Genomic DNA, 55,910 nt, shown 5'->3' with positions numbered 1-55,910 from the left:
CGATGGGCTGGCCATCGGCCTTGTCCGTGGCGATGAAGGGGCCGTAGTCGCGCAGCACCCAATGGCCTACCGCGTGGCCGAAGGCACGCCAAGCCAGGCGACGGTTGGTGTCGCTCTTCGGTCCACCACCCACGAAACACGCGCGCGGATTGTCCACGAGGAAATCGCGGAACGCATCCCAGTCACCCGCTTCTGGCGGGCGCAGCACAAGGCGCGGCGTGGTGATATGATCGAAGGGCAGTTTCACGGGTCGCTTACTTCTTCTTCCCGAAGCCGGACAGGCCGGGGGGCAGGCCACCGCCACCCAGACCGGGCAGACCGCCGGGCAGTTTGCCGCCCATGGCTTTCGCGGCTTGTTCCAGCGCTTTCGGATCCATCTGCGAGGGGTCCATACCGCCCATATCGGGCATGCCGCCACCTTTGCCGAACATGCCACCCATGGCTTGCTTCAGCATCTTGCCTTTGCCCATCTTGCCCATCTTCTTCATCATGTCCGCCATCTGGCGCTGCATTTTCAGAAGCTTGTTCAGGTCGGACACTTCCATGCCCGCACCGGCGGCAATGCGTTTCTTGCGGCTGGCTTGCAGGATCTGCGGGTTCGCACGTTCGCGTTTGGTCATCGACTGGATCAGAGCGATCTGCTGTTTCAGAACCTTGTCGTCCATGCCGGCGTCTTCGGCCTGTTTGGCCATTTTCTTCATGCCCGGCATCATCCCCATGATGCCCTGCATGCCGCCCATCTTGATCATCTGCTCCAGCTGCATCTTCAGGTCGTTCATGTTGAACTGACCCTTCTGGAAGCGCTTCATCATGCGCTCGGCCTGCTGGGCTTCGATGGTTTCTTGGGCTTTCTCGACCAGAGCAACGATGTCGCCCATGCCAAGGATGCGGCCTGCGATCCGGTCGGGCTCGAAGGTTTCCAGCGCGTCCATCTTTTCGCCCAGACCGACGAACTTGATCGGCTTGCCGGTAACTGCACGCATCGACAGCGCCGCACCACCGCGTCCGTCACCATCCATACGGGTCAGGACCACGCCCGAGATGCCGACCTTGTCGTCGAACTCTTGCGCCACTTCGACTGCGACCTGACCGGTCAGACCGTCAACCACCAGCAGGGTCTCGCGTGGGTTCACCACGGCCGAGACTTCCTCGACCTCGCCCATCAGGACTTCGTCGATGTGCAGACGACCGGCGGTGTCGAGCATATAGACATCATAGCCGCCCATCGTCGCCTGCTGCTTGGCGCGCTTGGCGATGTCGACGGGTTTCTGGCCGGGAACGATCGGCAGGGTGTCCACACCGATCTGAGTACCCAGAACGGCCAGCTGATCCATCGCGGCGGGGCGGTACACGTCGAGCGACGCCATCAGAACCCGCTTGCCCTCTTTTTCCGTCAGGCGTTTGGCCAGCTTCGCGGTTGTGGTGGTCTTACCACCACCTTGCAGACCGACCATCAGGATCGGGGCAGGGGGGCTGTCGACCTTCAGCGCGCCGGGCTCGCCTTCGCCGGTCAGAACGTCGACCAGCGCGTCGTGTACGATCTTGACGACCTGCTGGCCCGGCGTGACCGATTTGGTCACGGCCTGACCGGTGGCCTGTTCCTGCACCTTTTTCACAAAGTCGCGGGCCACGGGCAGCGAGACGTCCGCCTCAAGCAAGGCCACACGCACTTCACGCAGGGCAGTTTTTACATCATCTTCAGACAGCGCACCCTGCTTCGTCAGACGGTCAAAGACACCAGACAGGCGATCTGACAGGCTCTCAAACATATCTCGGCTCCTTTGCCGTTTCGTTTCCCCCAAGATAGGGGCCGGGTTGCGCTTTTCCAAACGCCCAAACCACGATGGCCCCTGTGGGCGTAACACGCTGACAGGGGGCGATCCCGGCATTGGGCCATGGGACCGGAAGTTTCGCACTTCCGAGATTTGGGGGTGAGTTACGGCGTCTGGGGATCAGAGTCAAGCTGTGAGTCAAGCTGCATTGGGCTTTGTCGCGCTTCCAGCCACGCATTTACCGCCTCGGTCGTGCGGCGCGGGCCGGACCCATTGGTATAGTAGGACACGACCGGCAGGTTTGGCTGCCCGGTCATCACCAGAACAGGGCGATACATGCTGGATCCATCGCTGCGCGTTTCCTCAAGCTCGGCCCCGCAGAGCGCGTCGAGCGGATAGACATCCTGCGCGTATCCAAAGAACGACCGCTTGCGCTTTACGATCTGTCCGGCACGGGCGTCAAAGATCAATTGCACCCGCTTGGAAAAGGCCAGAAAGCAGCCACCCCAAGCAAGGGTGCCAATGCCGGAAAACATTACGCCGAACAGAACTTCCCCCTGCAGCAGGGCAGTTGTGCCAACCCCCAGAAAGATCAGAAGCCCCGCCAGCATGCTGAGCGAGAGAAGCCACGGTTTGTGGTCGAGAACCAAAAGATCAGGCGTGTTGGTCTGCGTTTTCATGGGGTCAGGGTAGAAAGGAAAGCCCGACAAGAAAAGGGGGGTATTTGACCTGTGTCATATTCAGCCGATGGTTCGCGCGTTACGCATTAAACAAGACGACTTGAAGCCCATGAAGGAGCTGACCCATGTACAAGAATGTTTTGGTGCCCATCGCACTTGATCACGATCGCAACACCACTGAGGCGCTTGAGATCGCCAACGCGATCTCGGAAGAAGGTGCAAAAATCACCGCGCTCCACGTGATGGAGGAAGTGCCCGCCTATGTTGCCCAGTACCTGCCGGAAGGCCAGTTGGACGATAATGTGCACGAGCTGGAAGCGCGTTTGAAGGACGAACTGAAGGATGCGCCGAATATCGAAATCGCTGTGATTTCGGGCCATGCGGGCCATGCCATCGTGGATTACGCCAAGGACAATAAGGTCGACTGTATCGTTGTTGCCTCGCACCGTCCGGGCCTGACGGATTTCTTCCTGGGATCGACAGCCGCGCGTGTTGTACGCCATGCGCCCTGTGCGGTTCACGTGTCGCGCTAACTTCTCTCCCTCCCTGCGTGACAAACTTGCGGGCCCCTTGTGGCCCGCTTTTTCATGCCTACATGATCCTCAGAACAGGAGGATCCAAGATGAAATGTCCGGTAGACGGAACCGAGCTTTTGATGACCGAGCGCCAGGGGGTCGAGATCGACTATTGCCCCAAATGCCGTGGGGTCTGGCTGGATCGGGGCGAACTGGACAAGATCATCGAAAAGGCGACCCCGGCGGTCGAACTGGACGACCCGGATCCCTATGTCGCATCGCTTCCCCCGCAGCCCGAGCCGGTCTATCGCGACGAACCCGTCCGCATGCGGTCTCGCGAAGAGATGGAGCGTGGCGCAGGACTGAAGCCCGGAGGCTCGCGCAAGCGTAAGCATGATGACGATTCCTACGACCGCGACGACGACGATTATCGCCACGCCAAGCGCTATAAGAAAAAGCGCAAAAAGTCGGTCCTGTCCGAGCTTTTCGACATCTTTGACTAACGCTGTGGCAAGATCACATATTCATATGTGATCCAATTCGGGCTACGCTTCTTTTATCAAGGAGGAAGCCATGCCCAAAATCAGCAAAGCCCCCGACTATCAAACCGTTATCACCACGTTCGAGATGACGCCCGGCACCTGTCAGGATCTTCTGGATGCGTTGACGGATGCCTATGAAAGCTTCATCTCGAAACAGCCGGGGTTCGTCGGCGCGGGTCTTCATGTAAATGACGCCCAGACGCGGATTGCCAACTATAGCCAGTGGAATCGGCGCGAAGATTTTCAGGCGATGCTGCGCACCGAAGAAATGCGTGAGCGGAACCGAAAGATCGCGACCCTCTGCAAAAGCTTCGAGCCCGTCATGTATGACGTGTTCGAGACCTTCAACTGATCCCAATCACAGGAGCCGACATGAAACCCTTTCTGATTGCGGCGGCCGTTGGCCTTCTCGCCGCCCCTGTTTTTGCTGACGTGAACATTACCCCCGATATGCCTTGGGTGACGGTTCAGACCGAAAACGGCGAAGTCGAAATCTCGCGCATTGATGACACCGCACACGAGCTGTCGGGCGAATGGGCGCGGACCTCGCGCAATTGCCCGAATTTCTGTGTGCAACCCATGGTGCCTGCTCCGGGCGTAACGCCGATTGGCGAGCTGGAGCTTCTGGAGATGCTGCAAGACCCCGAGGCCATCGTGGTCGACAGCCGTGTGGCGGCGGATCACGAAACCGGAACCATTCCGGGCGCGATCTCGATTCCGTATAACGAAGCGACGGATCGTCTGGACGAACTGGGCTGTGAACTGGATTTCGATGGATTCGTCTGTGAGGAAGCCAAGCCGGTCGCCCTGTTCTGCAACGGAAACTGGTGTGGTCAGTCCCCGACCGCTGCGCGACGCATGATCGAAGCGGGCTTCCCTGCTGACAAGATCCACTATTACCGCGGGGGCATGCACGCGTGGCGGATGCTGGGCCTGACGGTGACGGGCGGAAGCTGATCAACAGTCAGGCTTGCCTCCATTGACCTTCGGACGCTCGGTCCCCATTCTAAAGGCATGCCGCTGATCGGCGCGTGGGTAAGGAATGGGACATGCGTTATCGCATTCAACTGCTGAAAACTGCCGCTGTGGCGCTGGGCATGGCCTTTGCGTCGCATGCCGCCGTGGCGCAAGAGCAAATCGGCGCGTTCACGGTGTTCATTGGCAAATCTGACCTAACGAATGCCAAAGGCGCGGCCCTGTCCGAGCCTTGGAAAGTCTTGCGCCGGGATCGAGCGAACTATCACCGGTTTGGTGTCAGCCAGCCCGGCGATCAGTGGGATCCGTATTTTGGCAACAGCCAGAGCCGCAAAACCCTTCAGACGCTGGTCGCAAACGGCAATATCGGTCCGAAGGCCGCAAAACGGCTGCGAAACGGAGGGTTCATCCTGGTTCGGGTCTTCGGGCAGAATGGAACGCCTACTGCGATCAGGGTTTCAGTTCCCAAGTAAACGCGCTTGGCGCATTTTTCGTGAAGCAAGCAGAGCTTACTCTGGATAGGCGCGGATACACGCTTCGCGCGCGGCGACTGCGGCGGGTGCAAGCTTGGCGCGCTGTGCTTTGAGCCGCGCCAGTTTCTTGCGGGTATCGTCCATGTCTATGGACACGGGCGTCTCGATCGTCTGAAAACGCGTTCTGGGGCAGGGCACATAGCGTTTCCCCTTCACATGACAAACGCGCAGGTCTGAATACTGAACCGTTTGTCGGTGCAGGGCGTATCCACGCTCCAACGTGTCTTCCAGCTCTTCGATCTGTGCGGATACTGCCCGGTATTCGGCCGTTTCGCGTGCAATGCACTGATTTTGAGGTGTGGCGCAGGCTGCGACCAGTGTCAGGACCATCCCGATGGCCGGCAGGCGCAGTTTGGATGCTGTGAACATGATACGCGCTCCGATACTCGATATTCTGATCCGACCAGTATAGCGGGAACGCGCCGCAGGAAAAAGCGCGTCTGTGCGACGGCGCGCGCCGCAAATATTCAATGCCGCTTGTGTGTGTTGGGTGGTTTCGGTATCCGTGCACGAAAGGAGCAGATCACATGGCAAGACAGGCAGGTGCGTCCAGCGTCGAGATGGACGAACGCGAGAAATCCAAACGTATCGGCGCGCTGTCGGGTTTGTGGCCCTTCATGCGGCCCCATCGCTTGTGGATTCTGGCCGCCTTCGTCGCCCTTGTGTTCACGGCTGGGATCTCGCTGATCCTGCCCATTGCGGTGCGCCGTGTTGTCGACGGGTTCGGAGACGCCACGCCGGAACTGCTCGACAAGTATTTCATGGCTGCCCTAGGGGTGGCGTCGCTGCTCGCGCTGGGCACCGGGCTTCGGTATTACCTTGTCACGCGTTTGGGCGAGCGGGTCGTGTCAGACATCCGCAAGGCAGTCTTTGCCCGCGTCGTTGGGATGAGCCCGGCGTTTTATGAGAAAATCATGACCGGCGAGGTGCTGTCGCGGATCACCACCGACACCACGTTGATCCTGTCGGTGATTGGCTCGTCGGTGTCCGTCGCCCTGCGCAATGTGTTTATTTTCATCGGTGGCATCATCCTGATGCTGTTCACCTCGGCCAAGCTGACTGGGCTGGTTTTGCTAATTGTGCCGGTTGTCATTGTGCCGATCATCGTGCTGGGTCGCCGTCTGCGGGTGCTGGGCCGCGAAAATCAGGAATGGATCGCCAAAAGCTCGGGCAACGCCTCCGAGGCGCTGTTGTCGGTGCAAACCGTGCAGGCCTTCACCCATGAAGACCTCAGCCGGACCGAGTTTTCGCGCCTGACCGAGGAAAGCTTTATTTCCGCCAAGCGCCGCATTCTCACCCGCGCGCTCATGACGGTGATCGTGATCTCTCTGATCTTCTCGGGCGTCGTGGGCGTGTTGTGGATCGGGATGCGCGACGTGACGGCGGGCGAGGTGTCTATCGGTGCGCTGGTGCAGTTCGTGATCTACGCGGTAATGGTCGCGGGCGCCGTCGGTGCCCTGTCCGAGATTTGGAGCGAACTTCAGCGCGCAGCCGGCGCTACCGAGCGTCTGGTCGAGCTTCTGAACGCCGAAGATCAGGTGAAAGACCCTGCGGACCCCATCGCGATTACCGACCGCCCGACCGGAGCGCTGACTTTCGACGATGTCACGTTCCACTATCCTGCGCGCCCCAATCAGGCCGCGTTGGAAGGGATCACTCTGGATGTCACCGCGGGCGAGACCGTTGCACTTGTCGGCCCCTCGGGCGCGGGCAAGACCACCATCGTTCAGCTGATCCAGCGTTTCTATGACCCCGAAAGTGGGGCGGTGAAGCTGGATGGCGTTGATCTGCGCGACATGCGCCGCGATGACTTCCGTAAGTATGTCGCTCTGGTTCCGCAGGACGCGGTGATCTTTGCCGCCTCAGCCCGCGAAAACATCCGTTTTGGTCGCCCTGACGCCACGGATGCCGAGGTCGAAGCCGCCGCCAAGGCCGCCGCCGCGCACGACTTCCTGTCGCGTCTGCCCGAAGGTTATGACACCTATGTGGGTGAACGCGGCGTGATGCTGTCGGGTGGCCAGAAGCAACGCATCGCCATCGCACGCGCGATCCTGCGGGATGCGCCGATCCTGTTGCTTGATGAAGCCACATCAGCGCTTGATGCGGAAAGCGAACGTCTGGTGCAGGGCGCGGTGGACGAGCTGGCCCAAGGCCGCACCACCTTGATCGTGGCACACCGTCTGGCAACCGTGAAAAAGGCCGACCGGATCGTGGTCTTTGACGAAGGCCGGATCGTCGCCCAAGGCACCCATGATGAACTTGTTGCGCAGGACGGTCTATATGCCCGTTTGGCGCGACTGCAGTTCACCGAAGGGCAGATTTAAGCACGACCTGCAGAAAAGCGCGATGTTTCCTAACGTCGCTTACCTTCCGTAAACGTCAATTCCACGTCACGTCAGACTTGCGAGCCATGGCGTTTACGCCCATTCTCAGCTTCCAAAGATGCCCGAAAAATGGGCTAAGGGAGGATGTAGGATGTATGAATTTGGTTCGATGTTCGATCGGGACGCCGTCGAAGCGGAAATGACATGGGAGGCGCGGGATAAACCCCAGACGCTTTACCAGATGCTCGAGCGCACAGCGCGTGCGTTCCCCGACCGTCCTGCGGCCTCGTTCCAGATCACGTCCGGCCCGACGGACCCCAAGGAAACCGTGACGTGGCAGCAGATGCTGGACCGCTCGGTTCAGGCAGCGAACCTGTTTCGGTCGCTGGGCATCGGGGAAAACGACGTGGTGGCGTACCTGCTGCCCAACTCGAACGAGACGATCTATACCCTGATGGGCGGCGGCATTGCTGGGATCGTGAACCCGATCAACCCGCTGTTGGACGCCGAGCAAGTGGCCGGGATCCTGAAGGAAACCGGCGCCAAGGTTTTGGTGACCCTGAAAGCTTTCCCGAAATCCGAAGTTGCCCAACTGGCGAACGAGGCTGTGGCGATGGCCCCGAACGTCAAGACGGTGCTTGAGATCGACCTGAACAAATACCTCAAGCCGCCGAAAAGCTGGATCGTCCCGCTGGTGCGCCCAAAGAACCCGGTGAAGCACAACGCCAAGGTGCTGGACTTCGTGGCCGAGATGAAGCGCCAGAACACCTCGCTGGATTTCGAAGACAAGACCGATGACCGTGTGGCCGCCTATTTCCACACCGGCGGCACCACCGGCACGCCGAAAGTGGCGCAGCATAAATATTCCGGCATGGTCTATAACGGCTGGTTGGGCGCGAACCTTCTGTTCGACGAAAAAGACGTCATCATCTGCCCGCTGCCGCTGTTCCACGTCTTCGCGGTTCACGTGATTTGGATGGCTTGCCTGATGTCCGGCGCACATTTCGTACATCCGACGCCTGCTGGCTATCGCGGTGACGGCGTCTTTGACAATTTCTGGAAGCTGATCGAGCGCTACAAGGTCACCTTTATGATCACTGTGCCGACCGCCATTTCGGCCTTGATGCAGCGCCCAGTGGATGCGGATGTCTCGACCCTGAAAACCGCGTTCTCGGGCTCGGCCCCGCTGCCGGTCGAACTCTATAACCGTTTTGTCGAAGCGACCGGCGTGAACATCGTCGAAGGCTATGGCCTGACCGAGGCGACCTGCCTTGTGTCCTGCAACCCGCCCACCGGCGCCAAGAAGGTCGGCTCGGTCGGGGTTCCGTTCCCCTATACGGATATCAAGATCCTGTCCTGCGATGACGCCGGAACCGTGCTGAAAGAACATGGCGTGGACGAGGTGGGCGAGATTTGCCTGTCCAACCCGGGCGTGTTCACAGGGGCGACCTATACCGAAGAGGCCAAGAACAACGGCCTGTTCGCGATGGACACGCATCTGCGGACGGGCGATCTGGGGCGTCTGGATGAAGACGGCTATCTGTGGATCACCGGCCGCGCCAAAGACCTGATCATCCGTGGCGGTCACAACATCGACCCCGCCGAGATCGAAGAGGTTCTGGCGGGACACGAGGCCGTCGCCATGGTCGGCGCAATCGGTCAACCCGACAGCTATGCGGGCGAACTGCCCTGCGCCTATGTCGAGCTGGTTGGCGGTGCTCAGGTCACCTCGGAAGAGCTGATGGCCTATGCCAAAGAGCATATCCACGAGAAAGCCGCCCTGCCGAAACATATCGAGATCTTGGACGAGCTGCCCAAGACTGCTGTCGGCAAGGTGTTCAAGCCCGACCTGCGTAAGTCCGCCATCGCCCGCATCTATGACAAAGCGCTGGCCGACGCAGGTCATGCCGCCCATGTGTCCGAGGTGTTGGATGACAAAAAACGTGGTCTGGTGGCTCGCCTTCAAGCAACGGGCGACGTTGATTATGACGCGGTCAAGCAATGCCTTGGTGAATTCACGCGTCCATTCGAGTGGATGGATTGATCGAACCGAACCAGAACAGTGAAGGGCGGCCAGTCGGCCGCCCTTTTAGTTTTCTGTGGCGTAGGATGTCAGCCAAGACACAACTGTGCCAACCGCGTCGTTCAGGCCTGCTTTGCGCGGTGACAGAAGATAGAAATCCTGTGCGTCTGTGGATGCCCTATAGCCTAGATCAATAAGCTTCCCGGTCTCGATGTCGCCCGACACAAGGAAGCGACTGACCAGTGCGACGCCCTGTCCGGATGCAGCCGCATCCACGGCCAGAGCGGTTTGACTGAGCTGAAGGCTGCGCGTGCTTTGATCCGAAACGCCCGCCTGTGCCAGCACATCTGGCCAAAGGTTATGGGTGTCATGGATCTTGGGCAGGCGCGCCAGAGCTTCTGGCCGAAGGGGAAGGTTTTCGCCGTCCACAAGCGCTGGGGCGGCGACTGCGATCACATCCTGTCTGAATAGAAGTGTTGCCGCAAGTGATGCTCCGAAGGGTGGCTTGCCTTGGCGAACGGCCAGATCAATGCCGTCGCTGTGGAAGCTGGACACGTTCTCGGTCGCCAAAATGCGCAGGTCGATATCCGGGTGCTTCGCCGAAAAATCCGGAAGATTGGGGATAAGCCATTTCGAGGCAAATGTCGGTGTGACGCTGATCAGGACTTTGCCCGGCTCTGGTCTCAGCTGCGCCGTGGCATCGCGCATCTCTGCGAAAGCGTGCTCGATCCGCGCATGATAGGTGCGGCCAGCCGATGTCAGCGCCAGCCCCTTTGGTAGCCTGTCAAACAGCCTGACGCCCAGATGCGCTTCAAGCAGCCGGACCTGCTGCGCGACTGCCCCTTGCGTCACACCCAGATCCTCCGCAGCGGCCCGAAAGTTCAGGCGGCGTCCGGCGACATCGAAGGCGCGAAGGCCATTAAGCGGAGGGAGGTCAGTCATATGACAATAGTATTTCTACTGCCAACAAATATCAATTCTCATTCGATGCCCGGCAAATGTGTCTGTAGATAAGTGCTAACTGGCGCAGGAGGTGAAGATGTCAGTAGAAAAAGTGGCCCTGATTACAGCGGGTGGAAGCGGGATGGGCGCGGATGCAGCGCGGCGCCTTGCGTCGGACGGCTACAAGGTTGGCATCCTGTCGTCGTCGGGCAAGGGCGAAGCACTTGGGGCTGAGCTGGGTGGATATGGCGTGACGGGCTCCAACCTGAACAATGATGATCTGGCCGCGTTTGTTCACGGCGCGCAAGAGCGCTGGGGACGTGTCGATGTGCTGGTGAACTCGGCGGGACATGGACCGAAAGGCCCGGTGCTTGAGATCAGCGATGACGACTGGCATCTGGGCATGGAGGTCTATCTGATGAACGTCATTCGCCCGACGCGGATGGTGACCCCATTGATGCAAGAACAGGGGGGTGGTGTGATCATCAACCTCTCGACCTTCGCGGCGTTCGAACCCGATCCCCTGTTCCCAACCTCAGGCGTTTTTCGCGCCGGACTGGCCGCCTTCACAAAGCTGTATTCAGACAAATATGCTGCCGAGAATATTCGGATGAACAACATCCTGCCCGGCTTCATCGACAGCCTGCCCGAGACCGAGGGCCGCAAGGCGCGTATCCCCATGGGCCGTTATGGCCGCGCCGAGGAAGTGTCGTCGCTGATCGCGTTCCTGTCATCCGAGGGCGGAGGATACATGACGGGTCAGAACCTGCGCATCGACGGGGGGCTAACCTGTGCGGTCTGATACTCTGCACGCCTTAACGCCCCGCGAACGCATGGTCTTTGCGATCAAGTGGGGCGCCTCGGTGATCCAGATTATGGGGTACGCCGCGACCGGGTTCGGTTGGACCCCGTGGAACCTGTATCTATTTTTGGTCGGTGTTTTGGGGTGGTTTGCCGTGGGCGCCTTGTGGAATGACAAGGCATTGATGCTTGTTCACCTCGTAGCACTTGGCGCGATGATCGCGGGTATGAGCAGCAGCGCCGCGTGATTGACTGCCGACGAAGTCAGTTCACGGCCTTTTGGGCAAAGTGCTTATCCAGCTTCTGAAGCAGCTCCAGACAGTTAGACAACTGGTCAACGGACAGGAACTCGTCCGCCTTGTGGGCTTGTTCGATACTTCCCGGTCCGCAGACGACCACATCCATACCAAGCTGCTGAAAGATCCCGGCCTCGGTACCGAAGGGGACGACATCTGCCGAATTGGCCCCGGTCAATTCGGACAGAATGCGCTTGGCTTCGTTTTTCTCCACGGGGATCAGGCCTGCGACCTCGCCGACGATCTCGGTCTCGATCGAGGCATTTGGATGAACGGCCTGCATGGCGGGCAGAAGTGTGTGGTTGCAGTAGTCGGTGATGGCTTGCTTTACGAACTGTGCGTCTGAGGTCTGCACCGGCCGCATCTCCCAATCCACCTGCGCTTTCGGGGCGATGACATTGTGCACACTGCCGCCATGCAGTGCGCCTACGTTCATCGTGGTCCACGGTGGATCAAAGGGGCTGTTCGTGGGTGCCATTCCCTTCAACTGTTCGCGCAGCTCCAAAAGTCGCGCCACATAGCGCACCGCGTATTCCACCGCGTTCACTCCCAGATCGGGGGCCGAGCCATGCCCCTCGAGCCCTTGAAAACGCGTCGTGTACTCGAAGCAGCCTTTGTGCCCTTCAATGATGCGCATCATGGTCGGCTCGCCGATGATCGCCATCGAGGGGCGTATCCCGCGTTCGCTCAGCGATTGCGCCAGATGTCCTGCACCGATACAGCCGGTTTCCTCGTCATAGGTGAAGGCAAAGTGGATGGGCGCCGTGCGCGGGGTTTTTGCGAAGTGAGGGGCCATCGCCAGTGTCGCGGCGATGAATCCTTTCATGTCACATGTTCCGCGCCCATAAAGCCGCCCGTCGCGTTCGACCATCTCGAACGGGTCCGAGGTCCAGTCTTGATCGGTGACAGGCACCACGTCGCTGTGGCCTGACAAGACCAGCCCACCATCGGTATCCGGTCCCAGCGTGGCAAAAAGATTGGCTTTCTGCCCCGAGGGATCGTGGAAGACCTCGACCCGCGCACCGCAGGCTTCCAGATGATCCGCCATATAGCCGATCATCTGAAGATTGCTGTCCGCTGAGACCGTCGGAAAGGCGATCAGGTCTTTTAGGATGCGCTTGGCATCAATCAGCATGAGTTAGCCTTTCACAAAGAGTTTGCGGTCGACGCTGCACATCGGCTCGGCTGCACCGTCGTCGCGGATCAGGATGGTCTCGGTCGTCTCAAGCCCCCAGCTGTCCATCCAGAGCGCGGGCATGAAGTGGAAGACCATGCCGGACTGAAGAACGGTTTCATCCTCGCTTCGGATCGAGGCGGTGCGCTCGCCCCAATCGGGCGGGTAGCTCAGGCCGATGGGATAGCCCATGCGGCCCGACCGCTCGATCCCGTGTTTGGCAAGGACATCCATGAAGGCATTGGCGATGTCGCAGGTACGATTGCCCGCGCGCGCGGCGTTCAATCCGGCCTCGATGCCTTCAAGCTGCGCACCCTCCGCGCGCAGCATCTCGTCCGAGGGTTTGCCAAGGAACACCGTCCGGCAGAGCGGTGCGTGATAGCGGCGGTAGCAGCCTGACAATTCAAAGAAGGTCGCTTCGCCTTCGCGCATCGGGGTGCCGTTCCATGTCAGGTGGGCGGCGGTTGCGTCCAGACCAGACGGCGTCAGGGGGACAATGGCGGGGTAGTCGCCCCAATCGTCGCCAACCCCAGTGATGCCCGCGTGCATGATGTCAGCCACCAGATCGTTCTTGCGCACGCCCGGCGCGGCGCGGTCAATCGCGGTTTGGACGACTTTGTCGGAAATGCGCGCGGCTTTGCGGATGAAGGCAATCTCGTCCTCGGATTTCACCAGCCTTTGCCAGTTCACCAAGGCGGTCGCGTCCACCAGTGTGGCCTCAGACATCTCGTCGGTCAGAACCGCATGGGCCTTGGCCGAGTAGTAATAGTTCTCCATCTCGACGCCGATCCGTGCGGTGCTAAGACCCCGTGCTTTCAGATGCGCGGCGAGGTCTTGCATCGGATGCACCACGGTGGACTGCACGTAGTGATCGCCATAGCAAAGGATGTTCTCGTGATCCATCCAACAAGTACGGCGCCCGCCCATCATGTCCATGTAGCGCCCCCACCAAATCGGCTCGCCCTGCATCGTCAGGATTACCCCCTGATGGACATAGAAGGACCAGCCGTCATAGCCGGTCAGCCACGCCTGATTAGACGGGTCGGTGACAAAGATCGCGTCCAGCCCGGCCTGCGCCATCGCGCTTCGGGTCAGAGCGATCCGGCGGTCGTATTCTGATTGGCTGAAGGGTGCGTTGCTGTGTGTCATTGATGTCTCCTTACCCCAGAACTGCGTGGACGGCGCGCGCAGTGGCGGCCACGATGAGGTCTGCTTCGTCCTTGGTCAGGCAGAACGGAGGGGCGAAGCCCAGAATGTCCCCCTGTGGCATGGCGCGGGCGATGATGCTGTCTTGCTCCAGCAGTTTGGCTGCGATTTGCGGGCCGATCTTGTCGCTGGCGTCAAAGAAACGGCGTCCATCCTTGTCTGCCACGAACTCGACCGCGCAAAGCATCCCTTCGCCACGCACCTCACCCACATGGGCGTGGGATCCCAGCGCGTCCTGCATGGCCGCATTCAGGTAGCTGCCAACAGAACCTGCATTCGTGACCAGATCCAGATCGTCGATCAGCTTCAGGTTCGCGACCCCAGCTGCCGCGCCGATCGGGTGGGCGGAATAGGTCCAGCCGTGACCGATGGGTCCGTTTTCGTCCGTACCTTGCTCCAGCACCTTCCACATTTTGTCTGACACGATGGTGCCCGACAGCGGCGCATAGGCCGATGTCAACCCTTTGGCGATGGTGATCAGGTCCGGGCGAAGGCCGTAATGGTCCGACCCAAACATGGTTCCCAGTCGCCCGAAACCAGTGACGACCTCATCCGCGACCAGAAGGATATCGTGTTTTTCCAGTACCGCCTGGATCGCGTCCCAATAACCTGCAGGGGGCGGGACGATCCCGCCCGTGCCCAGCACTGGTTCGCCGATGAAAGCGGCGATGGTGTCGGCCCCTTCGCGCGCGATCAGCGCTTCCAGCTCGGCCACACAATGGGCCACGAAGTCAGCTTCGGTTTGGGGGATATCAGGGCGTCGGAAATAATAAGGTGCTTCGGTGTGGATCACCTGCGCCAAAGGCAGGTCGAACTTGTTGTGAAACAGCTCCAGCCCGGTCAGCGACCCCGTCATCAGCCCGGACCCGTGATACCCCCGCCAGCGCGAGATGATCTTCTTCTTCTCTGGGCGGCCAAGGATATTGTTGTAGTACCAGATCAGCTTGATGTTGGTTTCATTCGCGTCCGATCCGGACAGACCGAAATAGACCTTCGACATGTGGTCCGGTGCTCGGTCGAGGATCATTTTGGACAGGGTGATCGACGCCTCGGTCCCGTGCCCGACATAGGAATGGTAATAGGCCAGCTCGCGGGCCTGATCGGCAATCGCCTCGGCGATCTCGGGCCGACCATAGCCTACATTCACGCAGTAAAGCCCAGCAAAGGCATCCAGCAGACGGTTCCCGTCGCGGTCTTCGATATGGCAGCCAGACCCGCCGGTGACGACGCGATGCGGGACGTTGCCCCGTGCGAACTCGGCCAGATGTGTCGAGGGGTGAAAGAAGTTTTCACGATCCCAGTGTTCAAGTTGATCGTTGTGAAGCATGGTTTGCCCTTCAGGTTCAGGCGGCGCGCCGCCGGTGTCATGAAAGGAGCCTGTTGCACGCATCAAACCGGAAGGGTTCAACCTGAGCAGACGGGCTCCGCTCACCCCGACAGCAGCGCGCAATGCCTTTATTGCCAGAGCACTGCGATGGAAGCACGAAACGGCTTATGTCGGCAAATGAAATCTGTTGTCGGGGGACTGAGGTGTGCGTCCGGGCATTGATCTGGCGCATTGTGTCTGAAAGCGTCGTGGTAAAGTCTAAGGACATGAACGGTTTTGGCACGGGAAGGTGAATGGAAGCTGATCGGGCAGAGATCCAAGCGACCGGGTTGACGGGCGCCGAGGCGCAAGAGCGTTTGCGCCAGTATGGCCCTAATGTTGTAGGGGAGGCCAAGGCGACGCCTGCCTGGGCGATCCTTGTGCGTCAGTTCACCGGTCTTCTGGTGCTTCTGCTGATCATTGCTGGGCTGGTGGCGTTGGTTCTTGGCGAGCGTGTCGACGCCATCGCCATCGGGCTGGTGGTCGTTCTGAACGGAGCCTTGGGATTTGTGCAGGAATGGCGTGCCGAAACCTCGCTTGCGGCCCTGCGCGAGATGCTGTCGCCCAAGGCCCGGGTTGTGCGTGACGGTATCCCCGTTGAAATTCCCAGCAAAGACCTCGTGCCCGGCGACCTGATCTTGCTTGAGGCAGGTGATCAGGTACCCGCGGATGCACAGGTGATCTCGGCCGTGGCGTTGCGTGTGGATGAAAGTGTGCTGACAGGGGAATCCGTGTCGGTGGCCAAGTCCTCGGACGCGGAGGGCGACCAGAATACGGTGATGATGGGCACCTATGTGGTCGCGGGACGCGCGGAAGGGATCGTCAGCGCCACGGGACCTCAGACGGCGTTCGGAAAGATCGCTACCCTGACCGTATCGGTCGAGGACAAAGGCACCAACCTCTCGCGCCAGCTGGGGCGGTTGGGGCGTCAGTTGGGCGTTGTTGCGCTTGGGCTAGGCGGGGCCATTGCGGCGACGGGGATCTTGCTTGGCCGCGAGATGTTAGAAATGGCGATGACGGGGATGTCGATGGCGGTGGCCATTATTCCCGAAGGATTGCCTGCCGTCGTGACCATCAGTCTGGCCTTGGGGGCAGGCGCGATGGCACGGCGCAACGCCTTGGTGCGCCGCTTGCAGGCCATTGAAACGGTCGGCGCGGCGTCGGTCATCTGCACGGACAAGACTGGCACCTTGACGGAAAACATGATGACGGGTGCGCTGTTGTGGGTTGCCGAGCAGGACTATACCGCCGTCGGCACCGGATATGATCCCGCCGGGCGGATCCTGAAGGGCGAAACCCCCGTCCGCTATGGCGCGAATGCCGATTTGGATGCGGCGTTAGACGTCATGATTGGATGCAGCCATGCCAGCCTGCACCGGGAAGGGGACAGCTGGCGCATGGTCGGGGATCCGACCGAAGGGGCACTGGTGACTTTTGCCTATAAGGCGTGGACCCCGATGCCCGCGGCGGCCCCGCTGGCCGAGATCCCGTTTTCCTCGGAACGCAAACGCATGAGCATGGTGCGCGAAAGCGAAGGCGGGCTGATGCTGCTTGCCAAGGGCGCGCCCGAGCAGATGTTGGACGTCTGCGAGACGTGGCGCGGACCCAATGGCAGTGCGCCGTTGGATCAAACCGCCCGTGCACAGATCGAACAGAAATACGAAGACATGGCGGCCAAGGGGTTGCGGGTCATTGCCTTGGCGCATCGTCAGGTTGCTGACAAGCGGGTCGGGGACACGGGGCTGGAGTTCATCGGGCTTGTCGGCATGATCGATCCGCCGCGCCCAGAAGTTCGGGACGCCATCCAGACCTGTCTACGTGCCGGGATGCGGATCATCATGATCACCGGCGACGGCCCGCTGACCGCGCGGGCGATTGCAGATACCCTCGGCCTTCCGGTCCAGAAGGTGATGACCGGGCGCGAATTGGAAGACATCGACGACGCGACATTGCGCGAGATCCTTGCCGAGCCCACGCTGTTTGCCCGCACCTCGCCCGAACACAAGATGCGGCTGGTCGAGGCGTTACAGGCGCAGGGCCATATCGTGGCGATGACGGGCGACGGGGTAAACGATGCACCCGCTCTGAAACAAGCCGATATTGGCGTTGCGATGGGGATCCGGGGCACGGATGTCGCGAAAAGCGCGGCGGATCTTGTGCTCTTGGACGACAACTTCGCCACGCTGAAAGGCGCGGTTAGCGAGGGGCGGCGGCAATTTGCCAATATCCAGCGTTTCGTGCGCTATCTGCTGGCCTCGAACGCGGGCGAGGTTGTGGCCATCCTGACAAACTTGGCGCTGGGCGGGCCGCTGATCTATTTGCCGACGCAAATTCTGTGGATGAACCTCGTAACCGATGGTGTGACCGCCTTGGCCTTGGGATTGGAGCCGGGCACCTCGGACCAGATGCGTGACCCGCCGCGCCGCCCCGAAGCCGGTATTCTGGACCGTAAAGCGCTGGGCATGATCTTGGCGTTTGGCACCTATACCGGGGCGGCCAGCCTGTATTTGTTCTATACCTTCATGCCCGACGGCACTGTCGTGGCGCGGACGGCGGCCTTCAGCGGGATGGTCATTTTCGAGAAGATGAGCGTCTTTGCCTTCCGGTCTTTCTCGCAACCCTGCTGGCGATTGGGCTGGTTCTCGAACCCCAAGCTGATTATCGCACTGGTGGCGATGGTGTCTTTGCAGGTGGTCGCGATCTATTGGGCGCCGCTGCAACAATTGCTGCGCGTTGCGCCCTTGGAGTGGGCGCATTGGCAGGCGATCATTCTGCTGGCGCTGCCCCTGATCGTGGTGCCTGAGCTGATCAAAACCGTTCGGATGAAGCGGGACTAGTCCGCCTCGGCGCTCGCCACGTTGCTTTTCACGGCAAAGAAACTGTCCGGTGTGACCGAGATCGTGTCGATCCCCGCCTGCACAAGCAGCTTCGCGAACTCGGGATCGTTGCTGGGCGCCTGACCGCACAGCCCGACCTTTCGCCCGGCCGCGTGCGCTTTGGCGATGACGGTGTTGATCATCCACAAAACCGCCGGATCGCGTTCGTTGAACAGATGCGCCAAGGCTTCGGAATCGCGGTCCACCCCAAGCGTCAACTGGGTCAGATCGTTCGACCCGATCGAGAAGCCGTCGAAGCGCTCGGCGAACGCCTCGGCCTCGATCACGTTCGACGGAACCTCGCACATCACATAGACTTGGAGCCCGTTCTTGCCGCGCTCCAGTCCGTGTTCGGCCATCGTGGCCAGCACCCGGTCGGCTTCCTCCACGTTGCGGCAGAAGGGGATCATGACGATGACATTGTCGAACCCCATCCGCTCGCGCAGGTGCCGGATCGCTTTGCATTCCAACGCGAACCCGTCCTGATAGGCGGCGTCATAATAGCGCGACGCGCCCCGGAACCCGATCATCGGATTTTCCTCGTTGGGCTCGAACTGGCGTCCGCCCAGAAGGTCAGCATATTCGTTGGTCTTGAAGTCGCTCATGCGGATGATGGTGGGGTTGGGATACCACGTCGCCGCAATCCGCGAGAGGCCCATTGCCAGCTTTTCCACGAAATAGTCTGCCCGATTGTCATAGCCACGGGTCAGGCGGTCGATTTCAGCGCGCACATCCGCGTCGGTTAGCGCGTCATAGCGGGTCAGCGCAAGCGGATGCACTCGGACCTCGTTGTTGATCACAAACTCCATGCGGGCTAGGCCGACGCCATCCACGGGCAGGCGCCACCAGCGCAGGGCGGCGGCAGGGTTGGCGAGGTTCAGCATGACCTTGGTTTGCGTTGACGGGATCTGATCCAATTGCCGCTCTTCGATGGTCACTTTGGCTTCGCCGGCATAGATGATCCCGGTTTCCCCTTCAGCGCAGGACACGGTGATGTGCTGGCCCGTATGCAGGATCTCGGTGGCATTCGACGTACCGACAATCGCGGGCACGCCCAGCTCGCGGCTGACGATGGCGGCGTGGGACGTGCGGCCCCCGTGGTCGGTCACGATGGCGGCGGCGCGTTTCATGATCGGTACCCAGTCCGGGTCGGTGTTCGAGGTGACAAGGATCGCGCCGTCCACGAACTGGTCCAGATCCGTCACGTCATGGATCAAGCAGACCTCGCCGGTGGCGACTGAACTTCCCACGCTGAGGCCGGTCAACAATTCCTCGCCCGTATCGTGCAACGTATAGGTCTGGAAGGCGCTGGCAGCGAGATTGGATTGGACCGTTTCGGGGCGCGCTTGCACGACGTAAAGCAGCCCAGTTTCCCCATCCTTGGCCCATTCGATGTCCATCGCGGTGCCGTAGTGCGCCTCGATTTTCACAGCAGCGCGGGCCAGTTCGAGGATCTCGGCATCCGACAGCACAAAACCCGCGCGTTCAGCCTTCGAGGTCGGAACATTCCGCACCGGCGCGCCTTGTTCACGACCATAGATCATCTTGATCTCTTTGGCGCCAAGCGCCTTGTGGACGATCGGGGTCAGGTCTTCGTTGTCTAGAAACGGCTTGTATACTTGGTATTCGTCCGGGTCGACATGACCCTGAACGACGTTCTCGCCCAGCCCCCACGCCGCGTTGATCAGCACGACCTTGTCAAACCCACTTTCCGTGTCGATCGAGAACATGACGCCCGAGCCGGACAGGTCCGAGCGGACCATGTGCTGCACGCCGACCGACAAGGCGACTTCGAGGTGATCGAAACCCTTCAGTTGGCGATAGGTGATCGCCCGGTCAGTGAAGAGCGACGCCAGACAGGCCTTGCAGGCATCCAGCAGCGCAGCCTCTCCCCGGATGTTCAGGAAGGTTTCTTGCTGTCCGGCGAAACTCGCGTCGGGCAGGTCTTCAGCGGTCGCCGAGGAGCGTACGGCGACGGCAGGATCGGTCTGCCCGACACGGGCGCCAAGGTCTTGATAGGCCGCGCGGATGTCTCGTTCTGCATCTTCGGGCCAGACCCCTTCAGTGATCGCGGCACGGATCGTCTTGCCCGCTGTGGATAGAGTGATCCGGTTGGCTTCGAGCTTGGGCAGGACCTCGCGCAGTACGCGGTCCAGACCGTTGGCCGCGATGAAGCTGCGATAGGCGTCTGACGTGGTGGCAAAGCCGGGCGGCACGCGGATGCCGCGCTCGGTAAGTGACTGCAACATCTCGCCCAGCGAGGCGTTCTTTCCCCCGACTTTGGCAATGTCCGTGCGCGCAAGTTCGTCCAGCCAAATCAGCGTTGGCGACGTCGTCATCAAGGCATCTGTCATGCAACCCTCCCAAAGTTCATCGCCTATATGTTAGCCTATCGGCGCATATATGCGTTGATCCCGGTCAATGCGGGTTGCATGAGGCCTATGCGCAGCAGTTCGACATCAGGCGATAGGTGATCTGGGCTGCGGTGAAGTCCCATGCCTCGTCGCCGTTCGGTGCAAGCTCGACCACGTCCAGCCCCACACAACGTCGTCCTTTCAGGGCGCTTTCCACGATGTGCAGCGCCTGATAATAGGACAGCCCGCCGGGAACAGGGGTGCCGGTCGCGGGCATCTGGCTGGGGTCCAGCCCGTCCACATCAAAGCTGACATAGACCAGTTCGGGGAAGTCCTCGGGCAGCTCGACCGAGAAGATATTCTGCGTCACCAGCTCTTCCGCGTCGATGAAGACCACGTTGTTCTGCTGGCGGCTTTCAGCCTCTTGCGGGCATAGGGCGCGTACGCCGTATTGCGCCAGACGAACGCCATCTTCGGCCAGCAAATGCATGACCGAGGCGTGCGAGTGCTTTTCCCCCTGATAGGCGACGCGCAGGTCGGCATGGGCGTCGATCTGGACGATCCCGACCGGCTGACCAAGGGCGCGCATGACACCGGTGACGGCGCCATAGCTGAGCGAGTGTTCCCCGCCCAGCGTCACAGGCACATGGCCGGCTTTGACGACAGCTTCGGTGCGGGCGGCGATGCGTTCCATCACCTCGGGCAGGGGGCCGTCGCAATCCACAGGCGACTGGGTGAAAATGCCGTCAGCGCAAGGCTCAATGCCTTTGCACAGACGCTCCAGCTCGTTCGAGGCATCGATGATCGCGGCGGGTCCGTCCTTGGTGCCGGATCCATAGGACACGGTGCGTTCCAGCGGCACCGGAATGACGTGAAAGTGTGCGTCTTCGCTGCGTTCGGCCTCGGTCAGTTCGCTGTCCAGAAAAATGCTCATGAGAGGCGCTCCTTGAAGTCGTCATAGCCGAACTGTTTGATGATCTGCAACGCGTCCGTCTCGCTGTTCCACAGGGCGATGGTGGGCAGGGGGACGCCGTTGAACGTGTTGGTTTTCACCATCGAATAATGCGCCTGATCGAGGAAGGCAAAGCGCTGGCCGATCTGCAAAGGTGCGTCCCACGTGTAGTCACCAATCACGTCGCCCGCGAGGCACGAGGGCCCGCCAAGGCGATAGGTGTGGCCTGCGTCAGCCTCGTCCATCAGCGCGGGGCGATAGGGGGCTTCGATCACGTCGGGCATGTGGCAGGTGGCCGAGATATCGGTGATCGCAAGGTTCATGCCATTTGTCGGCAGGTCCAGCACCTCGCCCACAAGGATGCCCGCGTCCAGCGCCACGGCCTCGCCGGGTTCAAGGTAGACGTCGATGCCATAAGCGGCGCGCATGTTCTGGATGAAGGCGATCAACGCCTCACGGTCATAGTCCGCGCGGGTGATGTGGTGGCCGCCGCCGAAATTGATCCATTTGAGGGTGGGCAGGTAGGGGGCGAGCTTGGCTTCCACAGCGGCCCATGTGCGGGCGAGTGGTTCGAAGCCCTGTTCACACAGAGTGTGCATGTGCAGCCCGTCGACGCCCTGCATGACCTCATCTGTCAGCAAAGATACCGGAGTGCCAAGACGCGAGCAGGGCGCGCAGGGATCGTATTTGGCGATTTCGCCTTCGGAGTGTTCCGGGTTGATGCGCAGACCGACCTGTACGTTCGCCGTCTGCGCTTGCGACAGAAAACGGTCTTTCTGGGCCGGGCTGTTGAAGATGATGTGGTCCGAGAGGCTGAGGATCTCGTCCATATCCTGCGCCTTGTAGCCCGCGCAGAAGGTGGCTACCTCGCCGCCATATTCTTCGCGTCCCAACCGGGCCTCGTAGATGCCGCTGGCGCAAGTGCCGCCCAGATGTGACCGGACCAGCGGGGCCAGCGCGAACATGGAAAACGCTTTCAGCGCCGACAACACATGCGCGCCCGAGCGGTCGGCAACGTCGGAGAGGATCTTCAGATTGGCCTCGACCGCCTTTTCATCCACCACAAAGCAAGGCGTGGGGACGCGGGACAGGTCGAAATCGCGGAATGCGCCTGCATCTCCGGCTTGGGTTTGCATCAGTTCGGTCATTGTCGCCATTCCAGATGAGGGGTTAGGGGAGCGCCCGCTTTAGGACAGGCGCTCCCCTTAGGTCTTAGAAGTCGACCGGGCCGTCCAACTCGTGAACCTGCCACGGCAGGCCATGCTCGTTCAGCATGTCCATGAAGTTGTCAGGGTCCAGCTGCTCCATGTTCCAGACGCCGGACTGGGTCCAGTTGCCTTTCAGAACCTGCGCCGCGCCGATCATGGCGGGAACGCCGGTGGTATAGGACACAGCCTGCGAGCCGACCTCGGCGTAGCACTCTTCGTGATCGCAGATGTTGTAGATATAGAAGGTCTTTTCACCCGAGCCATCCTTGGCCTGACCGGTGGCAATGTCGCCAATGCAGGCCTTGCCTTTGGTCTCGGCGCCCAGATCGCCGGGATCGGGCAGCAGGGTTTTCAGGAATTGGATCGGGATGATTTCCTGACCGTCATGCATCACCGGATCAATGCGGGTCATGCCGACATTTTCCAGCACCTTGGCGTGCATGATGTAGGCGTCGCCGAAGGTCATCCAGAAACGAGCGCGCTCGATCTCGGGGAAATGGGTCGACAGGCTCTCCAGCTCCTCGTGATACATCAGATACATGTTCTTGTTGCCGATGGCGGGGAAGTCGAACTCGACCTTGGTGGTCATGGCCGGGCTGGTTTTCCATTCGCCACCTTCCCAGTGACGCACTTCTGCCAGTACTTCGCGCAGGTTAATCTCCGGGTTGAAGTTGGTGGCGAATTCCTGATCGTTCGAGCCGCCATTGGCGTCCAGAATGTCGATCTGGCGGATGGTGTCCAGCTTGTGCTTCTTCAGCCAAGTCGCAAAGACAGAGGTCACACCCGGATCGAAGCCCGAGCCCAGAATGGCGGTCAGACCGGCTTCTTTAAAGCGCTCCTGATAGGCCCATTGCCAATGATATTCGAACTTGGCCACATCCTCGGGCTCGTAGTTCGCGGTGTCCAGATAGTGACAGCCTGCCTCAAGGCAGGCATCCATCAGAACCAGATCCTGATAGGGCAGGGCGAGGTTCACAAGGATCTCGGCACCGGTTTCCTTGATCAGCTTGACGGTATCTTCGACCTTATAGGCGTCCAGTTCGGCGGTCTTGATGTCCACGCCCACGCGCTCTTTCACGCTGGCGGCAATCGCGTCACATTTCGACTTGGTCCGGCTTGCCAGCGTGATCTCGGTGAAGATATCCGCATTCATTGCCATCTTGTGCACAGCGGCATGGCTGACGCCACCGGCACCTACGACGAGTGTCTTTCCCATGATGATCTCCTGTGGTTATTCAAAGTAAGTGTAACCGTTCATCGAGCCGCGATAGGCATCGATGAGGGTTTTGCGTTCATTGGCTTGGATCGATCCGGCGGAAATCGCCTCGTCCACCATTTTGCGGAAGGCGGCGATACAGTCTGCCGGGTCGTATTCAACGTAGGACAGAACCTCGGCAATGGTGTCGCCTTCTTGTTCGTGAAGAAGATCAAAGCCGCCATCTTCGCGCAGGTCGATGGTCACGACATTGGTGTCCCCGAAAAGGTTATGTAGGTCGCCCAGTGTTTCCTGATAAGCCCCAACGAAGAACACGCCCAGATAATAGGGCTGGTCTTCGGGTAGCGAGTGGACAGGCAAGGACGGCGCGATGTCGCCCGCCAGAATGAACTTGTCCATCTTACCGTCGCTGTCACAGGTAATGTCCGACAGAACGGCGCGGCGGTCCGGTTCCTGATCAAGCATTTGCAGCGGAATGATCGGGTGCAGCTGGTCAATGGCCCAAACATCCGGCAACGACTGGAAGACCGAGAAATTGCAGTGATAGACATCTGCGATCTTCTGCAGCTCTTTGTCCAGATCGCCCGATTGTTCGGTCCCGCGTGCGATGTCTTTGATCCGCGCCATCAGGTTCAGATAGATCCGCTCGGCCCGCGCCATCTGGCGCAGGTCCACATGGCTGCGGCGGAACAGGGCGCGCAACTCGTCGCGATAGAACCGGGCATCGTTCCAGCATTCCTGCACGCGGTCCGGCACCAGATAGCCGGAAATTGCAGCAAGGTCGGCAACGAGGTGATGGTCATCCGGCTCGACAGCAGGCGCGTCGGGCGCGTCATAGAGCGTGCTTTCCAGCACGTCGAAAATCAGCATGGACGAGGTCGCCGAGACGGCGCGCCCGCTTTCGGTGACCAGAATGGGGTGATCCAGACCAGCCTCGTCCATCGCATATCCCACGGTCTCGACCACGTTGGCGCAGTATTCCGCCATCGTGTAGTTGATCGAGTTTTCCGCCGCGCGTTTCTCGCCCGTGTAGTCGACGCCCAGACCGCCACCCAGATCCAAATGGGTCAGCGGGGCGCCCTCTCGGGTCAGCTCGGCGAAATAGCGGCAGGCCTCGGTCGCGGCGCGGCGTACGTCGTTCACATCCGGCACCTGAGACCCCAGATGTGAGTGTTGCAGCTTCAGGCAATGCAGCAGGTTTTCGCCGCGCAGGCGGTCAACCACGCGCAGCAGTTGGTCGGTGTTCATGCCAAAAGCCGACCGATCACCCGAGCTGCTTTGCCATTTGCCACCGATCTGGTTGGTCAGCTTGACCCGCACACCCAAAAGCGGATCGATCCCCAGTTCCTTCGCAACCTCGATCACGATCTCGGCCTCTTTGGGGCTTTCCAGCACAATCACAGTGTTAAAGCCCATGCGGCGCGACAGGATGGCCAGCCGGATGAACTCAGCATCTTTGACGCCATTGCAGACGATCAGCGCCTCTTTCGACAGGCGATGGGCCAGCGCGATGACCAATTCAGGCTTGGACCCGGCCTCGAGCCCATAGTCAAACTGCCGGCCGAACTCGACAATGCGGTCCACGACCTGCGCTTGTTGGTTCACCTTGATTGGAAACACCCCGCGATAGGGCGCGCGGTAACCGGTCTTGGCAATCGCCGCTGCAAAGCTGTCATTCAGGTGCTGGATTTCCGACTCAAGAAAGCTTTTCACACGCAGAACCAGCGGGCTGGCGATGCCACGCTGGCGCAGATCGCTTAGGATGTGCGGCAGGCTCAGCGGCGCGGTGTCCGGGTGGGCCGGATCACACAACGCAACGTCGCCATTCGGCAGAACCGAGAGAAGGCCTTTGCTCCAACGGTCGATGCCGTAAATGGAGTCAGAAAGGGGCTGTCCTTTGGGCATTCGAACAAACCTATTCTAGAGGTGAATTGTGGAAGGGGGGAGTGTTTGCGTGCGGCGTCATTGCCGCGCAGGACTACGCTGGTTCGATCTGTCCAGCATTATTGAAATGAAGCCATTTCATGAGCACAATCTCCAATCCGGAACAACCCGGATGCAAAACCGCCGATATATTTCGTTGAAATCTGAGTCAATTAAAAAAAGACCCGCACCTGACGGGCGGGTCTTCAGTTGCTAGGAAGAGGGTGTGACCTACGAAGCGTCGGATGTGCCCCGTAAGGCCGTTGTCTTAGCTTGCCAGCTTCAGGTTTTCTTGGGCCTTCAGCAGCTCTCCGATCCGGCGACCCGTATCGATCATCCGGTTCGAGAAACCCCATTCGTTGTCATACCAGCTAACCACGCGCACCAAGCCGTCTTCGGTGACGGCGGTCTGGGCCGAGGCAAAGCAGGACGAATGCGGGTCGTGGTTGAAGTCGATCGACACCATCGGGTCCTCTTCATAGGACAGAACGCCCTTCAGCGGACCTGCGGCGGCTTCTGCGATGGCGGCGTTAATCTCGTCCCGGGTGACCGGGCGCTCGGGCATGAAGCTCAGGTCGACCAGCGATACATTCGGGGTGGGCACGCGCACGGCAGAGCCTTCCAGCTTGCCTTTCAGCTCGGGCAGGACCAGCGAAATCGCGCGCGCCGCGCCGGTCGAGGTCGGCACCATCGACATAGACGCCGCACGACCGCGATAGAGGTCTTTGTGGTTGGTGTCGTGGCTGGGCTGATCGCCGGTGAAAGCGTGGATCGTGGTCATATAGCCGGTCTTGATGCCAAACGCGTTGTGCAAAACCATTGCCACGGGGGCCAGACAGTTGGTGGTGCAAGATGCGTTCGACACGATCACGTCGTCGGCCGTCAGGTCGGCGTCGTTCACGCCATAGACCACGGTCCGGTCGGCATCCTTGCCGGGGGCCGAGATCAACACGCGCTTCGATCCATTTTCCAAAAGCCGGGCCGCCTGATCGCGGGCGGTGAACAGCCCGGTGCATTCATAAGCAACGTCGACATCGCCCCAGGGAAGCTCCTCGGGATTGCGCAGCGCGGTCAGGCGGATGCGGCGGTGTCCGACGACAAGCGTATCATCCTCGACGGAAACGGTTTCGCGCAGACGGCCATGCACGCTGTCATATTTCAGCAGATGCGCAATGTTCTTGGGCGGGGCGAGGTCGTTGATGGCGACAACCTCGATATCCTGGGCATCCTGTTCGATCAGGGCGCGCAGAACGCCGCGGCCAATACGTCCGAAACCGTTGATCGCGATCTTAAGTGTCATGGTCTTATCCTCTTCGCGGTGAGCTCAGTGATTTGATAGCGCTAACATGTTTGGCGCGTATTTAGCGCTAACAGATCCATTTGTCAAAGCTCTTCTGCCCATGGCGGGTTCGCACCGGCGCGGGACACGGTGACGGCGGCGGCTTTTGCGCCGTGTTGCATCGCTTGCTGCAAGGTCTCAGCCGACAGCGCCGAAAGCTGCCTCTTCGTGAGGCATCCCAGTTCCGACAGCTTCGCCAGAAAGCCCGCGTTGAACGTGTCCCCGGCACCCACGGTGTCTTTCATGTCCACCCGTTGGGCCGGCACCTGAACCTCGGTCCCGTCGGCAAGAAACCCGCTTGCCCCCGCGCCGCCGCGCGTCAGGATCAGGACGGAGGGTCCGGTGTCCATCAGCGTCGCCACTTTCTCGTTCAAGGACAGCGGGGCGGGCAGCAGCCAGTTCAGGTCCTCGTCCGAGACTTTGACGATGTCAGCCTGCGCGACCATGCGGTCCAACCGGGCGCGATAGCGGTCGATGTCCTTGATGAAACGCGGGCGGATGTTGGGATCGATCATCACCACGCGCTGTGCGGCTTCCTGCGCCAGCAGTGCCGCATAGGCGTCGGCGGAGGGCTCGCAGGCAAGGCTGATCCCGCCGAAAAACAGCGCCGAGACTTCCGGGGACAGCGCCGGGATGTCCGCCGGGGTCAGCATGCGCCCGGCCGAGTTTTCGTCAAAGAAGCAATAGGTTGCGTGCCCGTCGACAAGCCGCACGAAGGCCAGTGTCGTGGGGCGGTCCGAGGGGATCACATGCGTGGTGTCCACATGGCTGGCCTTCAGAGACTCGCTCAGCTGCCGCCCGAACATGTCGGTGGACAGCCCGGTTAGCATCCCAGTCTGCACCCCCAAACGCCCCAATGCGATGGCGGTATTAAACACCGCCCCGCCGGAATGCGGCACAAACCCGTCCGGTCCCGCCGTCGTCGGGGTCGGGATCATGTCAATCAGAGCTTCTCCGCAGCAAAGGATCACGTCTCTCTCCTGTTTGGGTGTGCCGCATAGGCGCGTTGGCCGAGTTCACGTGAGCTGATAGCGCTAACGGACCTGAATGTCAAAGGGCTGCGACAGCCCGCCCTGTGCATACTAACCAAGCCAGGTTTTATAGTCGCTGACCAGCAAATGTGTGGGGGCTTCGTCTTCCTCGATCTCAGCGAACCTGCCAATGGGTGCGCGGAAGATGTTGTCGGTTTCGTCGTCATTGACGGTCGAAACCTCGCCGATCAGCACATCGCCACCTTCGCCCCAGAAGGCGTGCCAGTCGCCGGGCATCAGGGTGACGCTTTCACCGGGGGCGAGCTTCAATTTTTCACCGGCAGCAAAGTCGCGCTGGATCCCGTCGCAATAGACCGTACCGCCGCGATCTTCGGCGAAATTGCCATCGTCGTCCGAGCCATAAAGCTCGATCACCAGCGTTGCACCACCTCGGTTGATGATGTCCTCGGCCTTGATCACATGGGTGTGCATCGGGCTGAGCTGGTCTTGGCGCGAGATCAGCAGTTTCTCGGCATAACACATGCCGCCACCACGCTGCAGATCCGCAAGCCGCCCGTTGCGCAGAGTGAAGAGGAACAAGCCCATCTCGTCAAAGCGCCCATCGCCATAGTCGGTAATGTCCCAGCCACAGCGCGCGGTGATCACGTTCCGGGCCACATCGCGCTTGGCCTTGAATTCTTCAGGTGTCCAATAGGCAAAGGGCGGCAAGACGAAGCCATACTGGCGGATCGTCTCATCCGCTTCCGCCATAATCTGGTTTACGCGGGAGCGTTTCATACGAGTTCCTTCGATCGGGTCAAAAACTCGATTACCATCGCCGCCGTCCAAGAGAAAGCCTTACCCCCGCAGCCCTCTCCGGTGATCGGATCATAATATTCAGCGAAACCGCTGGCTTCGATCAATGACAGGCTGTCGTTGACGATGCGTTCGGCCACATCGTGCTGGCCTGCATGCGCCAAACCGTCCGAGATCATGTAGTTTACAATCAGCCACGCCGGCCCGCGCCAATAGCGTTTGCCGTCAAACGTCGCCGTGTCGGCGGGTTGGCTGGGGACGAGGTATGTGACGTCTTCGCCCATGTTCTTGATCCGCGTGCCGATCCGGTCGGCGCGCTTTTGGGGGAGCGGAGCAAAGGCGGCGATCAGCCCCGCAACTGAGGGATTGTCGACGGGCCGTCCGGCCTTGCGGTCATAACAAAGATATTGCCCGTACGTGTCGCTCCACAGGGCTTCCATGGCCGCGCTGCCCGCCTTCGCCCATGCCCGGTTGCGCGCGGCGATCTCGGGTTCGCCAAGCGCGTCGGCCAGATCAGCCAGATCCGCGCAGGACCGGATCAGGATCCCGTTAAAGCCGGGGTCCACGATCTGGAAGGGCGAGGCGTCGTGCAGTTTCGTATTGTCCCAGCCAAGGTCGCGGAACAGTTGCACCAGATAGATATAGCGTTCGTATTGCGCTTGCGTTGGCCGGTGGCTTGCATCGGCATGCATCAGGTCGCGCCGTTCGAACGGCTCGACGCCTTCCGTGGGGACGCGGTCAAAGGCATCGTCCCAGTCGACCGAGTTGTCGCGCCCGCTTTCCCATGGGTGGATCAGGGCGACCAGACCCGTGCCTTCGGGGTCGCGGCAGCGGAAAAACCAGTCATGCCACGCATCGATCTTGGGCAACAGCGCGCGCGCCTGTTTGGCTGCTTGGGCCTTGTCCTTGGCGCGGTCATACAGTCGGCGCACGGCAAAGCCCGCCACCGGTGGCTGCGTGATGCCTGACGTGGGGATAGGTTGCCCGGTCTGCCAAACGTCCGGGCCGGGGAAATAGCCCGGATCGTCCTTGTGGAAGATGATATGCGGCACCAGCCCATCATCCCATTGGCTGGCGAAGAGCGTCTCGATCTCGGTCCAGGCGCGCGCCTCGTCGAAATAGGACTGGCCAAGCGCCACGAGGCAGCTGTCCCAGTTCCATTGGAAGGGGTAAAGCCCGTGCGTCGGTACGGTATAGGTGCGCAGGTCATTCTTGTTCAGAATGTCGACGGCGTGATCAATCAGAGAGTGTCCCATTGTGAAACCTTTGGCGGTGGCAATCAGGCGACGGCCAGTGATGTAGACGAGTCAAACCAGCGGATGCGGTCTGTTTGCGGTGCGAGTTTCAGCATGTCCCCCGGTTTGACCTGCAGGTCGCTTTCCAGAATGGCGCGGAACATGGTGCCGTCGACGTCGCAGGTGACCAGAAGATGCGCGCCCAGTGGCTCGACCAGACGTACCTTCGCGGGCAGGCCTGTGTCGGCGGGGGCGATGTCTTCTGGGCGGATTGCAAACTCGACCCCATTCGCGGCGGCGGGGCCGTCATAGATTTCCCCAGCCACTTGCCATTTTCCGCCATCCGCGCTGGCGGCAGGCAGAAAGTTCATTGGCGGATTGCCGATGAAGCCCGCGACGAAGCGCTCGGCGGGGTTGCGATAGACCTCGACCGGGGTGGCGGCCTGTACGATGCGGCCTTCATGCATGACCGAGATCCGGTCGGCGAGCGACATCGCCTCGACCTGATCGTGGGTCACGTAGATCGCGGTGGTGTTGCTTTCGGCCAGAACGCCCTTCAGCTCGGCGCGCATTTCAAGGCGCAGAAGCGCATCGAGGTTGGACAGCGGTTCATCCATCAAGATCACATCCGGTTCCATCGCCAGCGCACGCGCCACGGCCACGCGCTGACGCTGACCGCCGGACAGTTCGCCGGAATAGCGGCCCAGAAGCTGTTCGATATGCATCAACTCGGCAGTCCGCTCCACGCGGCGTTTGACCTCGTCATTCGGCAGTTTTTGCATCCGCAGGCCAAAGCCGATGTTCTCGAACACGGTCAGGTGCGGGAAAACGGCGTAGTTCTGGAACACCATCGCAATGCCGCGTTCGCGCGGGGGCAGGTGGTCAATGCGGCGTCCGCCGATCCAGACCTCGCCCTCGGTTTGTGTTTCCAACCCGGCGATGATCCGCAGAAGCGTTGACTTGCCACAGCCCGAGGCGCCCAGAAGGACCATAAATTCCTGATCGGCAATGGTCAGGTTGATGTCGTGCAAGGCTTGGTAGCTGCCAAAGCGTTTTGCGACGTTCTTGATTTGAATTTCAGCCATGGTTCGGCTCCCTGTTTGGTGCGCGGCACGCTTAGCGGTTGGCGATGCCCCACATCGCGAAGAGGTATTTACGGACGGCGAAGATGAAGATCAGCGCCGGTACGACAAGGATGAAGCCGCCTGCGAATTTCAGGTGCAGGGGCGAGGTGTCGAGGTTTTGAAGAAGGAACGCGGTCAGCGTCCGGTTCTCGATGGTCAATACGGCGGCGGCGAACACCTCGTTCCACGAGATCACGAAGGCAAAGATCGCCGAGGCCGTGATGCCGGGCAGGATCAGCGGCAGAACCACTTTGGTAAACGCGGTCAGGCGGGTGCAGCCAAGGGTCCAAGCGGCTTCCTCAAGCTCCAGCGGAATGCCCGAGAACAGCGAGAAGGTGATCAGCACGGCGAAGGGAATGGCCAGCGTCGTGTGAACCAGCGCCAGACCGAAGACCGTGTCGTCAAGCCCTGTGCGGATGAACATGACGGCCAGCGGCAGCGCCAGAAGCGGCAGCGGAAAGGCGCGGGTCAGCAGGATCAGCAGCCGGAACAGCTCTTTCCCACGGAAATCGAACCGCGACAGGGCGTATCCTGCCGGGGCGCCGACGACAATCGACATGATCATAGTCATCCCCGCGACCAGCACCGAGTTCTTCAGCGCCGTCAGCATGCCCGCGAAGCTCGCAAAGAAGGACAGGCTGCCCAGATCGAACTCGGGAACGAACGCTTTCGGGAAGCTGTTCACCGTGTCGGGCGAAGACAGCGTGTTAATCAGCAGGAAATAGAGCGGAACGATCACCCAGGCGCAGAGCAGCACCACGGCCGAGATATAGACAAAGCGTCCGGCCTTGCGGGTGTCGGTGCCCGGGTTGGTGTCGACAGTGGTCATATCTGTGCTCCTTTCGGAACGCGCAGGGCGCGCAGGATGATCAGCGTGAAGCCGATCGAGATCGCAAGAATGATTAGGGCCATAGCCGCAGCTGCGCCGCTGTTCAGAAGGTCAAACTGATACGCATAGGTCTCGCCCATCAGGACCGGGAAGAGCGTGCCGCCAAGGGCTGCAACGACCGCGAAGATCTCGAACGCTAGGATGACGCGTAGGACAAGGGCGGTTTGCAGGGACGGACGCAGAAGTGGAAGCGTGATCCGCCAGAACCGTTTCCATGGCGAGGCACCGAACACTTCGGCGGCTTCGTAATATTCCTTAGGGATCAACCCGATGCCAGCGACAAGGATGACCAGCATGATGGCGGTGGCGCGCCAGATCTCGGCCAATGCGATTGCCAGGAAGACAATGCCGGGATGCTGGTAGCTCAGGAAATTCATCGGGCGGTCGATCATGCCCAGCCCGGACATCATCGAGTTCAAGAATCCCGACTGTTCAAAGATGGCCAGCCAGATGATCCCGGCGGCCAGATCCGAGATGCCCAAAGGGATCGTCCAGACATACAGGATCAGATCGCGGCCCTTTTGCATCTTGTTGACCATCGTGGCCATCAAAAGCGCCAGTGCCAGCTGCACGGGCACCACGGCGGCAGCAAGAAGCAGCGTGTTTTTAAGCGAGATTGGGAATTTCCAATATCCGACCACCTCTTGGAAGTTCTCCAAGGTGAAGCCCGAACCGTTGTTAAACGCCTGTTTTGCAACCAGCAAAAACGGATAGAGGAAGAACAGGCACAGAAACAAGGTGACTGGCAAGATCAGGATATAGGGAAGAAGCCGTGCGTTCATGGAACTGCTCCCGGATGTCAGCGGAGAAGGGGGCCCGGGCCGCAATCAACCTCGGGCGGTGTGGCGGGGGCGGCGTGCGCCCCCCACCTGGGAGTGTTTATTCGACCGGGCAGGCGCCGTCGGACGGAGCATCCGGAGCCCAGCAGGGCGCACCGGTCTCGTCCATGATCGCCTGCAGGCGGGTCTTCTGGTCATCCAGCACGGCGCGGATGTCCTGACCGGCCAGAACAATGCGTTCGAACGCATCGACAAAGACGCGGTTGAAGTCACCACCCTTGTCGCCAAGGCCAGCGGGCAGCAGGCCCGGGTTGGCGTCAGCAGATGCGCTCATCTTCGCCACGGCGTCACCGGCAGCCTGCACCGCAGGCGGCAGATCGTCGGGCAGGGCCACATCGACCACCGGGAAGAAGTTGGTGGCACGCAGGGTCGCAATCTGGGTTTCCGGCTTCAAAAGGTGCTGAACGACGGCTTTCGCGGCATCCATGTCAGGGGCTGTGCGCGGGATGGCGACACCAGCAATAACCGGCATAAAGCCACGGCCGGTCGGACCTGCAGGGGCCGGGAAGGCCACGAAGTCATCCGGACGCTCGTTGAAGGCTTGGGCCAAACGCGAGGTGTGGTCGAAAGCGATCCAGACATCCTCGGACAGCAGTTGTTCCTGCAGGAACGAGAAGTTGGTCGAGGCCGGGTTGGTCACAGCCCAAAGCTCTCGCATTTTTTCCCATGCGGTCACGGCTTCATCCGACGCGAAGGTGCGCACAACGCCGTTGGTGTAGGACGGGTATAGGTAGCCCTGGAAGAAGCGGTGCTTCAGCCCTTTGGGGCCAGCCGGGAAGCCAAACTTGGCGTCACCCGTTGCGGCCTGCACATTGCCAGCCCATGCGATCAGCTGGTCATAGGTCAGCGCGTTGATGTCGGCGCCTTCGGGCAGATGCTCCAGCGCTTTCTTGTTGGCTGCCATGATATAGCTGGCTTGCATCCACGGAATGTATTGCGCGCTGTCGGTGCCCAGTTTGGCCAGCTCGTTGAACGTGGCGCTGGCCGAGCCGACGCCCAGATCGCCCAGATCAACAAGGTCATCCGGGTTCATCGCCGAGAAATCCCCATGCAGCGCGCCCAGCACGCCAATGGTGCCGGATCCGGCCTGCAATTCAGCGTTCAGACGGGTCAACCACGGGCCGCCGTCATTGGGTTGATAGTCGACATCCTGACCTGCCAGAACCTGCTCGCGCATGGCCTGCGCTTCCTCCACGGGTTTGGCTTGAGTTGACCAGAATAGCGTTTCAGCCTGCGCGACGCCGGCCGATACGAAAATGGCAATGCCGGACACAGCTCCGGCAAGTTTGGTTTTAAATTTCATGTTTTCCTCCCAGTTCACTGCGCCGAGGATGCTTGGTTCACTCCTTTAGCGCCTCTCTTGTGGCGCGACAGAATTTCCGCCGGCTCAAGAGCGTGCAATAAGAATGGTATATCGATATACCACTCGTCAATCTAAATCTCAGAACTGCGTATCGCCAAGTTTTAAAGGGGAAAATGCACCTCGTGCTTGCGCAATGTGCAGTTTTGGATATGCATATAGATATATCGTTTTACCTAGAAGTCCGAATCGAATGTCGCCCAAACCCACGCTTGATACCGTCGCGAAAGCTGCTGGAGTCTCGAAGGCTACGGTCAGTCAGGTCATGCGCGGCACCGGGCGAATTTCGGATGCGACCCGCAAGAAAGTCTTGGCTGCTGCCAAAGCCTTACATTACGTGCCGGACGAACGCGCAGCGTCCATGCGGTCCGGGCGGTTGCGCGAAGTCGGGATGATCATTCATCACATTTCCAACCCCTTTAATGCTGAAGTGATCAGCGGGGTGAGCGACCGGTTGGAGCAAGAGGGCTATCTGGTATCCGTGTTGGATTCCCAAGACGATCCGGAACGTCAGAAGCGCAATCTGGAAGCCTTCATCAAAAGCTCGCGCGCGGGGTTGCTTTGGGTGCCGGCGGCGGAAACCACCGATGACACCGAGCAGCTATTAAAAACCCATCGCATTCCGACGGTGACATTTCTGCGGTCCTCGGGGATCGAGGGGCTGGACCATGTGGGGATCAAGAACCGGGACGCCACACGAAAGGCGACCCGATATCTTGCGGACCTCGGTCACCGCCATATCGCGTTCTTCGGTGGGGATGCGAATGCAGACGTGCGCAACGAAAGGATCGAGGGCTACACCAGCATTCTGGACGAGATGCATCTTGGGCCGCCCATCGTTTGGGAAGCCCCGGATGACAAGATGTCCGGGATGGATGCGATGTTCGCGCTGACTGCGGCACATCCAGAAGTGACGGCCCTTGTCTGCAACGGTGACGTGGTTGCGCTGGGCGCCTGCCACGCGTTGCAACGCCAAGGAAAAGTGCCCGGGCGCGACGTGTCTGTGATCGGGTTTGACAACATTCAGGATGCCTATGTCTCGACTCCTCCGTTGTCGACACTGGCGGTCCATCCGTATCAGTTGGGGCAGAAGCTGGCGCAAACCTTGCTTGCCCGTCTCGAACAGCCCGACGCGCCTGCCAGCACGACCTTGGTGACGGCCGAGCTGATCTCGCGCGAAAGTACCGGACCGGCCATGGCGTGATAGGGCCTGGGCATCGTGCCTTACCCGACCCGACGCCCCTCGGACCACACGCCGTGCAGGACGGGCGCGTGTTCAAAGCGGGCAAACCGGATCAGGTCTGCGCGCTTGCCGATGGCAATCGCGCCCCGATCTTCCAGTCCGACCGCGCGGGCGGGTGCATGGGTGACGGTTCCCAGACCGCGAGCCATGTCGCCCCACATGTCCCCCAGTTGAAGGGCGGCCAGCATCAGCGACGAGGGCACGTAATCCGACGACAGAATGTCCAAGAGGTCCAGTTCGGCCAGCTCAGACGCCGCCACGTTTCCGGAATGCGATCCGCCGCGCACAACATTGGGGGCGCCCATGATGTTGGCGATACCCGCACCATGGTTGGCGCGCGCGGCTTCGACCGTGGTGGGGAATTCGGCCAGATGGATACCATAGCCCGCCGAGGTCGCAACCTGTTCTGCGGTCGTGTCATCGTGGCTGGCAAGGGTCGCCCCTAGACGTGCGGCATGGTCCACCGTGGCCCGTTCATGCGCCACACCCAGCTTATCCTGCAGCCCGGTTAGAAAGGCGATGTATTCCTCGAACTCGGCATCCTGCATGGCGTATTTGCCTTGGATATAGGCCTTGAATTTGCTGACATCGGTGAACTGCCGTTGCCCGGGCGTGTGGTCCATCATGCTGACAATGCCCACGCGGTCGTCGGGTGAAAACTCGGCCAGTTCTTCGGGCAGGGTTTCCGAGCAGATCTCGGCGCGCAAATGCAGATGGTGCGAGATTTTCAATCCGCCTTTGGCTCGCAGCGACAGGATTTCATCGGCAAGCGCACGGGCATATTTGCCATAGTTCTTGCGCCCATCCGAATGGATCGAGCCGACGCGCAGCGCATCGAACACAGTGGTAATCCCGACCGAGGCGAGCTCGGCGTCATGGGCGACAATCGCGGCGTCATGCGGCCAGTCCACCCGGGGACGCGGGCGGATGTGCCGCTCAAGATTGTCGGTGTGCAGTTCGACCAAGCCCGGCGCGACATAGTCGCCAAAGCAGTCCTCGGCGCCCTGCGGCACTTGGGTACCTTGGTCAATGGCTGTGATCTTGCCGTTGGTCACGGTCAAGGCCCCGGTAATAACCTCGTTTTCCAGAACAAGTTTGGCGTTGGCGAGGGTGAATGTCTGTGTCATCTGAGTGTCACGCTTTACTGTCAGAGAAGGGCCGATTTTGAATAGCACAATCGGACCGGAAGAGGGTGAAATGCAGTTCAAACGCTATGCGATATACTACACGGCGCCACAGGGCGCGCTGGCTGACTTCGGGGCCAGCTGGTTGGGATGGGACTTGGTTACAGGTCGCGAAGTTCCCCACCAAACCCTGCCGGATCTGTCGCAGACGGAGATCGCCAAGATCACCCAGACCCCGCGCAAATACGGGTTTCATGGCACGATCAAGCCGCCCTTTCGTCTGGCGGAAGGTTGCGATGCAGAAGGGCTTTTGCAGGCGTTTCAACGTGCCGCACGTCAGGTCGCCCCGGTCACGCTGGACGGATTGAAGCTGGCCCAAATTGGCCGGTTTCTGGCGCTGGTGATCGACGGGGATCAGGCACCGCTGGCCGCTTTGGCGGGTCATATGGTGGCCAAGCTCGATCCGTTCCGCGCGCCGGCCAATGACGCCGAGTTGGCCCGCCGCCGCGCAGCGGGCCTGACGCCCGCGCAGGACGAGATGCTGGTGAAATGGGGCTACCCTTACGTCTTTGACGAGTTCAAGTTCCACCTGACCCTGTCTGGCAAGCTGGACCCCAACCGCGCCGCGCAGGTGCGCGACGTATTGGCACCTTTGGTGGCCCCGATCCTGCCGCGTCCCTTCGTGGTGGGGGATCTGACCCTTGTGGGGGAAGATGCAGAGGGCCGGTTTCATGAGATTTCTCGCATCGCGCTGGGGGCATCCGCGACAGCCTGATCGGAGAGGCTTGCAAGGATCGTCCTGACGGTGTCGTCCAGCGGGCCGTCATTCACCACGTTGATCACGGTCAGTCCGCCGGGCAGGTCCACCTGCCGCGCAAGCCTCTTGGCGATGCTATCAGCGCTTTCGCGCCCGCGTGCGGCAAGGCGTTGCGCCAGCACTTCGGGACTAGCGCTGAGGTTCACCACGATAAACCCGGAAAAGGCCGCGTGGGCTTCTGTCAGCACCTTGCGGGACAAGTTAACCAGCGCATTTCGGCCCTGATCCAGACAGGCCAGTTCCGTTTTCGGAATGCCATAGCGTAATTCGTGCGCAGGCCAGTGCAGTGCGAACCGGCCACGGGCCAGATCTGCATCAAACGTGGCCTCGTCACAGCCGTCAAACTGCTCGCCACCCGCTGCGCTGGGCCGGGTGATCACGCGCCGCACAAGGTGGAAATCTGTCGCCTTGGCCAGCGCCTCCATCACGCTATCCTTGCCGACGCCCGACGGGCCGACGACGGCGATCAGACGTCCGGGTGCGACGGCCATCACGCGTCCCCCTTTGGCAGGAAACTTGTCACGTCCAGAACCCGGTCACAGACCCGATCACGGGCGGATTCGTCGTGGAAAATCCCCACGATTGCCGCGCCACGCGCCTTAGCCTCTTCAATCAGGCACATCACCGTTTCGCGGTTCTGGGCATCAAGGCTGGCCGTGGGTTCATCCAACAAAAGTGCGCGGTAGGGATGCACGAAGCCACGCGCAATGTTCACCCGCTGCTGTTCTCCACCTGAAAAGGTGGTCGGGCTAAGCGACCAGAGCCGTTCGGGAATATTTAGCCGCGCCAGAAGGGTGGCGGCCTTGTCCCGTGCGACACCTTCGTCTTCACCAAGCGCCAGCAACGGTTCTGCCACCACGTCTAGCGTCGGCACACGGGGCACCACGCGCAGGAACTGGCTGACATAGCCCAGCGTGGTACGGCGCAGGTCCAGCACGTCGCGGGGGTTCGCGCCGACGACCTCGACCCCGTCCACGCGGATCGAGCCGGACTGCGTCAGGTAGTTGCCATAGATCATCCGCATCAAGGTGGATTTCCCCGCGCCAGACGCGCCGGCAAGGGCCACACACTCGCCCGGTGTGACCTCGACATTGGCGTCGCTCATCACCGTGATCACCGCCGCGCCCTGATTGTGCAGGGTGAAGCTTTTCTCGACATTTTGAATGGAAATCATGGCGTTACACCTGCAGAACGGAAGAGACAAGAAGTTGCGTATAGGCGTGCTGCGGGTCGTCCAGCACCTGATCGGTCAGGCCGGTTTCCACCACATGCCCATCTTTCATCACCATCAACCGGTCGGCAAGCAGACGCACCACGGCAAGGTCGTGGGTGACGATAATCGCCGACAGACCCATCTGACGGACCAAACCGCGCAAGAGGTCTAGAAGACGCGCCTGTACCGAGACGTCCAAGCCGCCCGTTGGTTCGTCCATGAACACCAGTCGCGGCCCGGTGACCAGATTGCGGGCGATCTGCAAGCGCTGCTGCATTCCGCCTGAAAACGCCGACGGGCGGTCGTCAATGCGGGTCTCATTGATCTCGACCCGGCCAAGCCAGTCAATCGCCTCGTCCCGGATCTGGCCATAGTGGCGTGCGCCCACGGCCATCAGACGTTCGCCAACATTGCCACCGGCCGAGACCGACATGCGCAGCCCATCGCGGGCGTGTTGGTGCACGAAGGCCCAGTCGGTGCGCGACAGCATGCGCCGCTCAGGTTCGGCCATGGTCACGGTGTCGACCAGACCGGCATCGCGGGTGTCAAACAACACCTCGCCCTGGTCCGGTTCCAGATGCCCGGCAAGGCAGTTCAACAGCGTCGACTTGCCCGAGCCGCTTTCGCCCACGATCCCCATCACTTCGCCGGGGTAGAGGTCGAAATTCACGCCGGTGCAGCCAATGCGCTGGCCATAGCATTTCTCGATATCGACCACACGCAGCAGCGGGTGGGGGGCGGAGTGGTCGGTATATTCAGACCGAAACGCGTCGGAAGAATTCTGCAGCGTCATACCGCGGCCTCCTGAGCTTGGGGTGTGGGAGTGTCTTGCTGTGCGGCCTGTCGCGCGGTGCAATAGGCCGTGTCCGAGCAGACAAAGATGCGCCCGCCCTGATCATCGACGATCACCTCGTCCAGATAGCTGTCATCGGCGCCGCACAGCTCGCAGCTGTGGTCGGCTTTTGATGCTTCAAACGGGTAGTCCTCGAAATCCAGACTGACGACCTCGGTATAGGGGGGCAGGGCATAGATGCGCTGTTCCCGTCCCGCGCCGAACAGTTGGATCGCGGGCATGGTCATTTTCGGGTTGTCGAATTTCGGGATCGGCGACGGGTCCATCACATAGCGCCCCTCGACCTTAACCGGATAGGCATAGGCCGTGGCAATCGCTCCGTGGCGTGCGATGTCCTCGTATAGCTTCACATGCATCAGGCCGTATTCTTCAAGGCTGTGCATCTTCCGCGTTTCCGTCTCGCGCGGTTCCAGAAAGCGCAGGGGTTCGGGGATTGGCACCTGATAGACGAGGATCTGATCTTCGTTCAGCGCGGCCTCGGGGATCCGGTGGCGGGTCTGAATGACGGTCGCCTTATCCGTTTCTTCCGTGGTGTCCACGCCTGCCGTGGCTTGAAAGAACTTGCGGATCGACACGGCGTTGGTGGTGTCATCCGCGCCTTGGTCGATGACTTTGAACACGTCCTCGGGTGTCAGCGTCGCGGCGGATACCTGCACGCCGCCCGTGCCCCAGCCATACGGCATCGGCATTTCACGGCTGGCAAACGGCACCTGATAGCCGGGGATTGCGAGTCCCTTCAGGATTGCCCGCCGGATCATCCGCTTGGTCTGTTCGTCAAGATAGGCGAAGTTATAGTCGGTCATTCCGCCGCCTCCTGTGCGGGTGTGCTGTCCGCCCCGGCCATCGTGTCGCGGCGCAGTTTGCGCACCAGTTCCAGTTCCGACTGGAAATCGACATAGTGGGGCAGTTTGATGTGTTCCAAAAATCCAGTCGCCTGGATGTTGTCGCAATGCGACAGCACGAATTCCTCGTCTTGTGCGGCGGCGCCCAGATTGTCTTCGCCCAGCTCTTCCCAGCGTAGTGCGCGGTCCACCAGCGCCATCGAGATCGACTTGCGTTCCGACATACCGAAAACAAGGCCATAGCCACGGGTGAACTGTGCAGATTCGGTTTTCGAGCCGGTGAACTGGTTCACGGTTTCGCATTCGGTGACGGTGATGTCGCCGATTTCGATTGCGAAGCCCAACTCGGGGATCTCGACTTCGACCGGCACATCGCCGATGCGAAGCTCGCCCACAAAGGCGTGGTTGCGGGCATAGCCGCGCTGGGTCGAGTACGCGAGGCTAAGCAAGAAGCCCTCGTCCCCGCGCGCCAAGGATTGTAGGCGCAAGGGGCGGTTGGCAGGCAATTCCATCGGTTCGCGCGTCAGGTCGGGCGGCGTATTGGCCCCCTGTTTTTCCTGCTGGATCAGCCCCTCGCCATCCAAGAAGCTCAGCACATGCGGGACGTCACCCTGCTGCGCGTCGCCTTCTGGGGCGTCGGATAATCCGCCCTCGGCTGCCAGTTTGAAATCCAGCAGACGGTGGGTGTAGTCGAAGGTCGGCCCAAGGATCTGCCCGCCCGGCACGTCCTTGAACGTGGCCGAGATACGGCGGTCGCAGGCCATCTTCTCGGTCGCAATCGGCTCGGACCCTGCGAAGCGCGGCAGTGTGGTGCGATAGGCGCGGATCAGGAAGATCGCTTCGATCATGTCTCCGCGTGCCTGCTTGATCGCCAGCGCGGCCAGGTCGGGATCATAAAGCGAGCCTTCGGCCATCACGCGGTTCACGGCCAGCGACAGCTGTTCGCGGATCTGGGCGACGGACAGCTCCGAGACATCGTGATCTCCGCGACGTTCCTCGCCCAACCAGGCATGCGCATTATCAATGGCGCGCTCGCCCCCTTTTACGGCGACATACATTAGCTTGCCCCCCTTTCAGTCACTTTGGTTGTGCGCGGCAGGCTGGCCAGCCGGGTGCCCGCGCAGAAGAAGAAATCCAATCCCAGCGGGAAGAGCAGCGCGTTGCGCTGGAAGGCCTCCGTATCGGGCAGAGACAGGCGTGCGGTGTCTTTGATCCCGGGGCCGGTTAGCGCGGCACCTTGCGTCGATAGCGCGTCCATCTCGACAATCAGCGTGGTCGACCGGTCGGGATATTCCGGCGTGCCAATTGAAAAGGCATTCAGCGGTGCCAGAGCGTCCCAGTGGCCAATCGCAAAATCGGCTTTCTCAGCCGACACGATCGGGGCGCCCGTGTGAAACTGCACCCACGCGCGGATGTCTGCGGTGTCGTGATCCCCGGCAAGGTAAAGGCCGGTGTCCGGGTCACACAGCGTCAGCACCATGACACCTGCGGCCACCGACATGGGGGCAGGGGGCGTGGCGCCGTCCACGGCTTCAATCCGACCGGGGCGGGCAATCGCGTTCATGATGGCGCGGAATTGGCGCGCGGCTTCGGTGGGCACATCTTTAAACCCGCCCTGCATGGCGGAGGTGCTGGTGGCGGTCGCAAGCATTAGTCTTCCCCCCTGACCATGGTAAAGAAATCGACCTTGGTGGCGGCCGCCTTGCGGGCGCGTTTGGCCTTAGTGGCAGCAAGCTGTTGGGACAGCGGGGTTAGGAACGCGCTTTGCAGCGCCTCTGCCGCGTCGCCTTGCATCATCGCGTCCGCCAGTGCGGCTGCGCGGGCCTTGTCGTGGCTGCGGCCTTGCACGTAGCCGTGGCCCACGGTGCCGTTGTCCAGCTGAACCGTGCAGCGGGTCACCGTCATCTCGCCCAGATTAAAGGGCGCACCTGTGCCGCCCGCGCGCCCGCGCACCATCACGGTTCCAGTTTCGGGGCGGCGCAGCCACGTGAAGCTCGGGGTGCAGTTTTGTGCGTTCCACAGCGCAAGCATCGCGCTGTCTGGCGCCTTTGCCATCAGGCTGAGCCACGCTTTGCGCGCGGCCTGAGCGGGTGGCAGTTCGTTTCTCATGTCCATTGTCATGCAGACACCTTGTCAAGTTGTCTATATATCTATACTTCTAGACAAATAATCACGGATTCGCGCATTTCTGGCAAGGAAAGTGTTGTGAAACTTTCGTGACAGCTGGCAGAGGGTCCCACGGGCATGAGCATCTGGAAAACCATCGAGACCACCCTGAAGGACGAAATCCGGCAGGGGCATTATGGGCCGGGTGACAAGCTGGCGACCGAGGCCGCGCTGGCCGCGCGGTTTGGTGTGAACCGCCACACGGTGCGCCGGGCACTGGCCGAGCTGGCCGCGCAGGATCTTGTGATCTCGCGCCGCGGGGCGGGGGTGTTTGTGCAGCATGCGCCGACGGATTACCCCATTGGTGCGCGGGTACGGTTTCACCAAAACCTCAAGGCGGCAGGCAAGATCCCCGGCAAGCAGATGCTGGCATTCGAGACCCGTCGCGCCAACGCGCAAGAAGCACAAGCCTTGAAGCTGGATGAGGGCGCATCGGTGCATGTCTATGACGGGTTGTCCCTGTCGGACGGCCACCCGATTGCGGTCTTTCGCAGCGTCTTCCCGGCAGATCGCTTTCCTGAAATGCAGAAGGCACTGAGCGATACGAACTCGGTCACAGCGGCGCTCGCCCATCACGGGGTTGCGGACTACACCCGCGCGGAGACCCGTCTGTCGGCCCGATCCTGCCCCGCCACTGAAGCGCGCCACCTTGGCTTGCGCGAAGGGGCACCGGCGCTGTTTTCCGAAGGCATCAACGTGGATGGCGACGGCATCCCGGTCGAGCTTGGCTTGACTTGGTTCGCTGGGGACCGCGTCACGCTGACGCTTGACGGTGGGCACACAGCCTAACGTTACGGAAGTGATACGTTTGCGTCACATCCACGATACAGCGCGCGATTAGGAACGGCCCAATCAATGAATGAGGCCTGGTATGTCGAGCGTATCATCCCAAACCCAGCCCCTGCCGTCCTTTCGGATGACCCATGCAACCATCTTGCGGGACCGCGAGATGCAGCAAAGGTCGGTCGTCATACAGGACGGGCGGATCTCGAAAGGCGCGCTGCCCGAGGTGAACCTGTCCGGCTATTGGATTTTGCCCGGCGTCATCGACCTGCATGGCGATGCGTTTGAACGGCACATGGCACCGCGAATCGGCGTGCATTTCCCAGTGGAAACGGCCCTTCGTGCAACCGACGCGGATGCGGCAGCGGCGGGTGTGACCACAGCATGGCTCGCCCATGGTTGGAGCTGGGAAGGCGGGCATCGTGGCCCGGAGGCGGCAGAACGCTTTTTAGAGGCGATGAGTTGTTATCAGTCGCGCACTCATACCGATCTGCGCGTACAGCTGCGGTGCGAGACGCATACGGTCGACACGGCCGACCGGCTGCAGAAGGCCGTGAAGCGGCACAAGATCGACTATGTGGTGTTCAACGACCACCTTGATGAAGCGCTCAAACTGTCGGCAACCCGTTCGGGTGCGCTGGATGTCTGGGCGCATAAGCTGGGCTTGCAGCCCAATGAGCTGATGAACGCGGTCGAGGCCGCGCGCGCACGGTCCAGCGAAGTTCCGCGCCATCTGTGCCGATTGGCCGAGCGGTTCGATCAGCTTGGTGTGAGCTATGGCAGTCATGACGATCCCGATGGGGACACGCGCGAGCGGTACTCGATGATCGGCGCGCGGATCTGCGAATTTCCAACCTCGACCTCGGCCGCCCACGCGGCGCATGCGGTAGGCGATCCGGTGATCATGGGCGCGCCTAACGTGGTGCGTGGTGGCTCGCAATCGGGCAATATCGCCGCCGAGCAGCTGATCCGGCGCGGGCTGTGTGATGCTTTGGTCAGCGACTATTACTATCCCGCCCTGACCCAAGCGGCCTTCCGGCTGGTGGATGATGGCATCCGAACGCTGCCCGAGGCTTGGGCGATGATCTCGTCGAACCCGGCGGATATTCTGGGTCTGTTTGATCGTGGTCGGATTGAATACGGAAAGCGTGCGGATCTGACGGTGATCAATCGCGATACGCGCCGGGTTGAGGCGACGATCTCGGGTGGGCGGATCACCTATCTGGCCGGCGAGGCGGCGCATCGGTTTACCCGGATGGGCAGCGCGATGCCCTTGGCGGCCGAGTAAGCAGACATCGGAATGGCCCGCGGCGTTGCCTTAGGCTGCGCGGCGGCGGTGGCTCATCTGTGATGAGCCTGAGAGGGGCGCTGCCCCTCGCGCGGCAAGCGCGCTCACCCCGAGGTATTTTGGGCAAGAGGAAGGGCGAAAACTTATGCGTATTTTTCGAGGAAAGCTTCGGCGCTGAGGGTGCGGAAGTCTTCGAGCGAGGCGCGCAGGCGGGCGTGATCCCAATCCCACCAGGCGAGTTCCATAAGGCGTTCGGCAACCTGTTTTGGTTGGCGTGCGCGGATGGGTGCGGCTGGGACGCCTGCGACAATCGTGTAGGGCGGAACATCTTTGGTCACGATGGCGCCCGAGGCCACCACGGCCCCGTGGCCCAGCGAGACCTCGGGTTTCACCATCGCGCCGTGGCCGATCCATGTGTCATGGCCGATATGGGCGACGCGGGCGGCGCGGCGGGCGAAGAAATCCTCGTCTGCTGTCACATTGTCCCAGTAGTATTCGGACCGATAGAGGAAATGGTGGCAGGATGCCGTGTCCAGCGGGTGATCCGTTGCGCCGATCCGGGTCATTGCGGCGATATTGGCGAACTTGCCGATCTGCGCATTGGCGATATCCGCGTGGCGGTCGCAATAGGAATAGTCGCCGAACTGCGCATTCACCAGCCGTGTGCCCCGACCGATTTCCACGTAGCGCCCGAAAGTGCTGTTATGGATCTCGCAATCGGGATGCAGGACGGGGGCGTCGGGGGACAGTTTGGGCATCAGTGGCTCTCCTGCCCGCCGATTAGGCGTTTGCGCAGCCAGCCCGAGAACCAGTCCATCAACATCACCATCAGGATGATCAGGGTGATGTAATAGGCGACCTCTTCCCAGTCTTTCTGGGTGATCATGGCTTGCGTCAGAAGAAGGCCGATCCCGCCCCCGGTGATCGCGCCAATGATGGTGGCGGAGCGGGTGTTGGATTCCAGATAGTAAAGCACTTGAGACAGGAAGATCGGGGTGATCTGCGGCAGGACGCCGAAGCGGTAGGTTTGCAGCGGTTTGGCACCGGTCGAGCGGATGCCCTCGATTTGCTTTCCGTCCACGTTTTCGAGCGTTTCAGAGAACATTTTGCCGAAGCTTCCAGTATCCGTGATCAGGATCGCCAGTGCGCCGGTCAAGGGGCCGGGGCCGAAGGCGCGGGCCAGAACGATGGTCCAGATCAGCGCGTCCACGCCGCGGAAGAAGTCGAAGACACGGCGTGTCACCATGCGGACCCAAACGAAGGGTGCAAAGTTGCGGGCGGCCAGCAGGGCCAGTGGCAGGGCCACGATGGCGGCACCGAAAGTACCAAGGAAGGCCATCAGGATGGTTTCGAAAATCGCCCAGGCCACCTGATGGTGTTGCCACATGCGGTTGTTCCAGAAGTCGGACCAAATGGCACCCGCTTCGCCGTTGGCTGCGCGTTGGGCCAGCGTGACCGGACCAAGCCCGTGATAGGGGCTGTCGAGGGTGAAGAAGAAAAGCTCCCACCCCATTGCGTAGCGGAACACTTCGGTGCGGTTGCGGGTGATGGTCAGGCGTCCGGCCTCGGTCTTGATGGCAAGGCGGTTCTTGGATGCGTTGATCCAGTCCGGCACGTCACCGGCGGGAAGAACTGCGTTCACGCCGCTGCGGCCGGGGTCGGCGGTGACAAGGCCGTAGCCCGGAATGTCATAGCGCACCGTGCCATCTGCCAAGAACAGCACCTCGTGGCCTTTGGGTAGGGTGATGACCGTGTCGTCGCCAAGGGTGACCCAGTCAGGCGACGTCCCATCCGGATAGGCGCCTTTGCGTTCGCCCTCAATGGCAATGGACACCTCGCCCGAGCGATTGTCGCGGGCCACGTGGGTTTTGTAGGAGTAGCTGTCGCTGACCAGAGTCATCGCATTGTCCAAGCTGGCACGCTCGCGCAGCCCGGCGATGTCGAAGGCGACAAAGATATACGCGAAGTAGGCGAGGATCAGTGCCGGGATCGCGAGGGCAACGATCCGCTTGCGGGCAAACAGTGCGTCGGTATCGCGGATCAGGCCTGCGGTGGCTTCGGCGGGGGTGAGGATCGCGGTGCTCATGCCTGTGCTCCGATCATGTTGGATTTCTTGCCGTGGGTCAGGCGGTCACGCAGGGTAGAGGACAATTGGTCCACCACGACGATGGTGACAAACAGCATCAGGAAGATCGCTGCGGCCTCGTCATATTGGCCCTTGCCCCAGGTCATGGCGTTCTTCAGCTCGTAGCCGATGCCGCCTGCGCCAACGAAGCCAAGGATGGCCGAGGCGCGGATGTTGATTTCAAAGCGCAGCAGCGCATAGCTGAGATAGTTCGGCGCGACCTGCGGGATCACGCCCAGAACCATGCGTTGCGCCCAGCTTGCCCCGACCGAAGTCAGCCCCTCGACCGGTTTCAGCGACGCGTTTTCGTTCACTTCCGAGAAGAGCTTGCCCAATGCGCCCACAGTGTGGAACGCAATGGCGATCATGGCGGGCACCGGGCCGCCGCCAAGGACGAAGATCAGCACCAAGGCGATCACGATCTCGGGCACCGCGCGCATGATGTCCAGAACGCGGCGGAAAACGGGGATCAGGCGGGGCCAGCGGGCCATGCCGCTGGTGGCGAGCAGCGACAGGATCACCGCGCCCAATGCGCCCAGCAGGGTCGACGCCGCCGCGATATTGATGGTTTCCAGAAGCGAGGGGGCATATTGCGCGAAATGGGCCGGGAATTCGGCCAGTTTGCCGGCCGCTTCGCCCAGCACCTCGCCGGGGAAGTCGAAGAAGCGATGCCAGCCATCAATGAAGCTGCCGGCGTTGCGCGAATCCGCCGTGCGGAAGCCCGCCAGCATCAAAGCCACGAACACCGCCAGCATGATGCCACCATAGAGGCGTTTGCGTCGGACCATGTCCATGTAGGTCTGGTTGATATGCTCGATATTGCTCATGGCCCCACCTCGTTTGAAAAGACGGGCCCCGACATCGCGGGACCCGCCAGCAGCTTGTTGAAAATCGCTTATTTCGATTTCAGCTTGCGGGCTTCGATGATCACTTCGTAAGCGTCATGGGTGATCGGCTCGAAAGCGCGGGCTTCACCAGCGGCTACGCCGTAGAAGCACTCGCGGTCTTTCTCGGCCAGACCAGCCATCAGCGCGGTCATCTTTTCTTTCACATCGGCGGGCAGGGCTTTGCGCAGCACAACCGGGCCTTCCGGGATCGGGGCCGAACGCCAGATCTCGACCAGATCGTTCATGTCGACCAGACCGGCATCCACAGCGCGGCGCAGAGCACCCGACTGATAGCCGTCTTCCCATTCACCCAGACCGTCAGCCCAGGTCACGCCGCCCTGAACGTCACCATTGTTTACAGCAACGATGGTTTGCTCGTGACCGCCGGTGAATTTCACTTCACCGAAATAGTCACCCGATTCCATCGAGGCGTTGATCTGCTGCGGGATTTCGATCGACGGGATCAGGTAGCCCGAGGTCGAGTTGGGGTCGCCGAAGCCGAAGGTCTTGTCCTTCAGGTCTTCCAGCTTGGTGATGCCGCTGTCCTTGCGGGCAAAGCCGATCGAGAAGTAGCCATAGCCGCCATCGGTGTTCACTTTCACCAGAACCGGCTCGACCGCTTCCGGGTCCGACAGGAAGGTTTTGGCATAGCCCGACGCACCCAGCCACGCCATGTCGATGGTGCCGCCCAGAAGGCCCTGGATCACACCGTTATAGTCAGCAGGCGCAAACAGCTTGGCTTCAACGCCCAGGGTTTCTTCGGTGTATTCACGCAGACATTCGTTGTTGTTCAGGCGGTCCTGAGCGTTTTCGCCGCCCAGAATGCCGATGCGGAACTCGGTGATGTCCGCAGCCATGGCCGGAGCGGCCAGAGCGGTTGTGGTCAGTGCAAGAGCAAGAAGCTTTTTCATTTGGATTTCTCCTGATGGGCGCCCTGTCCCATCGATTGTTCGGTTCAAGTTGATCAGGGCAGGTAAAACGGAGTGCGTTCTTCGGATGCCGCCTGTGAGGCTGCGTCCAGAACGCCCAGTTCGGTGGATGTGGCCGCTTCGCTGAACGTGTCGTCAGCGCCATAGATGTCGCGGGCCACACCGGCCGTCAGTTGTTCGGGGGTGCCGTCAAAGACAACCCGGCCTGCGCGCATGCCGATCACGCGGTCGCAATAGCGGCGCGCAGTATCCAGCGTGTGCAGGTTGGCGATGACCAGACGGCCATCTTCGTCATGGATGCGGCGCAGGGTCTGCATCACGATCTGTGCGTTCATCGGGTCAAGCGAGGCGATGGGCTCGTCGGCCAGAATGATCGACGGATCCTGCATCAGCGCACGGGCAATCGCCACGCGTTGCTGTTGCCCGCCGGACAGGGCCTCGGCCCGTTTGGCGGCGTGTTCGGCAATGCCCAAACGCTCGAGGATCTCGATGGCGCGGTGAATGTCGGCCTTCGGGAATAGGTTGAACAGGGTCGACAATGTCGAATGGCGGTTCAGCGTGCCATGCAGCACGTTCGAGGCCACATCCATACGCGGCACCAGATTGAACTGCTGGAAGATCATCGCGCATTGCGACTGCCATTCCCGTTTCGCCGCACCACTCAGGCGGGTGACGTTCTTGTTTTGAAACAGGATCTGGCCTTCGGTGGGATCCGCCAGTCGATTGACCATCCGTAGCAGCGTCGATTTGCCGGCGCCAGAGGCCCCGATGATGCCGATCATGCAGGGACGCTCGACCGAAATGGTCACATTGTCCACCGCGCGCTTGTCGCCAAAAGCTTTGGTCAGGTTTGTAATCTGCAGCATGTCGCCCCCTTCGTTTCGAGGGGGGGATATGGGCGTTTCCCAACAACTTTGTGTCGGCAATACAAAACTTCTGTAACGCCGCATCGCCGCGAAGGCCAGCGACCGTCGCACTTGATTGAAAACCCGTCAGATTGCTAACGTGAAGGAGAACCCCAGAAACAACAAAAAACTGGGAGGGGAAATGTCAGAGGGACCAATCACGCTGCATTCGGTCGCGCGTCGCTATGCGACGGCCGACGACACACGCGCATGGTGGGAGTTGGGGATTAGCCTTGGGCTTTACGTCGTGGCCTTGGTTCTTGCCCTATCGACGATCGGAACATGGTGGCTGATGGTGCCCTTCATGATTCTTGCCGCCGCGATGGGGCTTAGGATCTATATGATCCAGCACGACTGCTTGCATCGGGCCTTTTTTACCAGTCGGCGCATGAATGACGTTGTTGGAACCTTGCTCTCCCCGATTGCCATGACGCCGTATCAAGCCACCCGCTATAAGCACAATCTGCATCACCGCTATGTTGCCGATCTGAACCGCCGTGACGCGTTTGAAATCGAGGTGATGACATTGGCGGAATGGAACAAGGCCAGTTTGGGACAGCGGCTCTATTACCGGATTTATCGCAGCCCATTCATCCTTGTCGCGATCGGACCGTTCATCCTTTATGCCATCTTGCGCCGTATGCCGCTCTATGGGTTCAAAACCGGGGTCTGGGATCTGGTGCTGCACAATCTTCTGCTGGCGGGCTTGGGCTATTCGGTCTGGGCGTATGCGGGTTGGCCCGGCATTTGGGTTTGGATTGGGTCGATCTATATTGCCTGCACATTTGGCGGGCTGATCCCCTATGTGCTGCACAATTTCGAACATGTGCATTGGGGCCGGAAACCCGAACTCAATTTCGAACAAGCCGCGCTCAAGGGGTCTTCGGTGCTGGATTGGGGGCGGCTGTTCGATGTGGTGACAATGGACATCGCCTATCACGATCTGCACCACCTGAATGCCAAGATCCCGGGTTACAAGATCCGCAAAGCCCACGAGGATCTGGAGGCCCGCGGGTTGATCCAGTCCGAGAAGATCAGCTTTATCGAAGGGGTGAAATGCCTGCGTTGGAAGCTCTATGACGAGGATCTGGGCCGGATGATCCCCTTTCCCGGCGCCGCGCGGCAGGTCTCGGTGAGCGGTGTCTCGTGAACCCTCGGTTCGCGCCAGCAGCTGAGTAGCCAACTGACGACAAAGGGCCTGTCATGCGATACGCCGTGTTCTTCGCCTTTCTACTTGCCGCTTGCCAGACGAGTGCGCCAAACGGTTTGATGGAATCCGGCACGGCCTCGGTCGGGCAAACGCCCGGTGCAGCGGATGCAAAGAGCGTGGTAGCAAGCTTGCCCGATTGGGTCCCTCCGCATTTCAGCATCAACCCGCGCTCGGTCTCGGCCCCGGAAAGCAGGGGCGGGGAGATCGTCTTTTCGATCCAACAAGGGCAATGCACACGGCATTCCGACCAAACCGGATCCAGTGACTGCGCGACAAGGACAACGAGGTCGACCATCCAGACCGGCAAAGTCTGGGAGCAGCAGGTGGAATGGCAACTGGGCCAGCGGTTCCTTTATAGCTTTGAGTTCCGGATTGACCCATCACTGCGCTATCAGGGCAGGGCGCGCGGAGAAGATAGCCAGCTGGTGCTGGCCCGCTGGGAGAGTGCAGAGGGCGGACAACCGCTCTTTGACCTGAAGCTCGATGCCCGACATGGTGTAACCTTCATGGGCCGCACCTGCATCACGCCCGAACAGTTCGGCGACTGGCATCGGTTCAACCTGCGCCTGCGCTGGGCAGATGACGATACCGGTTTTATCGAAGCACGGTGCGATGGATCGCTGCATGTCGGAGACCCCATTTTCGCCGCAAGCGGTCTGCCAACCAATCGTCCACTGGCCTGCGTTCTCAAAGACAACTGCCCTGCCAACACACTGCGTCCAAGCCGGTTCAACATGCAATTGGGGTTAATAGCCGACCCAAACCAGCCCCCGCGCAGAGGTAGATTTGTCCCCATCACCGAAAATGGTGCCAAGGTCCAGATACGCCGCATTCTGGTACGCCGTCTCTACGTCATCTTCGGACGCAAAGACGAGTATTGAACGAAGTTCAGCCTGCCATTGAAGACACGCAAACAAGTATTGCTAGCTTTAGTAAANAACAAGGGCTATCCGAGGTGGGGGTTGTTCGTCAACAGGCACCAGCTGGTCTACGGTTTGGTCTACGGTGACCGGCTCGGAACTGCTGTGCGGTTCCCGGAAGCGCACTCACATTGCTTTCGCTGCAGCTGATCCATGGTCGTCACTGCAGCCGTGAGCCGTTGTAGGTGTATGGGGGGTATTGCGAACGCCCCTCTTATTGGTAGGGCGCTCACATTTTTCTGGCTCAAACATCGGCGAGATAGCTGGAGCCGCCCACTGGCCCAAAGGACTGGGGCTTCTTGGCTAGAGCGTTGCGGTAGCGGTAGTTGCCGACAGTGGTCTCTTCGAGGTCCAGAGCCTCCAGCCCAGCTTTGAAGACCGAGTGCTTACGGATGCGATCTCGGAAGTTGGATGCATCATAACCAAGCTCAGCCCGTAGATAGGTGAACTGCAAGACCTCATCCGGGTGATCCTCGAAGTGTCTCTCTGCAAAGGTCAGAGCCTGCTGCACCTTCCCTGTGGCTTTCACCTTGGTTGGTTCCCAAGTGCTGACCTTGCAACCGGGGAAGACCATGGGGATGAGATCACGGATACCAGATTGCTTCGGAGCGATGATGTAGGCGTTGCAAGGGCCACACTCGGAGGCACTGCCTTGTCGCACTGCTGATCGGCACAGCGCCTGCAGGATGTGATGCATGTGTTCCCCCGCTTCCATCTCTTGGACGGAGGCTTTGGTGACCTTCTCGTCGTTCCTGATGTGGCTGTGACACCGTGCCATCACTTCGTAGTCCACCTCCGAGTAGTTGTTGGCCCCGGCGAGGATGACGTTCTGGACATGTCGGAACTCGTTCGTCCCCTGATGTCTGCCCCAGTTGAGGAAGCTGACACGGTCTGGGGTCGTGCTGAGCAGCCCTCTGATCAGGTCCGGGATACCTCCGCCACTGACTGCCTTGTGGTAGACCACCAGCCACTCTTCGTCCGGCTTGCTGTCGATCAGAAGGGCGACTTCCTGAGCCAGAGAACAGCCATGCTTTGCCCATGCGGTCTTGCCTGACCCCTTGTCCATGACTTGGGCAGTGAGGTTTCGATAGCTCTTGATCGCTGAAGGTAGTCGCACGAGCTTGCCTGTTGCCTTCTTCCATTGCGCGTAGGTGGCACGGACACGTCCGGAAGCATCGAGGATGACCACTGGGGCAAGGTCATCTGGGATCGCGTCTCGGCTGTCGAGCGCGGTGATGACCGTGGAGGCGTTGTGGGGCTTACGCAGCAGTACGCAGCGGCCTGAGAGAGCATACAGGGTGTCGAGATAGGCAGCATGACGCTGCTCCAGACCTCGCCTCGCCGACCAGCAACTGATCCCTGTAGCTTCCTCGACATTGGGCCATGTGCAGGTCCCTCGTCCACAAGACGCTACAAGCTGACGTTCCAGCTCCTCGATTAGCTTGGCCAATGCAGGATGAGTGTGACGCAGTGGATCACGCAAGGACGCAAGCTGGTCTGTGCTGAGCGACACAACCTCAATGGGCAGCATTGCCTCATCCCAAACCCGAACGGCACGAACTTCATCCCTGTATTGGAAGACCTCAACGTCTTGGAAGCGACGACCATGGCAACGGCTCATGACCATGGCGTGGGTGGTGAACAAAACACGGGCCTCTCTGGGCTGCGTGGAACTCAGCTGATTGACCTCGTTGTTCCGAGTAAAGACCGCAAAGTCAGCCCCATCAAGACCAATCTCCTCAACAAGCCGGGCGATCTCATCAAGTCGCGAGACGCAGAGCAGGACAGACACATCGCGGTGATGTTCAGACCTCAGGAGATGCTGGACGAAGTGGATCAATGCCGTGGTCTTCCCAACCCCGGGATCAAGGCTGGAGAGGAAGAAGCTGGGTGGCGCTGTCCCGTCAGCCATAGCCGCCATCGTAGCGACGAGTTCTCGCAGGGCTGTAGCGACACCCTGTGGCGGCAGACCCCCACCACGTTGGGTCAATGTGTCTATCAGGGACGTGGTCGTCGCATCAGCCAAGCCGCCTGAGTTGTGGCTGGTACAATCGCTATAGAGAGGTCTTAATGGTGTTTGTACCACCAAGTCAGGCCCATGCAGCAAAGCACAAGCCGACCCAGTGGCAAAAGCAGGTGCTTGAGCCATGAGCTGGTCCTTGATCATGTCGTTGTTGGAGGGGGAGGTCGAAGCTGAAGACGCTTCAGACAAAGCAGAAGATCAACGCCACCGCCGCTCCATTGCAATGGTGAGGGTTAACTCTGCAATGGTGGTACCTAATCCAGCTCAGGCAGCCGCATAGATGCTCTCACCACCACCTTGATAGGCATCAAAGACATGTCGATAGAGAGTGTCACACTTGGCGTTGAACACAGCCTCATCGTAGGCGTCTGGCAATCCACCATCGAGGATTACCTCAATCGCTTGCCGTACTGCGCCACGTGCCTTTTCCTTCTTGGTCCAGTCAATCACCAGCTTTTCGTCTTTCAGAGCCTGCAAGAGGTCCCGACAGACTGCTTTGACCTGATCGCGTTCTTTCTCGGACAGCTCCGGCTCCGGCTTCGTCAAGATGTCAAAGACAGCTTTCTCTTCTTCTGACAATCCCTCTCGTACAGCTTGCTGCTCTTCCTCTGACAAGTCTTCCGCCAACTTCACGAGGGCTTTGAAGAACGCCTCGATGTTGTGGCTGCCGCTGTTGTAGCTGTCGATCAGGTTCTGGAAGCGCTCAAGGAAATCCGTGCGAGTTGGATTTCGGGCAACCATCGCTGTGAGCTTCTGGTTCAGCAAGGCACGGAGCCTTTCGGCTTCGGTGCGCTTCTTCCCTGTGTCGAACTTCTCTCGGAGCTTGTCGAAGTCGATTTGACTGATGTCTATTACCTCAGGATCATCCGGTGTCTCGTAGGGGATTGGTGCGACGGAACGATCCAAAAGGTCTTCCACGTCCTGCATGATTGCCTTGATGTCAGGCTTGGGCATCATTGAACGGATGCGCTCGGCAAGCACAGAGATGAGAACGACGTCGGGGGAAAACTCGCTGGAAGCAGGATCAGGCAGGATAGCCTTGTACACACGGGAGACAGCTCGAGCTTTGGCTAAGTACTCCCGTTTGGCCTCGTCCGTCTCAATCAGGGCCTCCACAGCATCTGCAAGCAAGGCGACCTTCTCCAGACCTTGTGCCTGCTTGATAGCGGCGGCGTCGATCTTTCTTTCGGCCAAGTAAGCAACGGTAACTGCGACAAGGTGCCGGAGGTATTCAACGAGATCGCTCTTGTCCCTGATGGGCGGCTCCTCTGTCTCAGTGTTGCCGCCACCGTAGATCGCTAATGCGTTCTGCAGGTTCCGGAACACACCGACGTAGTCAACAATGAACCCTGCTTCTTTGCCGGGGTAGTTGCGGTTCGCCCGTGCGATGGTCTGCATCAGCGTGTGGTTCTTCATTGGCTTGTCGAGGTAGATCGTTGAACAAGACGGCACGTCGAAGCCGGTGATCCACATTGCACAGACGAAAACCAGCCGCAGAGGGTCCTTGTCATCTTTGAACTTCTCGTCGAGGTCTTCTTCAACTATCCGCTTCCGGTGGGGGCGAATGTCGAGACCCTTCGCTTCAAGCTCGGCGATCTCATTTTGGCTCTGTGACACCACTACTGCCATGTCAGTGGTCTTCATCACATCAATCTGAGCTTCCAGAACAGGCTTGTCCTCTGCCGAAGCCGTCGCGAGTTCAGCCTCAAGCTCTTTACGATGTTTGTCCCAGTACACCCGGACCTTGTCGTGCATCTTCACCGCAGTTGCCTTGTCGATGCACACCATCATCGCCTTGCTGCGCTGGCCACGACCAACGAAGTGCTTGACCAGATCGTCCGCGATGGCCTCGAGCCGATCATCCCTTGTGATCAGGTGGTATTCCCTCGCGAACTCGCGCTCGACCTTTCGTTCCTGTGCCTCATCGAGGTCAGCATCTTCGAGTAGCTGCTGGAGATCGTCAGCCAGGTCTTCATTCATTAGCTGCAGTTCGGGGATACGGTTCTCGTAGTAGAGCGGGACAGTTGCACCATCAGCGATGGACTGGGCGAAGTTGTAGACGGAGATGTAGTCACCGAAGACCTCGCGGGTGCGTTCCTCCCCAGCCATCAGGGGGGTCCCGGTGAACCCAAGGAAACCAGCGTTTGGCAAGGCGTTCCGCATGTTCAAGGCCAGTGTGTCGTACTGGCTGCGGTGGGCTTCATCGGTGATGACGATGATGTCTCTGCGGTCGGATAGCTTTGGGTAAGTAGCGCCGTCGCGGGTGTTGAACTTGTGTATCAAGGTGAAGTGAGCCTCCCCAACTGAACTGGTCCGCCCCTATGTTTAGGA

General features: G+C 60.4%; 53 protein-coding genes and 1 pseudogene (1 of these 54 running past the window's edge). 17 read left to right on the top strand and 37 right to left on the bottom strand.

Annotated elements, in window-relative coordinates:
* From EOL43_RS08600 to EOL43_RS08590, 3 genes are all read right to left on the bottom strand, one after another.
* A protein-coding gene (locus tag EOL43_RS08600) for a GNAT family N-acetyltransferase (protein ID WP_133487560.1) crosses the window boundary here: on the bottom strand, positions 1-247 show its start. 317 nt of this gene lie to the left of the window's left edge; 247 of the gene's 564 nt are visible here — the first part of the coding sequence; its start codon is at positions 245-247; its stop codon lies beyond the left edge, outside the window.
* Between the two features lie 7 nt (positions 248-254).
* A complete protein-coding gene (gene ffh / locus EOL43_RS08595) occupies positions 255-1,769 on the bottom strand; it encodes a signal recognition particle protein (protein WP_133487558.1) in 1,515 nt (504 codons plus the stop codon).
* A 167-nt stretch (positions 1,770-1,936) separates the two neighbouring features.
* A complete protein-coding gene (locus tag EOL43_RS08590; protein ID WP_133487557.1) occupies positions 1,937-2,452 on the bottom strand; it encodes a hypothetical protein in 516 nt (171 codons plus the stop codon).
* Positions 2,453-2,577: 125 nt separating this feature from the next.
* Here EOL43_RS08590 and EOL43_RS08585 point away from each other — a divergent pair, with 125 nt between their 5' ends.
* The 5 genes from EOL43_RS08585 to EOL43_RS08565 all read left to right on the top strand — a co-directional run bounded on the left by EOL43_RS08585 (position 2,578) and on the right by EOL43_RS08565 (position 4,957).
* Positions 2,578-2,985: a universal stress protein gene (locus EOL43_RS08585; protein ID WP_133487554.1), complete on the top strand. Its 408-nt coding sequence runs from the start codon at positions 2,578-2,580 to the stop codon at positions 2,983-2,985.
* Between the two features lie 89 nt (positions 2,986-3,074).
* Entirely contained in the window at positions 3,075-3,470 is a 396-nt protein-coding gene (locus EOL43_RS08580) for a TFIIB-type zinc ribbon-containing protein (protein WP_133487553.1), read from the top strand.
* 70 nt (positions 3,471-3,540) lie between these two features.
* Positions 3,541-3,861 carry an antibiotic biosynthesis monooxygenase family protein gene (locus EOL43_RS08575; protein ID WP_133487551.1) on the top strand — a complete coding sequence of 107 codons (321 nt, stop codon included), beginning with the start codon at positions 3,541-3,543 and terminating at the stop codon, positions 3,859-3,861.
* A 20-nt stretch (positions 3,862-3,881) separates the two neighbouring features.
* Complete coding sequence (locus EOL43_RS08570; RefSeq protein ID WP_133487548.1) at positions 3,882-4,466, top strand: rhodanese-like domain-containing protein; 585 nt, start codon at positions 3,882-3,884, stop codon at positions 4,464-4,466.
* A gap of 92 nt (positions 4,467-4,558) precedes the next feature.
* On the top strand, positions 4,559-4,957 hold the full coding sequence (locus tag EOL43_RS08565; RefSeq protein WP_240686504.1) for a hypothetical protein: 399 nt from the start codon (positions 4,559-4,561) through the stop codon (positions 4,955-4,957).
* Between the two features lie 36 nt (positions 4,958-4,993).
* Here EOL43_RS08565 and EOL43_RS08560 read toward each other — a convergent pair whose 3' ends face one another.
* Positions 4,994-5,386 carry a hypothetical protein gene (locus EOL43_RS08560; RefSeq protein WP_133487546.1) on the bottom strand — a complete coding sequence of 131 codons (393 nt, stop codon included), beginning with the start codon at positions 5,384-5,386 and terminating at the stop codon, positions 4,994-4,996.
* Between the two features lie 158 nt (positions 5,387-5,544).
* Here EOL43_RS08560 and EOL43_RS08555 point away from each other — a divergent pair, with 158 nt between their 5' ends.
* The gene (locus tag EOL43_RS08555) at positions 5,545-7,341 is read left to right on the top strand and encodes an ABC transporter transmembrane domain-containing protein (protein WP_133487544.1); all 1,797 of its coding nucleotides are present in this window, start codon (positions 5,545-5,547) and stop codon (positions 7,339-7,341) included.
* Between the two features lie 151 nt (positions 7,342-7,492).
* Positions 7,493-9,385 carry an acyl-CoA synthetase gene (locus tag EOL43_RS08550; RefSeq protein ID WP_240686503.1) on the top strand — a complete coding sequence of 631 codons (1,893 nt, stop codon included), beginning with the start codon at positions 7,493-7,495 and terminating at the stop codon, positions 9,383-9,385.
* Positions 9,386-9,430: 45 nt separating this feature from the next.
* Here the strand turns inward: EOL43_RS08550 and EOL43_RS08545 are convergent, their stop codons facing one another.
* Entirely contained in the window at positions 9,431-10,306 is an 876-nt protein-coding gene (locus EOL43_RS08545; protein ID WP_133487542.1) for a LysR substrate-binding domain-containing protein, read from the bottom strand.
* 97 nt (positions 10,307-10,403) lie between these two features.
* Between EOL43_RS08545 and EOL43_RS08540 the strand changes: the two genes are divergently transcribed.
* On the top strand, positions 10,404-11,108 hold the full coding sequence (locus EOL43_RS08540) for an SDR family oxidoreductase (RefSeq protein WP_133487539.1): 705 nt from the start codon (positions 10,404-10,406) through the stop codon (positions 11,106-11,108).
* Positions 11,109-11,139: 31 nt separating this feature from the next.
* Positions 11,140-11,355: a DUF6552 family protein gene (locus tag EOL43_RS08535; protein ID WP_133487728.1), complete on the top strand. Its 216-nt coding sequence runs from the start codon at positions 11,140-11,142 to the stop codon at positions 11,353-11,355.
* Positions 11,356-11,371: 16 nt separating this feature from the next.
* Here the strand turns inward: EOL43_RS08535 and argE are convergent, their stop codons facing one another.
* The 3 genes from argE to EOL43_RS08520 are packed head-to-tail and all read right to left on the bottom strand — an operon-like array spanning position 11,372 to position 15,110.
* Positions 11,372-12,538, bottom strand: coding sequence for an acetylornithine deacetylase (gene argE, locus EOL43_RS08530; protein ID WP_133487537.1), 1,167 nt, complete (start codon positions 12,536-12,538; stop codon positions 11,372-11,374).
* A gap of 3 nt (positions 12,539-12,541) precedes the next feature.
* A complete protein-coding gene (locus tag EOL43_RS08525) occupies positions 12,542-13,726 on the bottom strand; it encodes a M24 family metallopeptidase (RefSeq protein ID WP_133487535.1) in 1,185 nt (394 codons plus the stop codon).
* Positions 13,727-13,736: 10 nt separating this feature from the next.
* Positions 13,737-15,110 (bottom strand): aspartate aminotransferase family protein, encoded by a 1,374-nt coding sequence (locus EOL43_RS08520; RefSeq protein ID WP_133487533.1) that lies wholly within the window; start codon positions 15,108-15,110, stop codon positions 13,737-13,739.
* A 293-nt stretch (positions 15,111-15,403) separates the two neighbouring features.
* Here EOL43_RS08520 and EOL43_RS08515 point away from each other — a divergent pair, with 293 nt between their 5' ends.
* Positions 15,404-17,986: a cation-translocating P-type ATPase gene (locus EOL43_RS08515; RefSeq protein WP_133487531.1), complete on the top strand. Its 2,583-nt coding sequence runs from the start codon at positions 15,404-15,406 to the stop codon at positions 17,984-17,986.
* Here EOL43_RS08515 and ppsA read toward each other — a convergent pair.
* From ppsA to EOL43_RS08450, 13 genes are all read right to left on the bottom strand, one after another.
* Positions 17,983-20,379, bottom strand: a complete 2,397-nt coding sequence (gene ppsA / locus EOL43_RS08510; protein WP_240686502.1) for a phosphoenolpyruvate synthase — start codon at positions 20,377-20,379, stop codon at positions 17,983-17,985. The two genes, EOL43_RS08515 and ppsA, sit on opposite strands and share 4 nt — an antisense overlap.
* Before the next feature lie 85 nt (positions 20,380-20,464).
* Complete coding sequence (gene speB, locus EOL43_RS08505) at positions 20,465-21,313, bottom strand: agmatinase (RefSeq protein WP_133487528.1); 849 nt, start codon at positions 21,311-21,313, stop codon at positions 20,465-20,467.
* Complete coding sequence (gene nspC / locus EOL43_RS08500; protein WP_133487527.1) at positions 21,310-22,479, bottom strand: carboxynorspermidine decarboxylase; 1,170 nt, start codon at positions 22,477-22,479, stop codon at positions 21,310-21,312. The genes speB and nspC overlap by 4 nt, the downstream gene beginning before the upstream one ends.
* Before the next feature lie 64 nt (positions 22,480-22,543).
* Complete coding sequence (locus tag EOL43_RS08495) at positions 22,544-23,755, bottom strand: saccharopine dehydrogenase family protein (protein ID WP_133487525.1); 1,212 nt, start codon at positions 23,753-23,755, stop codon at positions 22,544-22,546.
* Between the two features lie 15 nt (positions 23,756-23,770).
* Positions 23,771-25,660: a biosynthetic arginine decarboxylase gene (gene speA / locus EOL43_RS08490; RefSeq protein WP_133487523.1), complete on the bottom strand. Its 1,890-nt coding sequence runs from the start codon at positions 25,658-25,660 to the stop codon at positions 23,771-23,773.
* Positions 25,661-25,946: 286 nt separating this feature from the next.
* A complete protein-coding gene (gap, locus tag EOL43_RS08485) occupies positions 25,947-26,978 on the bottom strand; it encodes a type I glyceraldehyde-3-phosphate dehydrogenase (RefSeq protein ID WP_133487521.1) in 1,032 nt (343 codons plus the stop codon).
* Between the two features lie 83 nt (positions 26,979-27,061).
* Positions 27,062-27,988, bottom strand: a complete 927-nt coding sequence (locus EOL43_RS08480; RefSeq protein ID WP_133487519.1) for a carbohydrate kinase family protein — start codon at positions 27,986-27,988, stop codon at positions 27,062-27,064.
* Between the two features lie 111 nt (positions 27,989-28,099).
* Entirely contained in the window at positions 28,100-28,786 is a 687-nt protein-coding gene (locus tag EOL43_RS08475; protein ID WP_133487517.1) for a D-lyxose/D-mannose family sugar isomerase, read from the bottom strand.
* Positions 28,783-30,060 (bottom strand): MGH1-like glycoside hydrolase domain-containing protein, encoded by a 1,278-nt coding sequence (locus tag EOL43_RS08470; RefSeq protein WP_133487515.1) that lies wholly within the window; start codon positions 30,058-30,060, stop codon positions 28,783-28,785. The genes EOL43_RS08475 and EOL43_RS08470 overlap by 4 nt, the downstream gene beginning before the upstream one ends.
* Positions 30,061-30,083: 23 nt before the next feature.
* Positions 30,084-31,124, bottom strand: coding sequence for an ABC transporter ATP-binding protein (locus EOL43_RS08465; protein ID WP_133487513.1), 1,041 nt, complete (start codon positions 31,122-31,124; stop codon positions 30,084-30,086).
* Between the two features lie 31 nt (positions 31,125-31,155).
* A complete protein-coding gene (locus EOL43_RS08460) occupies positions 31,156-31,992 on the bottom strand; it encodes a carbohydrate ABC transporter permease (protein WP_133487511.1) in 837 nt (278 codons plus the stop codon).
* A complete protein-coding gene (locus EOL43_RS08455) occupies positions 31,989-32,834 on the bottom strand; it encodes a carbohydrate ABC transporter permease (protein ID WP_133487509.1) in 846 nt (281 codons plus the stop codon). Before EOL43_RS08455 ends, EOL43_RS08460 begins: the two co-directional genes overlap by 4 nt.
* A gap of 97 nt (positions 32,835-32,931) precedes the next feature.
* Positions 32,932-34,194: an ABC transporter substrate-binding protein gene (locus tag EOL43_RS08450; protein ID WP_133487507.1), complete on the bottom strand. Its 1,263-nt coding sequence runs from the start codon at positions 34,192-34,194 to the stop codon at positions 32,932-32,934.
* Between the two features lie 250 nt (positions 34,195-34,444).
* Here EOL43_RS08450 and EOL43_RS08445 point away from each other — a divergent pair, with 250 nt between their 5' ends.
* Positions 34,445-35,455, top strand: coding sequence for a LacI family DNA-binding transcriptional regulator (locus EOL43_RS08445; protein ID WP_133487505.1), 1,011 nt, complete (start codon positions 34,445-34,447; stop codon positions 35,453-35,455).
* Positions 35,456-35,475: 20 nt separating this feature from the next.
* Here EOL43_RS08445 and EOL43_RS08440 read toward each other — a convergent pair whose 3' ends face one another.
* On the bottom strand, positions 35,476-36,621 hold the full coding sequence (locus EOL43_RS08440; protein ID WP_133487503.1) for an alpha-D-ribose 1-methylphosphonate 5-triphosphate diphosphatase: 1,146 nt from the start codon (positions 36,619-36,621) through the stop codon (positions 35,476-35,478).
* A gap of 37 nt (positions 36,622-36,658) precedes the next feature.
* Between EOL43_RS08440 and EOL43_RS08435 the strand changes: the two genes are divergently transcribed.
* Complete coding sequence (locus EOL43_RS08435) at positions 36,659-37,393, top strand: DUF1045 domain-containing protein (protein WP_338068773.1); 735 nt, start codon at positions 36,659-36,661, stop codon at positions 37,391-37,393.
* Here the strand turns inward: EOL43_RS08435 and phnN are convergent.
* Genes phnN through phnG form a run of 7 tightly spaced genes read right to left on the bottom strand, consistent with a single transcriptional unit; the run spans position 37,348 to position 42,464 of the window.
* Positions 37,348-37,926 carry a phosphonate metabolism protein/1,5-bisphosphokinase (PRPP-forming) PhnN gene (phnN, locus tag EOL43_RS08430; RefSeq protein ID WP_133487501.1) on the bottom strand — a complete coding sequence of 193 codons (579 nt, stop codon included), beginning with the start codon at positions 37,924-37,926 and terminating at the stop codon, positions 37,348-37,350. The genes EOL43_RS08435 and phnN overlap by 46 nt on opposite strands.
* The gene (gene phnL, locus EOL43_RS08425) at positions 37,926-38,609 is read right to left on the bottom strand and encodes a phosphonate C-P lyase system protein PhnL (RefSeq protein WP_133487499.1); all 684 of its coding nucleotides are present in this window, start codon (positions 38,607-38,609) and stop codon (positions 37,926-37,928) included. The genes phnN and phnL overlap by 1 nt, the downstream gene beginning before the upstream one ends.
* 4 nt (positions 38,610-38,613) lie before the next feature.
* The gene (gene phnK, locus EOL43_RS08420; RefSeq protein ID WP_133487497.1) at positions 38,614-39,441 is read right to left on the bottom strand and encodes a phosphonate C-P lyase system protein PhnK; all 828 of its coding nucleotides are present in this window, start codon (positions 39,439-39,441) and stop codon (positions 38,614-38,616) included.
* Positions 39,438-40,304 (bottom strand): alpha-D-ribose 1-methylphosphonate 5-phosphate C-P-lyase PhnJ, encoded by an 867-nt coding sequence (locus EOL43_RS08415; protein ID WP_133487495.1) that lies wholly within the window; start codon positions 40,302-40,304, stop codon positions 39,438-39,440. Before EOL43_RS08415 ends, phnK begins: the two co-directional genes overlap by 4 nt.
* Positions 40,301-41,401, bottom strand: a complete 1,101-nt coding sequence (locus EOL43_RS08410; RefSeq protein ID WP_133487493.1) for a carbon-phosphorus lyase complex subunit — start codon at positions 41,399-41,401, stop codon at positions 40,301-40,303. Before EOL43_RS08410 ends, EOL43_RS08415 begins: the two co-directional genes overlap by 4 nt.
* The gene (gene phnH, locus EOL43_RS08405) at positions 41,401-41,994 is read right to left on the bottom strand and encodes a phosphonate C-P lyase system protein PhnH (RefSeq protein WP_133487491.1); all 594 of its coding nucleotides are present in this window, start codon (positions 41,992-41,994) and stop codon (positions 41,401-41,403) included. Before phnH ends, EOL43_RS08410 begins: the two co-directional genes overlap by 1 nt.
* The gene (phnG, locus tag EOL43_RS08400; RefSeq protein WP_240686501.1) at positions 41,994-42,464 is read right to left on the bottom strand and encodes a phosphonate C-P lyase system protein PhnG; all 471 of its coding nucleotides are present in this window, start codon (positions 42,462-42,464) and stop codon (positions 41,994-41,996) included. The genes phnH and phnG overlap by 1 nt, the downstream gene beginning before the upstream one ends.
* A 123-nt stretch (positions 42,465-42,587) precedes the next feature.
* On the opposite strand from phnG, the gene phnF reads away from it, so the two are divergent.
* Positions 42,588-43,298, top strand: coding sequence for a phosphonate metabolism transcriptional regulator PhnF (phnF, locus tag EOL43_RS08395; protein ID WP_133487487.1), 711 nt, complete (start codon positions 42,588-42,590; stop codon positions 43,296-43,298).
* 82 nt (positions 43,299-43,380) lie between these two features.
* Entirely contained in the window at positions 43,381-44,580 is a 1,200-nt protein-coding gene (locus EOL43_RS08390) for an alpha-D-ribose 1-methylphosphonate 5-triphosphate diphosphatase (RefSeq protein WP_133487476.1), read from the top strand.
* Between the two features lie 143 nt (positions 44,581-44,723).
* On the opposite strand, the gene EOL43_RS08385 is transcribed toward EOL43_RS08390, so the two are convergent.
* The 5 genes from EOL43_RS08385 to phnC all read right to left on the bottom strand — a co-directional run bounded on the left by EOL43_RS08385 (position 44,724) and on the right by phnC (position 49,387).
* On the bottom strand, positions 44,724-45,338 hold the full coding sequence (locus EOL43_RS08385; protein ID WP_133487474.1) for an LbetaH domain-containing protein: 615 nt from the start codon (positions 45,336-45,338) through the stop codon (positions 44,724-44,726).
* Positions 45,338-46,666 (bottom strand): phosphonate ABC transporter, permease protein PhnE, encoded by a 1,329-nt coding sequence (gene phnE, locus EOL43_RS08380; RefSeq protein WP_133487472.1) that lies wholly within the window; start codon positions 46,664-46,666, stop codon positions 45,338-45,340. Before phnE (EOL43_RS08380) ends, EOL43_RS08385 begins: the two co-directional genes overlap by 1 nt.
* Positions 46,663-47,532 carry a phosphonate ABC transporter, permease protein PhnE gene (phnE, locus tag EOL43_RS08375; protein WP_133487470.1) on the bottom strand — a complete coding sequence of 290 codons (870 nt, stop codon included), beginning with the start codon at positions 47,530-47,532 and terminating at the stop codon, positions 46,663-46,665. The genes phnE (EOL43_RS08380) and phnE (EOL43_RS08375) overlap by 4 nt, the downstream gene beginning before the upstream one ends.
* Before the next feature lie 68 nt (positions 47,533-47,600).
* Positions 47,601-48,503 (bottom strand): phosphonate ABC transporter substrate-binding protein, encoded by a 903-nt coding sequence (gene phnD / locus EOL43_RS08370; protein WP_133487468.1) that lies wholly within the window; start codon positions 48,501-48,503, stop codon positions 47,601-47,603.
* A gap of 53 nt (positions 48,504-48,556) precedes the next feature.
* The gene (gene phnC / locus EOL43_RS08365; protein ID WP_133487466.1) at positions 48,557-49,387 is read right to left on the bottom strand and encodes a phosphonate ABC transporter ATP-binding protein; all 831 of its coding nucleotides are present in this window, start codon (positions 49,385-49,387) and stop codon (positions 48,557-48,559) included.
* 181 nt (positions 49,388-49,568) lie between these two features.
* Between phnC and EOL43_RS08360 the strand changes: the two genes are divergently transcribed.
* Together EOL43_RS08360 and EOL43_RS08355 are read left to right on the top strand one after the other, a co-directional pair.
* Complete coding sequence (locus tag EOL43_RS08360; RefSeq protein ID WP_133487464.1) at positions 49,569-50,576, top strand: fatty acid desaturase; 1,008 nt, start codon at positions 49,569-49,571, stop codon at positions 50,574-50,576.
* Between the two features lie 119 nt (positions 50,577-50,695).
* On the top strand, positions 50,696-51,517 hold the full coding sequence (locus EOL43_RS08355; RefSeq protein WP_133487462.1) for a polysaccharide lyase family protein: 822 nt from the start codon (positions 50,696-50,698) through the stop codon (positions 51,515-51,517).
* Between the two features lie 283 nt (positions 51,518-51,800).
* On the opposite strand, the gene EOL43_RS08350 is transcribed toward EOL43_RS08355, so the two are convergent.
* Positions 51,801-53,348: a hypothetical protein gene (locus EOL43_RS08350; RefSeq protein WP_133487460.1), complete on the bottom strand. Its 1,548-nt coding sequence runs from the start codon at positions 53,346-53,348 to the stop codon at positions 51,801-51,803.
* A gap of 9 nt (positions 53,349-53,357) precedes the next feature.
* Here EOL43_RS08350 and EOL43_RS08345 point away from each other — a divergent pair, with 9 nt between their 5' ends.
* Entirely contained in the window at positions 53,358-53,591 is a 234-nt protein-coding gene (locus tag EOL43_RS08345) for a hypothetical protein (protein ID WP_133487458.1), read from the top strand.
* A gap of 252 nt (positions 53,592-53,843) precedes the next feature.
* Here EOL43_RS08345 and EOL43_RS15570 read toward each other — a convergent pair whose 3' ends face one another.
* Positions 53,844-55,334 carry a type I restriction enzyme endonuclease domain-containing protein gene (locus tag EOL43_RS15570; protein ID WP_338068775.1) on the bottom strand — a complete coding sequence of 497 codons (1,491 nt, stop codon included), beginning with the start codon at positions 55,332-55,334 and terminating at the stop codon, positions 53,844-53,846.
* A gap of 177 nt (positions 55,335-55,511) precedes the next feature.
* Positions 55,512-55,865 (bottom strand): annotated as a pseudogene (locus EOL43_RS15565) (DEAD/DEAH box helicase family protein); the annotation flags it as partial.
* Positions 55,866-55,910: the final 45 nt, after the last annotated feature.

The organism is Aliiroseovarius marinus, from assembly GCF_004360145.1.
Lineage (GTDB): Bacteria > Pseudomonadota > Alphaproteobacteria > Rhodobacterales > Rhodobacteraceae > Aliiroseovarius > Aliiroseovarius marinus.
This window is presented reverse-complemented; position numbering and strand designations above follow the sequence as displayed.

Excerpts from the sequence above, each read along its gene's own strand:
- EOL43_RS08565 (WP_240686504.1), top strand. The coding sequence starts at position 4,559 with ATGCGTTATCGCATTCAACTGCTGAAAACTGCCGCTGTGGCGCTGGGC.
- phnL (WP_133487499.1), bottom strand. The coding sequence starts at position 38,609 with ATGATTTCCATTCAAAATGTCGAGAAAAGCTTCACCCTGCACAATCAG.
- EOL43_RS08550 (WP_240686503.1), top strand. The coding sequence starts at position 7,493 with ATGTATGAATTTGGTTCGATGTTCGATCGGGACGCCGTCGAAGCGGAA.
- EOL43_RS08390 (WP_133487476.1), top strand. The coding sequence starts at position 43,381 with ATGTCGAGCGTATCATCCCAAACCCAGCCCCTGCCGTCCTTTCGGATG.
- argE (WP_133487537.1), bottom strand. The coding sequence starts at position 12,538 with ATGCTGATTGATGCCAAGCGCATCCTAAAAGACCTGATCGCCTTTCCG.
- EOL43_RS08560 (WP_133487546.1), bottom strand. The coding sequence starts at position 5,386 with ATGTTCACAGCATCCAAACTGCGCCTGCCGGCCATCGGGATGGTCCTG.
- EOL43_RS08495 (WP_133487525.1), bottom strand. The coding sequence starts at position 23,755 with ATGGGAAAGACACTCGTCGTAGGTGCCGGTGGCGTCAGCCATGCCGCT.
- EOL43_RS08535 (WP_133487728.1), top strand. The coding sequence starts at position 11,140 with ATGGTCTTTGCGATCAAGTGGGGCGCCTCGGTGATCCAGATTATGGGG.
- EOL43_RS08460 (WP_133487511.1), bottom strand. The coding sequence starts at position 31,992 with ATGACCACTGTCGACACCAACCCGGGCACCGACACCCGCAAGGCCGGA.
- phnE (WP_133487472.1), bottom strand. The coding sequence starts at position 46,666 with ATGAGCACCGCGATCCTCACCCCCGCCGAAGCCACCGCAGGCCTGATC.
- EOL43_RS08590 (WP_133487557.1), bottom strand. The coding sequence starts at position 2,452 with ATGAAAACGCAGACCAACACGCCTGATCTTTTGGTTCTCGACCACAAA.
- gap (WP_133487521.1), bottom strand. The coding sequence starts at position 26,978 with ATGACACTTAAGATCGCGATCAACGGTTTCGGACGTATTGGCCGCGGC.
- EOL43_RS15570 (WP_338068775.1), bottom strand. The coding sequence starts at position 55,334 with ATGCACGACAAGGTCCGGGTGTACTGGGACAAACATCGTAAAGAGCTT.
- EOL43_RS08555 (WP_133487544.1), top strand. The coding sequence starts at position 5,545 with ATGGCAAGACAGGCAGGTGCGTCCAGCGTCGAGATGGACGAACGCGAG.
- speB (WP_133487528.1), bottom strand. The coding sequence starts at position 21,313 with ATGAGCATTTTTCTGGACAGCGAACTGACCGAGGCCGAACGCAGCGAA.
- EOL43_RS08575 (WP_133487551.1), top strand. The coding sequence starts at position 3,541 with ATGCCCAAAATCAGCAAAGCCCCCGACTATCAAACCGTTATCACCACG.
- EOL43_RS08525 (WP_133487535.1), bottom strand. The coding sequence starts at position 13,726 with ATGACACACAGCAACGCACCCTTCAGCCAATCAGAATACGACCGCCGG.
- EOL43_RS08570 (WP_133487548.1), top strand. The coding sequence starts at position 3,882 with ATGAAACCCTTTCTGATTGCGGCGGCCGTTGGCCTTCTCGCCGCCCCT.
- EOL43_RS08470 (WP_133487515.1), bottom strand. The coding sequence starts at position 30,060 with ATGGGACACTCTCTGATTGATCACGCCGTCGACATTCTGAACAAGAAT.
- EOL43_RS08355 (WP_133487462.1), top strand. The coding sequence starts at position 50,696 with ATGGAATCCGGCACGGCCTCGGTCGGGCAAACGCCCGGTGCAGCGGAT.
- phnC (WP_133487466.1), bottom strand. The coding sequence starts at position 49,387 with ATGCTGCAGATTACAAACCTGACCAAAGCTTTTGGCGACAAGCGCGCG.
- EOL43_RS08520 (WP_133487533.1), bottom strand. The coding sequence starts at position 15,110 with ATGCTTCACAACGATCAACTTGAACACTGGGATCGTGAAAACTTCTTT.
- EOL43_RS08545 (WP_133487542.1), bottom strand. The coding sequence starts at position 10,306 with ATGACTGACCTCCCTCCGCTTAATGGCCTTCGCGCCTTCGATGTCGCC.
- EOL43_RS08410 (WP_133487493.1), bottom strand. The coding sequence starts at position 41,401 with ATGTATGTCGCCGTAAAAGGGGGCGAGCGCGCCATTGATAATGCGCAT.
- EOL43_RS08445 (WP_133487505.1), top strand. The coding sequence starts at position 34,445 with ATGTCGCCCAAACCCACGCTTGATACCGTCGCGAAAGCTGCTGGAGTC.
- EOL43_RS08455 (WP_133487509.1), bottom strand. The coding sequence starts at position 32,834 with ATGAACGCACGGCTTCTTCCCTATATCCTGATCTTGCCAGTCACCTTG.
- ppsA (WP_240686502.1), bottom strand. The coding sequence starts at position 20,379 with ATGACAGATGCCTTGATGACGACGTCGCCAACGCTGATTTGGCTGGAC.
- phnD (WP_133487468.1), bottom strand. The coding sequence starts at position 48,503 with ATGAAAAAGCTTCTTGCTCTTGCACTGACCACAACCGCTCTGGCCGCT.
- phnN (WP_133487501.1), bottom strand. The coding sequence starts at position 37,926 with ATGGCCGTCGCACCCGGACGTCTGATCGCCGTCGTCGGCCCGTCGGGC.
- EOL43_RS08385 (WP_133487474.1), bottom strand. The coding sequence starts at position 45,338 with ATGCCCAAACTGTCCCCCGACGCCCCCGTCCTGCATCCCGATTGCGAG.
- EOL43_RS08345 (WP_133487458.1), top strand. The coding sequence starts at position 53,358 with ATGTTCAGACCTCAGGAGATGCTGGACGAAGTGGATCAATGCCGTGGT.
- nspC (WP_133487527.1), bottom strand. The coding sequence starts at position 22,479 with ATGACCGAACTGATGCAAACCCAAGCCGGAGATGCAGGCGCATTCCGC.
- EOL43_RS08360 (WP_133487464.1), top strand. The coding sequence starts at position 49,569 with ATGTCAGAGGGACCAATCACGCTGCATTCGGTCGCGCGTCGCTATGCG.
- ffh (WP_133487558.1), bottom strand. The coding sequence starts at position 1,769 with ATGTTTGAGAGCCTGTCAGATCGCCTGTCTGGTGTCTTTGACCGTCTG.
- phnK (WP_133487497.1), bottom strand. The coding sequence starts at position 39,441 with ATGACGCTGCAGAATTCTTCCGACGCGTTTCGGTCTGAATATACCGAC.
- speA (WP_133487523.1), bottom strand. The coding sequence starts at position 25,660 with ATGCCCAAAGGACAGCCCCTTTCTGACTCCATTTACGGCATCGACCGT.
- phnF (WP_133487487.1), top strand. The coding sequence starts at position 42,588 with ATGAGCATCTGGAAAACCATCGAGACCACCCTGAAGGACGAAATCCGG.
- phnE (WP_133487470.1), bottom strand. The coding sequence starts at position 47,532 with ATGAGCAATATCGAGCATATCAACCAGACCTACATGGACATGGTCCGA.
- EOL43_RS08475 (WP_133487517.1), bottom strand. The coding sequence starts at position 28,786 with ATGAAACGCTCCCGCGTAAACCAGATTATGGCGGAAGCGGATGAGACG.
- EOL43_RS08540 (WP_133487539.1), top strand. The coding sequence starts at position 10,404 with ATGTCAGTAGAAAAAGTGGCCCTGATTACAGCGGGTGGAAGCGGGATG.
- EOL43_RS08585 (WP_133487554.1), top strand. The coding sequence starts at position 2,578 with ATGTACAAGAATGTTTTGGTGCCCATCGCACTTGATCACGATCGCAAC.
- EOL43_RS08440 (WP_133487503.1), bottom strand. The coding sequence starts at position 36,621 with ATGACACAGACATTCACCCTCGCCAACGCCAAACTTGTTCTGGAAAAC.
- EOL43_RS08580 (WP_133487553.1), top strand. The coding sequence starts at position 3,075 with ATGAAATGTCCGGTAGACGGAACCGAGCTTTTGATGACCGAGCGCCAG.
- EOL43_RS08515 (WP_133487531.1), top strand. The coding sequence starts at position 15,404 with ATGGAAGCTGATCGGGCAGAGATCCAAGCGACCGGGTTGACGGGCGCC.
- phnG (WP_240686501.1), bottom strand. The coding sequence starts at position 42,464 with ATGACAATGGACATGAGAAACGAACTGCCACCCGCTCAGGCCGCGCGC.
- phnH (WP_133487491.1), bottom strand. The coding sequence starts at position 41,994 with ATGCTTGCGACCGCCACCAGCACCTCCGCCATGCAGGGCGGGTTTAAA.
- EOL43_RS08450 (WP_133487507.1), bottom strand. The coding sequence starts at position 34,194 with ATGAAATTTAAAACCAAACTTGCCGGAGCTGTGTCCGGCATTGCCATT.
- EOL43_RS08415 (WP_133487495.1), bottom strand. The coding sequence starts at position 40,304 with ATGACCGACTATAACTTCGCCTATCTTGACGAACAGACCAAGCGGATG.
- EOL43_RS08465 (WP_133487513.1), bottom strand. The coding sequence starts at position 31,124 with ATGGCTGAAATTCAAATCAAGAACGTCGCAAAACGCTTTGGCAGCTAC.